The organism is Gimesia fumaroli (genome assembly GCF_007754425.1).
Taxonomy (GTDB): Bacteria; Planctomycetota; Planctomycetia; order Planctomycetales; family Planctomycetaceae; genus Gimesia; species Gimesia fumaroli.
Genome location: NZ_CP037452.1, coordinates 2332255 through 2389925, shown reverse-complemented (window position 1 = coordinate 2389925; position 57671 = coordinate 2332255). Strand labels below are relative to the sequence as shown.

Annotated in this window: 51 protein-coding genes and 2 pseudogenes (1 of these 53 running past the window's edge); 14 read left to right on the top strand and 39 right to left on the bottom strand. The window is 47.4% G+C overall.

Going from position 1 to position 57671, the window contains the following annotated elements:
* The 24 genes from Enr17x_RS09185 to Enr17x_RS09070 form a co-directional block, all read right to left on the bottom strand.
* A protein-coding gene (locus tag Enr17x_RS09185; RefSeq protein ID WP_145308020.1) for a hypothetical protein crosses the window boundary here: on the bottom strand, positions 1-1494 show its 5' end (the start). 2469 nt of this gene lie to the left of the window's left edge; 1494 of the gene's 3963 nt are visible here — the first part of the coding sequence; it begins with the start codon at positions 1492-1494; the stop codon falls past the left edge of the window.
* A 123-nt stretch (positions 1495-1617) separates the two neighbouring features.
* Positions 1618-2412, bottom strand: a complete 795-nt coding sequence (locus tag Enr17x_RS29545; protein ID WP_198001056.1) for a hypothetical protein — start codon at positions 2410-2412, stop codon at positions 1618-1620.
* The gene (locus Enr17x_RS09175; protein ID WP_145308018.1) at positions 2409-3899 is read right to left on the bottom strand and encodes a hypothetical protein; all 1491 of its coding nucleotides are present in this window, start codon (positions 3897-3899) and stop codon (positions 2409-2411) included. Before Enr17x_RS09175 ends, Enr17x_RS29545 begins: the two co-directional genes overlap by 4 nt.
* Before the next feature lie 20 nt (positions 3900-3919).
* Positions 3920-6094, bottom strand: coding sequence for a phage tail protein (locus Enr17x_RS09170; protein ID WP_145308016.1), 2175 nt, complete (start codon positions 6092-6094; stop codon positions 3920-3922).
* Positions 6091-8034: a baseplate J/gp47 family protein gene (locus Enr17x_RS09165; protein ID WP_145308014.1), complete on the bottom strand. Its 1944-nt coding sequence runs from the start codon at positions 8032-8034 to the stop codon at positions 6091-6093. Before Enr17x_RS09165 ends, Enr17x_RS09170 begins: the two co-directional genes overlap by 4 nt.
* On the bottom strand, positions 8031-13673 hold the full coding sequence (locus tag Enr17x_RS09160; RefSeq protein WP_145308012.1) for a baseplate J/gp47 family protein: 5643 nt from the start codon (positions 13671-13673) through the stop codon (positions 8031-8033). The genes Enr17x_RS09165 and Enr17x_RS09160 overlap by 4 nt, the downstream gene beginning before the upstream one ends.
* Positions 13670-14098, bottom strand: coding sequence for a GPW/gp25 family protein (locus Enr17x_RS09155; protein WP_145308010.1), 429 nt, complete (start codon positions 14096-14098; stop codon positions 13670-13672). The genes Enr17x_RS09160 and Enr17x_RS09155 overlap by 4 nt, the downstream gene beginning before the upstream one ends.
* Positions 14095-14391 (bottom strand): PAAR domain-containing protein, encoded by a 297-nt coding sequence (locus Enr17x_RS09150; RefSeq protein ID WP_144987289.1) that lies wholly within the window; start codon positions 14389-14391, stop codon positions 14095-14097. Before Enr17x_RS09150 ends, Enr17x_RS09155 begins: the two co-directional genes overlap by 4 nt.
* A gap of 12 nt (positions 14392-14403) precedes the next feature.
* Entirely contained in the window at positions 14404-15039 is a 636-nt protein-coding gene (locus Enr17x_RS09145; protein ID WP_145308008.1) for a phage baseplate assembly protein V, read from the bottom strand.
* Complete coding sequence (locus Enr17x_RS09140; protein ID WP_390622530.1) at positions 15036-16148, bottom strand: phage late control D family protein; 1113 nt, start codon at positions 16146-16148, stop codon at positions 15036-15038. Before Enr17x_RS09140 ends, Enr17x_RS09145 begins: the two co-directional genes overlap by 4 nt.
* Positions 16120-16818: a CIS tube protein gene (locus Enr17x_RS09135; protein WP_145308004.1), complete on the bottom strand. Its 699-nt coding sequence runs from the start codon at positions 16816-16818 to the stop codon at positions 16120-16122. Before Enr17x_RS09135 ends, Enr17x_RS09140 begins: the two co-directional genes overlap by 29 nt.
* A 2-nt stretch (positions 16819-16820) precedes the next feature.
* Positions 16821-18482, bottom strand: a complete 1662-nt coding sequence (locus Enr17x_RS09130; protein ID WP_145308002.1) for a hypothetical protein — start codon at positions 18480-18482, stop codon at positions 16821-16823.
* A complete protein-coding gene (locus Enr17x_RS09125; RefSeq protein WP_145308000.1) occupies positions 18479-18904 on the bottom strand; it encodes a phage tail protein in 426 nt (141 codons plus the stop codon). Before Enr17x_RS09125 ends, Enr17x_RS09130 begins: the two co-directional genes overlap by 4 nt.
* A complete protein-coding gene (locus Enr17x_RS30365) occupies positions 18901-19080 on the bottom strand; it encodes a DUF6760 family protein (protein ID WP_390622550.1) in 180 nt (59 codons plus the stop codon). The genes Enr17x_RS09125 and Enr17x_RS30365 overlap by 4 nt, the downstream gene beginning before the upstream one ends.
* 11 nt (positions 19081-19091) lie before the next feature.
* Entirely contained in the window at positions 19092-19478 is a 387-nt protein-coding gene (locus tag Enr17x_RS09115; protein ID WP_144987303.1) for a hypothetical protein, read from the bottom strand.
* Between the two features lie 30 nt (positions 19479-19508).
* A complete protein-coding gene (locus tag Enr17x_RS09110; protein ID WP_144987305.1) occupies positions 19509-19952 on the bottom strand; it encodes a phage tail protein in 444 nt (147 codons plus the stop codon).
* A gap of 9 nt (positions 19953-19961) precedes the next feature.
* Positions 19962-21545, bottom strand: a complete 1584-nt coding sequence (locus Enr17x_RS09105; protein ID WP_145307998.1) for a phage tail sheath family protein — start codon at positions 21543-21545, stop codon at positions 19962-19964.
* Between the two features lie 67 nt (positions 21546-21612).
* Entirely contained in the window at positions 21613-23343 is a 1731-nt protein-coding gene (locus tag Enr17x_RS09100; RefSeq protein WP_145307996.1) for an alanine-zipper protein, read from the bottom strand.
* Between the two features lie 25 nt (positions 23344-23368).
* On the bottom strand, positions 23369-24037 hold the full coding sequence (locus tag Enr17x_RS09095) for a hypothetical protein (protein WP_145307994.1): 669 nt from the start codon (positions 24035-24037) through the stop codon (positions 23369-23371).
* Positions 24034-24606: a DUF4255 domain-containing protein gene (locus Enr17x_RS09090; RefSeq protein WP_145307992.1), complete on the bottom strand. Its 573-nt coding sequence runs from the start codon at positions 24604-24606 to the stop codon at positions 24034-24036. Before Enr17x_RS09090 ends, Enr17x_RS09095 begins: the two co-directional genes overlap by 4 nt.
* The gene (locus Enr17x_RS09085; protein ID WP_145307991.1) at positions 24603-26741 is read right to left on the bottom strand and encodes an ATP-binding protein; all 2139 of its coding nucleotides are present in this window, start codon (positions 26739-26741) and stop codon (positions 24603-24605) included. The genes Enr17x_RS09090 and Enr17x_RS09085 overlap by 4 nt, the downstream gene beginning before the upstream one ends.
* Positions 26742-26824: 83 nt before the next feature.
* Complete coding sequence (locus tag Enr17x_RS09080) at positions 26825-27262, bottom strand: hypothetical protein (RefSeq protein WP_145307989.1); 438 nt, start codon at positions 27260-27262, stop codon at positions 26825-26827.
* A gap of 496 nt (positions 27263-27758) precedes the next feature.
* Positions 27759-28508 (bottom strand): hypothetical protein, encoded by a 750-nt coding sequence (locus Enr17x_RS09075; RefSeq protein WP_145307987.1) that lies wholly within the window; start codon positions 28506-28508, stop codon positions 27759-27761.
* Between the two features lie 705 nt (positions 28509-29213).
* A complete protein-coding gene (locus Enr17x_RS09070; protein ID WP_145307985.1) occupies positions 29214-30299 on the bottom strand; it encodes an integrase core domain-containing protein in 1086 nt (361 codons plus the stop codon).
* 757 nt (positions 30300-31056) lie between these two features.
* Between Enr17x_RS09070 and Enr17x_RS09065 the strand changes: the two genes are divergently transcribed.
* A complete protein-coding gene (locus tag Enr17x_RS09065) occupies positions 31057-31914 on the top strand; it encodes an SEC-C metal-binding domain-containing protein (protein ID WP_232100996.1) in 858 nt (285 codons plus the stop codon).
* Positions 31915-32038: 124 nt separating this feature from the next.
* Here the strand turns inward: Enr17x_RS09065 and Enr17x_RS09060 are convergent, their stop codons facing one another.
* The 3 genes from Enr17x_RS09060 to Enr17x_RS09050 form a co-directional block, all read right to left on the bottom strand.
* The gene (locus Enr17x_RS09060) at positions 32039-32326 is read right to left on the bottom strand and encodes a type II toxin-antitoxin system RelE/ParE family toxin (protein ID WP_145307983.1); all 288 of its coding nucleotides are present in this window, start codon (positions 32324-32326) and stop codon (positions 32039-32041) included.
* Positions 32326-32583, bottom strand: coding sequence for a hypothetical protein (locus tag Enr17x_RS09055; RefSeq protein ID WP_145307981.1), 258 nt, complete (start codon positions 32581-32583; stop codon positions 32326-32328). Before Enr17x_RS09055 ends, Enr17x_RS09060 begins: the two co-directional genes overlap by 1 nt.
* A gap of 189 nt (positions 32584-32772) precedes the next feature.
* A complete protein-coding gene (locus Enr17x_RS09050) occupies positions 32773-33837 on the bottom strand; it encodes an integrase core domain-containing protein (RefSeq protein ID WP_145307979.1) in 1065 nt (354 codons plus the stop codon).
* A 984-nt stretch (positions 33838-34821) separates the two neighbouring features.
* Between Enr17x_RS09050 and Enr17x_RS09045 the strand changes: the two genes are divergently transcribed.
* Positions 34822-37371 carry an outer membrane protein assembly factor BamB family protein gene (locus Enr17x_RS09045; RefSeq protein ID WP_145307977.1) on the top strand — a complete coding sequence of 850 codons (2550 nt, stop codon included), beginning with the start codon at positions 34822-34824 and terminating at the stop codon, positions 37369-37371.
* Between the two features lie 364 nt (positions 37372-37735).
* Here Enr17x_RS09045 and Enr17x_RS09040 read toward each other — a convergent pair whose 3' ends face one another.
* Both Enr17x_RS09040 and Enr17x_RS09035 read right to left on the bottom strand, forming a co-directional pair.
* Positions 37736-38362, bottom strand: a complete 627-nt coding sequence (locus tag Enr17x_RS09040) for a recombinase family protein (protein WP_145307975.1) — start codon at positions 38360-38362, stop codon at positions 37736-37738.
* Positions 38363-38627: 265 nt separating this feature from the next.
* Positions 38628-38795, bottom strand: a complete 168-nt coding sequence (locus Enr17x_RS09035) for an H-X9-DG-CTERM domain-containing protein (RefSeq protein ID WP_315853045.1) — start codon at positions 38793-38795, stop codon at positions 38628-38630.
* Between the two features lie 32 nt (positions 38796-38827).
* Here Enr17x_RS09035 and Enr17x_RS09030 point away from each other — a divergent pair, with 32 nt between their 5' ends.
* Entirely contained in the window at positions 38828-39358 is a 531-nt protein-coding gene (locus Enr17x_RS09030) for a DUF6933 domain-containing protein (RefSeq protein WP_145307973.1), read from the top strand.
* A gap of 445 nt (positions 39359-39803) precedes the next feature.
* Positions 39804-40235: a tetratricopeptide repeat protein gene (locus Enr17x_RS30360; protein WP_145313959.1), complete on the top strand. Its 432-nt coding sequence runs from the start codon at positions 39804-39806 to the stop codon at positions 40233-40235.
* Here the strand turns inward: Enr17x_RS30360 and Enr17x_RS09020 are convergent.
* Positions 40158-40694, bottom strand: coding sequence for a GNAT family N-acetyltransferase (locus Enr17x_RS09020; protein WP_145307971.1), 537 nt, complete (start codon positions 40692-40694; stop codon positions 40158-40160). The two genes, Enr17x_RS30360 and Enr17x_RS09020, sit on opposite strands and share 78 nt — an antisense overlap.
* A 330-nt stretch (positions 40695-41024) precedes the next feature.
* Between Enr17x_RS09020 and Enr17x_RS09015 the strand changes: the two genes are divergently transcribed.
* The gene (locus Enr17x_RS09015) at positions 41025-42710 is read left to right on the top strand and encodes a right-handed parallel beta-helix repeat-containing protein (protein ID WP_145307969.1); all 1686 of its coding nucleotides are present in this window, start codon (positions 41025-41027) and stop codon (positions 42708-42710) included.
* A gap of 285 nt (positions 42711-42995) precedes the next feature.
* Here the strand turns inward: Enr17x_RS09015 and Enr17x_RS09010 are convergent.
* A protein-coding gene (locus Enr17x_RS09010) for an IS630 family transposase (protein ID WP_449267335.1) occupies positions 42996-43924 on the bottom strand; the annotation gives its coding sequence in 2 pieces (ribosomal slippage) (positions 42996-43592 and positions 43595-43924; 927 coding nt in all).
* A gap of 158 nt (positions 43925-44082) precedes the next feature.
* On the opposite strand from Enr17x_RS09010, the gene Enr17x_RS09005 reads away from it, so the two are divergent.
* Together Enr17x_RS09005 and Enr17x_RS09000 are read left to right on the top strand one after the other, a co-directional pair.
* On the top strand, positions 44083-44430 hold the full coding sequence (locus Enr17x_RS09005) for a cupin domain-containing protein (RefSeq protein WP_198001052.1): 348 nt from the start codon (positions 44083-44085) through the stop codon (positions 44428-44430).
* A 495-nt stretch (positions 44431-44925) separates the two neighbouring features.
* Positions 44926-45897, top strand: a complete 972-nt coding sequence (locus tag Enr17x_RS09000) for a hypothetical protein (RefSeq protein ID WP_145307964.1) — start codon at positions 44926-44928, stop codon at positions 45895-45897.
* Positions 45898-46022: 125 nt separating this feature from the next.
* On the opposite strand, the gene Enr17x_RS08995 is transcribed toward Enr17x_RS09000, so the two are convergent.
* From Enr17x_RS08995 to Enr17x_RS30355, 3 genes and pseudogenes are all read right to left on the bottom strand, one after another.
* The gene (locus Enr17x_RS08995; RefSeq protein ID WP_145307962.1) at positions 46023-46961 is read right to left on the bottom strand and encodes an ankyrin repeat domain-containing protein; all 939 of its coding nucleotides are present in this window, start codon (positions 46959-46961) and stop codon (positions 46023-46025) included.
* 272 nt (positions 46962-47233) lie between these two features.
* Positions 47234-47428: pseudogene (locus Enr17x_RS29535) on the bottom strand (hypothetical protein); the annotation flags it as partial.
* Positions 47429-47644: 216 nt separating this feature from the next.
* Positions 47645-47740: pseudogene (locus Enr17x_RS30355) on the bottom strand (integrase core domain-containing protein); the annotation flags it as partial.
* A gap of 474 nt (positions 47741-48214) precedes the next feature.
* Between Enr17x_RS30355 and Enr17x_RS29975 the strand changes: the two are divergent.
* From Enr17x_RS29975 to Enr17x_RS08950, 7 genes are all read left to right on the top strand, one after another.
* Entirely contained in the window at positions 48215-49189 is a 975-nt protein-coding gene (locus Enr17x_RS29975) for a DUF1559 domain-containing protein (RefSeq protein ID WP_261343448.1), read from the top strand.
* 17 nt (positions 49190-49206) lie between these two features.
* Complete coding sequence (locus Enr17x_RS08975) at positions 49207-49653, top strand: DUF4198 domain-containing protein (protein WP_145307954.1); 447 nt, start codon at positions 49207-49209, stop codon at positions 49651-49653.
* Positions 49653-50348 (top strand): cysteine hydrolase family protein, encoded by a 696-nt coding sequence (locus Enr17x_RS08970; protein ID WP_145307952.1) that lies wholly within the window; start codon positions 49653-49655, stop codon positions 50346-50348. Before Enr17x_RS08975 ends, Enr17x_RS08970 begins: the two co-directional genes overlap by 1 nt.
* A 182-nt stretch (positions 50349-50530) precedes the next feature.
* Positions 50531-51547 carry an ABC transporter substrate-binding protein gene (locus Enr17x_RS08965; protein ID WP_198001050.1) on the top strand — a complete coding sequence of 339 codons (1017 nt, stop codon included), beginning with the start codon at positions 50531-50533 and terminating at the stop codon, positions 51545-51547.
* A complete protein-coding gene (locus tag Enr17x_RS08960; RefSeq protein ID WP_145307948.1) occupies positions 51543-52598 on the top strand; it encodes a FecCD family ABC transporter permease in 1056 nt (351 codons plus the stop codon). The genes Enr17x_RS08965 and Enr17x_RS08960 overlap by 5 nt, the downstream gene beginning before the upstream one ends.
* 47 nt (positions 52599-52645) lie before the next feature.
* Positions 52646-53362 (top strand): ABC transporter ATP-binding protein, encoded by a 717-nt coding sequence (locus Enr17x_RS08955; RefSeq protein ID WP_232100994.1) that lies wholly within the window; start codon positions 52646-52648, stop codon positions 53360-53362.
* Positions 53363-53494: 132 nt separating this feature from the next.
* Positions 53495-54265, top strand: coding sequence for an MFS transporter (locus Enr17x_RS08950; protein ID WP_145307944.1), 771 nt, complete (start codon positions 53495-53497; stop codon positions 54263-54265).
* Between the two features lie 163 nt (positions 54266-54428).
* Here Enr17x_RS08950 and Enr17x_RS08945 read toward each other — a convergent pair whose 3' ends face one another.
* The 5 genes from Enr17x_RS08945 to Enr17x_RS08930 all read right to left on the bottom strand — a co-directional run bounded on the left by Enr17x_RS08945 (position 54429) and on the right by Enr17x_RS08930 (position 57102).
* Complete coding sequence (locus Enr17x_RS08945) at positions 54429-54788, bottom strand: nuclear transport factor 2 family protein (RefSeq protein ID WP_145307942.1); 360 nt, start codon at positions 54786-54788, stop codon at positions 54429-54431.
* Between the two features lie 171 nt (positions 54789-54959).
* Positions 54960-56270, bottom strand: coding sequence for an MFS transporter (locus Enr17x_RS08940; protein WP_145307940.1), 1311 nt, complete (start codon positions 56268-56270; stop codon positions 54960-54962).
* Between the two features lie 61 nt (positions 56271-56331).
* Positions 56332-56472 carry a hypothetical protein gene (locus tag Enr17x_RS29525; protein WP_198001049.1) on the bottom strand — a complete coding sequence of 47 codons (141 nt, stop codon included), beginning with the start codon at positions 56470-56472 and terminating at the stop codon, positions 56332-56334.
* Positions 56473-56647: 175 nt separating this feature from the next.
* Positions 56648-56767 carry a hypothetical protein gene (locus Enr17x_RS30350; protein WP_390622549.1) on the bottom strand — a complete coding sequence of 40 codons (120 nt, stop codon included), beginning with the start codon at positions 56765-56767 and terminating at the stop codon, positions 56648-56650.
* The gene (locus Enr17x_RS08930) at positions 56749-57102 is read right to left on the bottom strand and encodes a Kelch repeat-containing protein (protein ID WP_145307938.1); all 354 of its coding nucleotides are present in this window, start codon (positions 57100-57102) and stop codon (positions 56749-56751) included. The genes Enr17x_RS30350 and Enr17x_RS08930 overlap by 19 nt, the downstream gene beginning before the upstream one ends.
* Positions 57103-57671 lie beyond the last annotated feature (569 nt).

Genomic DNA, 57671 nt, shown 5'->3' with positions numbered 1-57671 from the left:
GAGAACCCGAGTGACCACTTTTTTCGCCTCGCTGAAGACTTTCTTGACTGCCTTGACGAGTGCGTCTTTCCATCGACTGACAGCACGCTTCACCGATGAAACGATTCGCCCCAAGAGATTCTTCTTCTCTTTCGGTCTGTTCTTTTCGCGTTCACGTTTCTCATGCTCCGCCTTTTCTTCGGCATTCTTCCTTTCCTGCTCTGCTTCTTCTTTTGCTTTATCGATTGTCCGATTCGCACGCTCTTGTTCTTCAGTGATCTTGCCGGCGACCTCAGCCTGATGTGATTGATATCGGTGGGCAACTTCTGTGTTGAACTGCGCAAGTTGCTCCTGTTGCTCGGCGACTCCCTTCTCTTTTTCGGCCTGGACTTCGGCTTGACCTTCAGCGATTGCTTGCTGCTGGTCAGCCCGTGCTTGATCAGTAGCCACATCCGCTTCAGCTTGGGCATCCGCGAAGGCTTGATTACGCTCTGCGTCTCTTTGCTCAGCAGCCGCCTCTACCTGATTACGGGGTTCCGCCAGGACCGCATTTAGCAATGGGGCAAAGTCGGCATCGGCAATCGCTCGTACATCGTTACCTACGTCTGTGTCAAAATACTCAAGCATCTCGGCAGATTGTTCGGTCGGCTGAGTGGTACCCGATTCTGCAATTTCAATTCTCTCTTGCCGGTCGACAGAAACGGGGATAATGCGACTGGCAGACGTGTTCGCTTCGATTTCCTCCGCGACTTGTTGTGCCGCTTGATTCGCGGTTTGATTTGCCGCATTCGTGACATGGCCCATACGACTGGTATCGGCTTCACCATCTGCACGAAATTGTGGCTTTGTACCCGGATCGATTCCCACATTGTCACCTTCTGGTTGTGCGGGAACGGTAGTCTCGGCGTCTGTCATTGACTCCGCTTTTTCCGGTGGTGGTAATACAACTTCTTCAGCACCTGGCATCTCACTAAATTCAGCCGGACCAGCATTCTCCCTCGCTTGTACCGTAACATCATCTTGAGGTAGATAAGCTGTCAGCGTCGGTGCTTCCTGCAAGTACTCTCGTCGATCTGACTGAAAATCCATTCCCAGCCTGTCTCCGATCGATCCCATTTGGTCAGCAATCTGAGTGGCTGAAGAGTGAAGGAATTTAACAAAAAATGATTCGGTCGATTTTGTGCTAACCGTTTGTGCTGAAATAGGCGTAGACGCAACGACCGGATTTTCGATAGCAGTAGTTGGCAATGCTGCCTGTGTGTCGGCTACCCTGCTCCGGTTAGCGGTCTGATTTTCGGTTTCCGGTTCCGGTTCTTTCTTCGCATCTTGCCGGCCTTCTTTTTTCGAGGCAGCCCCTGAACTGCCTATAAGCGACTGCGTAGCACGATTACCCAATCGCTGCTGCATCGCCTTCATTGCCGAGCGAGGTTTTTCGGCACGACGTTTTGGTAACGCAGAGCCTCTAGTCGGTCGACGTTGTGTCGCTTTTTTTTTCTTTTGAACCGAGCGTTTCATAAGTAGGATTCAGGTTTGACTCCTTCTTCAAGTTGATGTCCTTGAAACACTTAGACTGGAGTAGTTTGCATGTTCGCTATCTTTTGAGCACGTCATAAAATCGCATTTGAATCACTTCAGATCCTAATCCGTAGTACCCGTAGTATCCGTCGTGTCTGTCGTATCTGTCGTATCTGTCGTGTCTGTCGTGTCTGCAGCACCCGTAGGATTCACAGTGTCCGCATTTGCTGGGCCGCTTTCATTACTCCCCCCCTTTTCGAGTGTTATTTTTATCTCTTCAAGAATTTCTTCTTTCAATTCGTCTTTTATTCTATTAAACAAATTTACGTGCACTCTAGCTTCTGAATCATCATTTGAACCAGGCATCTGAGCTTTGTAATCACGAGTCCAGTTGCCATTTTCATTTTTCAGCACCGCAAGAATGACGTAGCAATTCCCATCACCACATTTACAACTGCATTCATCTTTGGAAAATTCCTTGTAAATTCCGATTTCATAGCCATCATATTCTCGAGTTGGAATCACTTTAGGTTGATTATCATCAGAACACATTGTATTGCGTGTACCGCAATTGATCGTTCTTCGACAAAGGACTACCCAAAGGGTTGGTTCTTCTCCGTTGCCTATATCAGGAATATTGACTGATACCTCGACATCCTTGGGAACATGAATTAGATCACCTTGGCAATTGATGGCCACCCCCTCATTAACCTTTATCTGTCCTGTTTCGCTTGGTTTCGAAACTTCCAATCCAAACACAACGCCGCATCCCAGCAGCGAACGTAAAAGTAAACGACTCAGTTCCTGCGTATAGGCAGTCTGTGCCTCAAGATCTTCATGCTGCAAGAGCATTCCAGGGCCAAACCGGGGTTTGACCAAAGTGGATTTGCCCGTCTCTCGAGTTAATGGCTCATTCATTGCGATTCTCCTTTTATTTCTGTTACATCTTTTTTCTTATTTACTATTTTAAAGCTGGAACGAAATGTTCCACCTGGTGAACCGTTCCCACTTGGAACCGTTTGGAGGCCTACCGCATTGACATCTACTGACTGTCCGTTGCAATCGATAATGAGATCCCCATAAACCTCGATTTCAACTCGAGAGGGTACATTATCAAACGTCGAATAACTCTCTGCGTCGAATTCTTCCTTGAGCCATCTTTTGGTAATAACAATCTGAGCACTATCTGTTAGTTCTTCTTTATCACATTGATCCAGAGCGATGGTCTCAGGGTTCGGATTGATACGCACTATTGGAACCCGATGTGGTTTCCACCAACCCGTTGTGGACTCGTGAAACAGAAGGGTCATGGAAAAACAATCGGGAAGTAGACTGCTCACAAGAACTCCGCGTGAAAATTTCACTGAAATATTATTTAAAATAACTTCTTCTCCATTAACGTCAGCACCCTCCGAAATGAACTCTTTAAATTCTTTTGGATCCACTTCTTTGTGATGCCATTTCGCCCAACCAATCTCACTGATCGTGGTCAGGTCACAACTGGGAATCAAATCGAACAGAAGCTCGTTGTGTTTCACTAATTGCCGTGGACTACAATCATCGAACACAAAATATTTGTTCTGTCGATTATTCTGAGGGTCTTCTTTTTCGTAGAATTTGATATATGCCAATGGAACGGCTTTTTTGTAGTCTAAGTCTATATCAATGATTCCCCCACAATGCTCCTGATACTCATCCAGGCCCCCCCCTTGGTCAGATGAAAACTCCCACTTCTTCGAATGTTCACACAGACAACGAGGCGAACGGCGAATTCCGTTATCATCCAAACTACCGTCTGCCTGAGATGAATTCGTGTCACCTGGCCCTTGGCGACTCTTATCGTCATCGCACTCTTTATTTTCCATCTTGCGAAGGGAAAATCGGACCGTCTCACAGACATGATCCCACTGAGAACTACATGGTTGACAAGGATCACCTTTCACGTAATTCATCTTCACTTCTGCGTAATGCGCGCTTAAGAGCCATACTGACTGTAGTTTTTTACTCTCATCTTGTTTCTCTATTAATTCGGTACAAGCAAATGGATTCCAAGAATTATCCGGATTCGTTTTTTGTCTATCAGAATCTTTACATTCGTCTTTGTATAAGAAAATAATCTCATCATATTTGACTGTTCCTCCATCAATTCTACATAGTTCGCGGCCGCATTGATCGAGCGCGAAACCTTTAGAGATATCGAACCCTTGCTCGTTGGGGTTCGAAACTTTGAACCCGCGTACTACTCCCCATCCATGAATTGAACGGTTAATCAATCGTCTTCGTTGCAGGTTGTAATCCTGCTCGGTTTGAAGGGCCGCAGGCGTTAACCGCTTGCCCTGAAAATAACGGTTCCTAAGTCCGGACTCGCAAGTTGGATTAGAACAGCACTCAGATTGATGACTCATGGGTCGTTTCTCCTTTTGTGTCAATGTAATCGTGTGTCAAGGGTGGGTCCGATGTCAGAAAGTCGTGGTTTCGCGTCGGGTAGACGAGCGTGTCCGGTTACTGCATCAGAACCTAGATGTGCATCCGGAAGCGGTTCAAGAATAAAGTCGTCGTGGATACGATCACTCTTCAATGCCTGGGGTCCAACCCAGTTTAGTTCGACAGTGGTCATTACCGGTGCCATCTCCTGAAGCAAATCAAGCAACCAAGGTTCCCAGTCAATTCGTTCCTGAGCGGTAGCCGCGATATCGATTCGTATTTTCCCTAGAAAACGAAGCATCGGATCATTCGTAATCGACGAACACGGAAGTCGCATCACGTCAACCACAGCGAACGCATCGAGTTCAGAATTCCAGGGTGATGCCCCACCCAGTATCGCAGGCAAATTGGTGCCTTTGCGATTGTCAGCAGCGGTAATTGCGAAACCGAAATCGGCAATCATATCGATCACTCGAAATCGTGGTGGCTCACCAGTAATGATACTTTTAAGAAGTGCTTCAAGACCAAACCGCGTACCACGACCCTGAGCCAGAATTTCGGCTTGTGATAGTATCGCTCGTTTCTGATTGGTGTTAAGCTGATCTTGCCAGGGTAAACCAAGCCAACGGGCCACATAGTCGAGCCATTCCTCTGGTGCGGTCGTGGGATGAATGAGGCTGCCTAAAGATGCAATGTTCTGATCAATCTCTTGCGACGAGTTTTCCAAAACTCCTACGAGCGCACGGAGAAAGTTATCGGGAGAGTAAGGTTCACGTTGATATATCAAAGGCAAATGTTCCATTAACGAAATACCGGGATAGAGAACATTCATTTCATAAACAACCGGTAATTTCGCCCCAGGCGCTGCTATCAGTTCGAGACTGACCCAAAGGTATTGCTCTTTAAATGTAAACAACGGCGCGCTGAATGATTCTGGTTCTACATCAGTGTTGCTTGCTCGTCCCTGAAAGATCGTTGTGTTACGATGAAGATCGGGATCGGTATGTAGTGTTTTTACAAGATGATCAGCGAGTAAGGTGTTATTCCTGGTGATGCTCAAAATTCGTTCCCGTGTTTTATCATCATCAGTCGCAGCGACAGTGATTTTCAGGGTTGAACCTTGCGGTAATTCGGCTTTGAACTCAGCACGAAGCCAAGGTGGCCCCCCCTCAAGAGGAGTCGACCGTAACATCGGTGTGAGTGCGTAAGCACGAACTTCGGCACTACTGAGCGGAACAATATTCGTCTGTCTGTATCGCTGAAGTCCACTTGAGCCGGCAACGAGCAAACTGCTGCATCCACCTGTTACTCCTTGTATTTGTATGGGCGCATCGCTCCGATCAACAATTACCTCACTTAAAATGCCGCCATCTGGATCGAGTACGAGAACAGCAGCAATTTTATCTGAAATGTCATCATAGATCCCACTCAGCAGAAGTTTCGAATGACGGAAATCGCACCCCAATTGTAGATCGCGGAAACTCGGACGTATCGCTCCAACCGGCATACTACGGATTACATCACCGCCCTCTTCAGCAAACCAAAGAAGAACAGGCTGTTGAGTACGAGTCAGTAAGGTGAATTGCTTCGTTTGTTTCAGATAAACGAAGGAAGTCTGTTTCAGAGAATCCAAGGAAGTGACGCGCAAAAGCCCGTTCAGTGGAATAGACTCGCTTTTAAATCCACACCGATTAATACATTTGATCGAGCAACTATTGTTGTGTTGGATTAGAACATAGAGTGAGCCTTGATCGTCCGCGGCGGCAATGTCAATAACATCCCCATCCTTAAAAGAAATCGTTGTGAACTGTGTCAGCGAATCACTTTCAAAACATTGAACTGAATTTTTACCCTTTCGTACCCAGAGCAAATCAGCAGTCGCCACCATTCGCTCAGCAGTCGCAATCGCAGATGGACTGGGGAATGACTCTGCTTCCCCTCCTTCGGCTAGTAGTTGATGACATTGCCCAATTTCGTCGCGCCATAATGTTTCACCCGTGGATAAAATAACCGGGGCGAAAGCTCCAGGTGAAGCATATCGAGTGGGAGGCTGTCCGAATGGTGCTGTCGGACCGAACCCGTTTTCGACTGTCACCGTCTCGAGACTCGTCCCCGCAAAAACACATGCTTTCCATTGAGCTGTTGTTGAAAAATGATACTTTTTTTGATTGGTCATCGGCGTCCTCCCATCGCCGTTGGAATTACAGTAATTGTCGTTCGACGACGATTCCAGCGAGGCAAGCCGTAACTGGGAACACGAATCTCTTGATCTAGCTTTTGATTCTCCCCATTTACTTTAAACAAACTCAAGTCGAGAACGCGTTTCACACCAGCCGTCGATCTCATCCAATTCATAAGATCATTTCTTGTGACTGACGCCCCTGGTTCCCTCGGTGTTGTCACTCCATCGTCGTCCAAGGCAAGACGACTGGCGAATTCTTTTACCAATTTCATTCGAAGTGACTCTGAATCGATTCCCTGTTGCGCTTCCAACTCGACTTGAAAGAAAAAGTCAATGTAACGAGGCGCTATTACAGCAAGCCGTGTGCCTAAAGGAATTCGAGAGATCAAACTGCAGCGGATGGCTTCAAGCCAACGTGGAGTTTCCGGAACTGTATCAGGTTCTGATTGCCCAAGGCGACTGCGCAGTGCGACTAATGTTGTCTCACCCGTTCGTGGAGCAAGTCGATGCGGGGGTGCAATCCAGGCACGCGAGACTTCTAATAAAGGAAGCGAGATCGCAGCATGAGAAATATCATCATTGGTAATGAGAGCATGGCTTTTCCGGACACGATCTCGGGCGTGTCGACGCACACTCGTTGGTGAGAGTGCATTCGCACCACCAGAGATTGGACTGTAATTCACACCATAGACACCAGAAAAACCAGTCACACACCATTTCCGATTTCGTGCGATACTACCTTGCTCGCCGTTACAAACATGATAGGTTACCATTACATGTAACTCTGCAGATGGAATTTTACCATTCACACCGTTCCCGAATGTTGCCACATCCGACTTTCGATCAAATTCGAAAAATCGATCCGTAGGTCCTTTCTCGGAAAGCCGCTCACAGCGATACCACTGCTTGACGCCAGATGGTTCTGCTATCTCGATTGCAATTGGCTCCTTGTTCATGGAATATCGCAAGCCGGGTTGTTTCAGTTCAAGTTTCCAGTCTGGCAGACCATTGGCGACATGGAGTTCACGGAAGATACGAGTTACCTGTTCTATTGGAATCACGTTTGCCCCAACTCGAATAATGCGAGGAGGCCGAGCAAAGCCAACTTCAGAATGAAACTCAATCGTGAATGTAGTTGGTGAAATTTTCACGTTGTCAAACTCGAGCCGAATGGCCCCGGTTCGTAACATTCCATACGTATCGTCTGAAACGACCTTGATCGGAATACGATCTTGCCCGGCAACAAGCGTCGCCTGCAACGCAGACCGAATCAAAGCGGGGACTTCAGTTTGTGATTCATCTTTCGCTTGTGTAGAAGGCGCTGCTTGAACACCAATAACCCAGTGTCTGGAAGTTGCCTGTAGTGACTGGCTACCAGGCAACTTGTCACGGCATGTAAAAGAAAGCGCAAATTTATCTCGACAACCGGCACGCTCACCAAAGGGAAAAAATGGTTGCCCACCGTACATATTCGTATTTGTATGATCGATCTTTTCGCCATCGGCACAATGCGTGACCAATTGTGTCAGCCTGCCTGGCATCCAGAGTTGATTGTCAATGAGCTGAAAAGTGGTGGTTTCGAGTCCCTCGACATGGGCAATCGCATCGCGGGGAATGATCACATTCTCCGCAAACGTGTTGACGGGTGAATTGATATCATTAGGATCAGGCCAAATGAGCCCGTGCGCAGAATTTGCACCAGTATCGGTAATTCCCATCAATGCCGCATATGCTTGCCGTTCGTCGTGACGCATTCGGGACAATGAATAGAGCTGAGCTTCGGCTGTCCAGGCTAACAGCTCCATCAGTGTAATTCCGGGGTCGTGTGCGTTGTGATCGGTCCATTCTGGAGCGAGCGCCTGCAAGCTTGCTCGGCCAATCTCCATCAGATCCTGAAAACGTCGTTGGAACAGGTTTGGAGAGAGTTTACTCATTTAAACTCCTCCACCATATCAAACTGAATTCGAACTGAGTCTTTCGCCAGTAACGCGAGTTCTGTCCCGTCTAAAGCCTCTGGCCATGGTTTGTCATCGTTGTCATTAAACACCTCAACCAGATGAGCATTAATAATACTGACTAAATTTGGTGTGTCGCGTAATGCAAAGGAGATATCACTTTCGTTCGGGTTGGCGCCGACAGGCCAACCTTCACCTTCATCACCTCCCCCAGCAGAATCGAAATAAGTATGAAGACGTCTTTTAACCTCTCTGGCCACTTCACCGGCTGCATCGATTGAAATAACTTGCAATTTGAGCAAGATACGAAACCGTCTCAGAGTAGGCCCTTCAATGGCCAAGGCATTTGGTGCCGATAATGATATTGATGAGGAAGCAAGAATCGTTCGATGTAACGCACGAACCTGTGCGGCCGTTGGTTTAGGTTGGTCGCCACGCATCACGACAATAAGCTGTACTGAACTTTGCCGCTGAAACGCATGCGCCTGTACGATTTCCGGCGAACTTTGCAAGGCAATCTCTTTGAAATCTCGCAAGGTGACGGCCCGTTGGCGATGCCTCAAACGTGAGAGGCCAAACTGCATCACCCGTTCGTCCGACTCGGGAGGTGCCCCACCAGCGGCATCGTCTGCGGCGATAACCTTTTCGACACTGGGAATAGGCGAAACCAAATTAAGCTCGCTTCGCGCCTTGACCTGATTACCCGGTGAATCAATTTCATCTGGTTGATTGGGTTCGGTACGTTGATAGCGAAACGCCAGAATGTTGTCTCTCCCAATTGGAGGAATTAAGCCATGTAGGCCATCGCCAAATCGAATTCGTCCCGTGTTTTCATCCAGTGCATAGACACGATCACCAGCCGACTCATCCAGGGGGTCAACAACGCATCGCCACAACACCCAATCACCGGGCAGGTCTTCCACATTACTTAATACTTGCCCGGTTCCAAGTTCTAACAATTCCTTCCGGTCTTCCTCAGTTAGATTTTCACGGACACGGAGTTCGAGCGTGTTACTTAAAACGGGCGGCCGCGCGAGTGTCACTGTAAGATTTGGCTCTCCGGTCGATGAGTCGAGTAATTCACGAGTGAGCGTTTCGCGCGCACTGGCCCAAACGGAATTCAGATAAGCCCCACACAGTTTGGGCCGCCAATCCTTCATTTGATTGTCTTTACTCGGCTTAAGTTGCAACCACTTTCGTTTGAGTCCGAAAAGTTCATCTTCGGTTGGTGAGACGGGGAAGGACATTGATATCAGACCACTTTCGCTCAACCCGCGTGTGTTATCTTTGGCAGCGATCCAAATAAAATGATTGTCCACAAGGGCATTAATCGTCAAAGGAACAAACGCGGAATTCGATTGTTGATCTGCTAACATAAACATGTTCACGAGATCACCCCTAAGCTGACCTTCCACACCTATGAAAATCGCTTTACCTTTGGCGACCTGTTCTGAATCTTCTTTCGAGTTGGCTTGTGTCGGATCTTCTGAAGGGTGTTCTTCCTTGGCAGCACCCTCTTCATGGTCTGGTGAATCCGCTTGTTGCGCCTCATCTGAAGAAGCAGCCGCTTGGGAGGCATCGTCAATCAATCTTCCCAGGCTCAACTTGAGCGGCACAAACGCTTCGACCGTTGCCCCTTTGGTGCGATTCGCATCACTTTGATCCCGCACCGAACCACTATCCTGAGCAAGCACGAACTCGGGTTGAACGTCAGTAGAAAGGCTGTAGACTACAGCGAGTTTGACAATCGAAGGTGCTCGTATGTCTTCGTTGCTTCGTGTTACGACTTGTGTTGTTTCAATATTCTTCCCATTCTTTTGGGGTTTGGTCGTCTGAATCGACACAGTCTCTTTGCCGTAATCGCCACCAATCAGACGGCCCCGAATCCAAAAGTTTGTTTTTCCCGCCCAGTCCGAAGACTCGAAGTCATCAGGCGCCTTGAATTTCAGTGAACCATTTGACTTGAGGTTATGCGTTCCATCTTCTGCTCCATCAAGCTCCGACCACCCTTTTCCATTCCAATATTCCCAGGAAAGGACCGGATTGGTATCCGTATTAATTAGTGAGACGGTCCAATCATTGATGCTATTGACAGTAAGATAGTTAACCAGAGAATCGTTCTCTTCTTTAATAATCTTGGGTGCCTTTTCCCAATGTCGTTCCAAGATAACGAGTTCTGATTGATCCGGGTCAGTGTCATCGACTTTGAATACTTCGCCTTTAATCGTTTGAGGGTCGGCTCCCAGGAAGGTCAAACCCCGTGCCGCCAAATCAGCGTGCGAAGTCTTTAATTTTTCATCCAGTTTCAGCAGGGGAAGCGTACTAATGACGGCCTGATAGGCAACATCTTCTAACTCTTGAAACTTAAGTATATTATCTTTTTCTTGTATATTCAGCTTAGCAATGCGAGGCTCATTTGAGTTACCCCTCATTGATATCACTTGATAGGTTCCACTCGACGTTTCAGTAGTGATTCGTAAAAACGTCCCAACCTTGGTACTGATGTCATCTTGATGAAGTTTGATCTCGTTATTTTCACCCTCTACCAAAGCAATTTGATCTTCTTTTAGTTTCTGGTAAGTGCAAGCTATCTTAGGAATCTGGTCATTGCTAACAGGGGAAAAATCTGCATAGTCACCACCATTTCTAATGTTAGTTACTTTCCGAAGCACACTCCTGTCTCTGTAGCTGATTCGCAAGAAAGAACCCACGCCCACAGTGCTGTTTTGTTCTAAGGTGATTGATTTACCACCTTTGTGAAGAAATGTAACATATTGCGGTTCACCGAAAATCCGATTCGTCTTGTAGCTAACAGCAGTACCTTCAGTAGGGATAGATTCATTTTCTAACTGATTGAGACTCTCATCAAACGTAACCTTCTTTCTTTCATCATCGAAATCCTTAACACGCGCCAAAAAGTTAGTGCTATCCATAATAATCAACAACACTGAGTCGATAGTCGTAGTAGTGTCAGTTTTATCAATTAGTAACTCTTTCTTACTATTAATCTCACCTTGGTAGTTATTTAGACCCTCTGAAAAAATAAAAACCTCTCCTTCGACTGAAGGAAAGTCGAATTCAAAGAGCGTTCTTCCAGCCTCATCCTTCTTACCTGCCCCTAAGTCTAAGGGTGTAAGTTGGTAAGGTGGCTTTTTGCCGGTCGGTATTGCAACCTTATAGACTTTGTTCTCTGTGGGCTGGGTCTCCTGGATCTGCTCTGTTGATGTAATAATAGCGCTCTGTAGTTTCGCTAAGAATCCAATTTTCGTAGCGATGATCTGGTTTTGAGTGGTGGGCACTACTACGTGCCCGGTCAAAAGGGATGGTGCACCGATGGGTGTGAATCCGACGGCAGAAAGGTCTCGTCTTAACGGATCTGAAGTGAATGGTTCCCACATCACCAATTCAGATATATTGGATGTCGATTTTTTAACGCTGACAGCAACCTGTAAGCTCTCACCCATAAAATTCGCATCAATCGAAGATCCTACAACTCTTGAGTCGAGATCAAGCTTGGTGTTGTCCGGGGGTCCTGAATTTTCATCCTCATATTTAACCGCAAATAGTTTGTCTTTGTCTTTGCCAACTGCAACTGCAATTAGATGCCCACCGATTTGTCCTTTCTTAGGAATGAACACAGCCACGGGTGAATGTTTCTGGGATACTTCATTGCCTAGAAGTGAAATGCACTTAACTAGGTCTTGATTGTCAGCTACATGAATGCGATATAGGCCTTTGTCCGCAACACCAATTAACCCCTGTTCCAAACTGCCTTGACTGAGTTTATTATCTATCTCTACTCTTATAGGCTCGATGCGCGTTAATTTAACAAGTTTGTCATTGGCATCTATGGTTTCATTGGTTTCCAGCTCTTTCCAAATTTTTGTCTTAAGGGTTGGGTCACATTTAAATAACTTGCCACTGCACAGCGCAAATAATCTACTGTGACTTGGTGTCTCGAGGTAGACAAGACCAGTGATAATGTCCTCGTCTGTCGATTCTGGTAGTTCACCCAATGATTGCCAACCACATTGGGAGGGCGTTGTAATGTCCTGTTTCCACAACCACACTTCATTTCCAGCGGCGACCGCAACGAAAACATCACCACCATTTTTCCAAATAGGAACACGGAACCGTGGTTCATCGAGTGTGACAAGCGATCTATCGGCATCAGCACTATCGCTATTCGGCGATGGCGGTCGCAACAATTTTGGCTTGGTCCAGTACTCCAATTCATCTTGTTCAGAATTGAATTTAAACAGGTGCAAACCACGATCCGAGGCAGAACCAGCAAGGATTTCGCTCCCCTCTCCGTTAATTTCTACTCGCAGATGAGCGAGGCCAGCGGGAAAATTTGTAGCTGCGAGTTGCATACAAACTTGCACATCAGCTTTCTTCTTGGAAAACGCCTCTTCACAACCGATGTAGAAAGCATCAAAGAGTTTTGGATCGCGACCAAGGGGATAAAAAACGTTATCGTGGACAAGCGGTGTGTTGTTGGCAAATGCTTGTTTGTCCGGCAAGTCATCTTCCCCGGAGTCTGGAAAACCGGTCGAAATAGAATTAATTTTTAGTGTTAGCTCTTCAACCTGCAACTTGGGCTTACTGCCTTCCACCTTCTTCGTGCGGGCTCTTATCCAGCGACTTTCTGTATGACCAATTTTAAACGGTTCGATTGTGCCTTTTCCTTTTGTCAATACCGTCATACCTGCCTTCTGATCTTCAGGATTGACTTCGATGGGCTGCCATTTGGTCTCTTCGTCCTCTTTTGTTTTTCCCCAATACTCCCACTTAAAACCGTTTGACAGGGCACCAGCGCCGCGCACTTCAATGGTTACCGCGGAATCTATGTTTAAAAGCTCCCTGTGACCAAGATAAAGAACATGTTCCTGACGATTGCGGGCGTAGCCGTCAAAGGGTTGAAATGTTTTCACTTGACGAACGATCTCACTTTTGATGAGGCCACCCTGCAAGTCAGGTTCAACAGTTGCGATGCCATTTTCAACTTCGATGACTCGGTATTCGTTTTTTCCTGCGGCGATGATCATACCTTCTGTCAAACCAGAATCAGTCTCGAGTTGCAATTTATTTTGATTAGCCGCGGCGAACGACTTCAATTTCCACTGGGTAGACATCGACGACAAAGGTTCAACTTCAGTGAGCCCCGGCGCGGGAAGATAGAACGCGTCTTTCTCAACATCGACCCCGACCACTACGTCGAGCAAACCGGGGACAATGTTTAACTGGGTTTCCGTTTCAAAGACGACAGGTGTCCCGTCAACATCCGCTTGAAGCGTGATCGGTGCGGTCGCCAGCACCAGATCTTGTGTACCTGTTGCTGTTTTGAAAACAACAGGTACGCGGGCGGCCTGAGCCGCTTTCCTCTGGATTCCAAGCCAGTCGAGAAAACCACGAAGCATTTTGTCTCCAGCTTGATCCAAACGTTGGGTGACTTCAGAATCGAATCGTGCGGCCACTTCCAACAGTGCAATGCCGAAATCCTGCTCTCCACCTTCAAGTCCCCAATCAGGAACCCACACCTGGGCACGACGACGCAATTCTGCCAAGAACTCAGATTGCCGACGGTCGTCGATTCTTGGGGCACGTGGTGATTTCACGGCTGACCTCCTTCCCCAAAATAGAACGGAAAGACAAGGTTGCCCGTTTGATTCGTTTTGCGAACTCGATATTCCACTTCAATCAGCAATTGACCCTTCAGAACCGCCTGGTCGTCGACCACCACCTTGAGAACTTCGATGCGAGCTTCACATCGACGAAGTGCTTCTTCGACTAGGGAACGCACCCTGTGCATTGTGGTCGTATCCAGGTTGGCATATACAAGGTCATGAATTCCGCATCCGAAGTTCGGTCGCATCACCCGTTCTCCAGGAGCCGTTTCAAGCACGATTCGAATTGATTCACGAATATCATCTTCATACTCTACAAAGGCGACGCGACCGGTGCGCAAATCCAGCGAAACAGGCATTGCCCAACCTCGTCCGAGGAATGCTTTGCGATCATAATCATCAGTATTTAAATTCATCCGATCATCACCGTACGAGAACCTTTGGAAATGGGGTTGGATGGCCCTACTTCAATGATGCTGTCTCCTTGTCGAGCCGCGGGTAATTTTTCAATAAATACAGTGTAGCTTCCCACAGCAACAACGCCGCCAACATGTGGCTTCGGACCATCCGACAATGGACAAGTATGAAAATCGGAAAAGGCTCTCCATGCCGGTAATGATTCAATGAAAACGGTTGCGCTACCTGGCCCGGGTCCTAGCGGAGTTCCATGGCTTGTCGAGTCTCCAACACGCGCGGCAGGTTTTCCCATATAGCTATTCCCCTAGTTAATGTTGATCAACTGCCCTTTGATATTCAGAGTTGCCCCCGCTTTAATCTCCATTGTGGCGTCCGCTTCGATACTGATTGTCTTCGCTTTGATTTGCAGATGCCCCTTGGCCTTGATACTCATGTTACCGCTCGTACTATCCACCTGAACTACATTCCCTTTCTCATCTTCCACGATGAAGCCGTCATCATCGAAACGAATTTTTCGTCCCTTTTCATGTTTGAGTTCGACAACTCCCTTGCTCCCATCATCAAACATAAGGTGGTGTTGCTTGCGAGATTTAAGAATTCGGACATCATTTTTGCCATTGGAGTTATTGACTGGTGGCGTCTGTTTCCCATTCCACAACGATCCAACAATGTAGGGATATCGGATGTCTTCTCGTTCGAACACGACAAGCACTTCGTCGCCGACTTCGGGAATCGTAACCCAACCTCGCCCTTTTCCCGCCATAGGAACAGCAAGTCGAGCCCAATAACTCTCGGTATCACTCCAGCTGTATCTTACTTTTACGCGACAGAGATTCTGGTCGTCTTTATTTTGTGTAACCGTTGCAAGCGCAACGCCTTTGGCATAGCCCCCTGCCTCATACTGAGTTTCGCTTACTGGAGAAGATTGCGGTATCCTCATAGTCCCGTCTCCTTTACTTTGAAGCGCGTACGGTAGCCATTGCTATCAATCTTATGAGTAGCCTGATGGATGTAATACGTTTTCGAAAAAGAACCGCCAAGTCGATCAAGTTTCACATTCCGATCAGGTCGTATCTCGGGAAGACCAATACATTCCCCTTCACCAGTAAGGAACTTTTCTGCACGTTCATTTAAAATATTTTGGGCAAGTTTCTTCGCTTCAGCCTGACTTCGTACAGGTTGTCGAATTCGTAATGTCGGTTGTTTTTTGGGTCCAGGGCCAAATGATCTTAAAAATTGACCTGGGCTGTCCCCTCTGAGACCAAATTCTTGGCCTGCATTTGCAACCCCTACGATCTTCTTGTTTTGACGAAGATCCCAGCCGTAAACTTCCACTCGAGAGATTTGACCCGCTAAATTAGCCTCAGGACGAAAGCTGAGTAACGCTTTGCCATATTCCAGCTTTACGATCGCGCTCTGTTTTTTGTCAGGTCTCGCAAAGTGAAGTGTCGCTTGCTCGTCGACATACAATTCGAAGTGATTTCGTTCTGCCAGTTTTTTGAGGAATTCCCAATCGCTTTCCTGGTTTTGTTCAATCTGAATCTGTTCATCGATGGTGGATTCGATCTTCGCTCCCAGGTTGTGAAATTGTGCAATTTCAGTAGCTGCATAACTATCTCGTTTTTTTGACCAAGTGCGTTTATTCTTGCCAATGGTCATTGAGAACCCATAGTCGTACCCAGCAATTGTGAGTTCAGGAACACCACCTTCGGGGAAGTCAGTCGTGATTTCTGTGACAACTCCCTTTAAAACTATTGGCAATGACTTCGAGTCACCGTACCCCATGTAGAGTTCTACCTTGGATCCAAATTCAAGTTTGTTTAACAAGTTTTTACTTTGACTCGTACGGAAAATTCCCTTTTCTTGGTCGTAGCAATTGGGAATAGTAAAGCTAAAACGCGAGGCAGCACCGAGCATGAGGTCCACTTCCAATTGACTTACGGGAGCCAGTAATTCGCGCACAAGGTCTTGCCCGCTCAGTCGAACTGAGAAGGCAGGTGTATAGAAATCACTATAGCGTTTAGCGAGTTGGGAAAGTTCCACTTGCATTCTCCAGAGGGGGGATTTCCAGCCAATCACCAGGCTTTATTTCACGAGGATCATCAAGATCGTTTCGATCCGCGATTCGGGTCCACAGTTCCGATTCGCCGTATTCACGAGCAGCTATGAACCACAATTGCTCCTTTCCGACAACTATTCGTCTTTTCGTTTTGTCGGAAGATTCGAGCCGTGGATCTTCCTGTTGTTGCTTGAGAGTTCGGTATTCTCTGAACACGATCGACAGCGTCACCCTCGCCGGTATACCATCAGGGTGAAACATGGTTACTTTCCGACCTAACTTCTCGATGATGGCATGAAACTCCATTGTCCCCCAATTAAATCGGACTGGTGGAGGAGCGTGTAATTCCCGGTCAATCAATAAAAGTTTTGAGATAGCAGCTAGTCGTTCCCCCAGTGGATCGTTTTCTTTTTGCAATAAAGATGTGGGACCATTCGGGTCAGTATAATCATCCATGAATAATTCCATACTCAACTGATCGCTCTCACCATTAACAAATTGTAATACCGGAGAACTAATACCGGGAATCGGTGTCGCCTTGTAAGAATTGGATCGATCCAGACTATATTCGGTAGGGTTAAATAGGAGGCTGATGACTTTGTTCTTATCTTGTCCATCCATGACTGTGATGGTCGCTTTTTTAAGAATATTTTTATTCATCGTCAGTATCCCCTCCGTTCTCGATCAATACGAACGCGCCGGTCAACACGACGAATGACCTCTTCAGTAACTTTATCCAATAGTGGCAGGTCAATGGACGATGCGGGATTCTTGCTAAGTTGAGAAATCTCCTTCGCTTTGGTTATCGGGATTTCATTCGATTCGTTTCTGTGAATTACCGCTGAATCTGTCATTATCGATGGACGTTTACCCTGTCCCGACTGCTCATCACGAAAAACTTGCGCAATTGTTTTTCGCCAGACATAATGCAGGGAAGTTGTACGTGAATCGTTCGATTGATTTGCACCTGATTTCACAGTATGTGAAACTGGAAACGCAAGGTTGAATGACTGGCAAAACGTCTTGCGAAGTGCAGATGTTCTATGCGTGATTGAAGGCAAAATAACACTCGGGTTCATACAAGACAACGGAGTCAATTGCTGCTGATAATTGGGATGAAGAAATTGTACCTTCGAAAAATAATTCGATTGCCGGTGCAAACGGGTATTTGAATACCATTTCTGAGTATTTGCCATGTACCTGCTGCGTATGAAGGGATGTTCAAAAACAAAATTTTTCACTGTTTCAGGATTAAGAGCCATCGAAGCCGTTTGCGAATGTTTCTTCTCGCCTCCCGGTTGGGGAAACATTTTGAAGCTGCTTGAGTTCATTGTATTTAAAACTGGAAATGCAAGATTGAGCGACTGATAATAAGCCGAGCGTAATGCGGATGTTCTGTGCATTATTGAAGGCGAATTATCACTCGGGTTCATATAAAACAACCGAATCAATTGCTTCTGATAATTGGGATAAAGAAACTGTACCTTCGAAAAATAATTTGATTGCTGGTGCAGACGGGTATTAGAAAACCATTTCTGGTCAATTGCTGTGTGCCTGCTGCGTACGAAGGGATGTTCAAAAACAATGCCCTTCACCGGTTCTGGATTTGAAGCTATCGAAGCCGTCTGCGAATGTTCCTTCTCGCTTCCCAGTTGGGGAAACATTTTGAAATTGCTGGAGTTCACTGTATTTAAAACTGGAAATGCAAGATTGAACGACTGGTAACGAATCGTTTGTAGTGCGGATTTTCTATGCGTTATTGGAAACGAAATATTGCTCAGGTTCGTGTCAGACATCTGAGTCAATTGCTTCTGATACGATGGATATAGAAATTGTACCTTCGAAAAATAATTCGATTGCCGGTGCAGACGGGTATTAGAAGACCTGTTCTGAACAATTGCCGTGTGCCTGCTGCGTACGAAGCGACTTTCAAAAACCAGGTTCATCACAGTTTTTGGTTTTAGTGTTACCGAAATCGTTTGCGCATGTTCTCGTAGGAAATCATTTTCCTGATGATCGGTATTTGAAGGAAAGATTACAGCCGATCGCCGATCTTGATTACTGACGCTCTTATTGTTGTAAACATGAAGTCTATTCAGATAAGTTGGCTCGATTGACTTGAGTATATTCATAGTTTGATCTATGAAGTTGAGTCGGCGTTTCCATGTGAGAACGAGTGGAATCCAATTCGAAAAAACACCTTTTCTCCGATAACTTTTTGGAGTCCGAATTGTCCATCTGGAACGTTGCCACAACCCGCGTAATCCTACTTGGCGTACAAGTGGCTTTAGAATGCCGAAACCAGACTGGATCGAGTGGTTCATGTGGTTCCCTTTCTCAATCCTTGATGTGCAAGTTCCAGACTCTCCACAACAAGTTGCGATTGTTGAGAGTCTAGATCGGAAATCGACCATTTAACAGGTAGCGCATTTTCCACCTGCCAAGCCCAAGCTGATCTATCGGTTTCGTCCCGCAAACGAATCCACAACGTCCGACGTTCGACTTCTCCACCTGCGGTATCCTGTGCCCACTTCCAGAGGTCATCCATCACTAATCCTCGTTCAAGAATCAGCACTGGATGAGATACTTGGGTAATCAAATTGTGTGTATAATCGTTAACACCTCCTTCCCTATAAGATTCGTATTTGATCTCACGAGATATTCCCTTAATACTGGAAAAACCGCCGGTCGTAATACCCTGAAACTCAATCAGAAAGCGAAAGCCTCGCAATGGGTCAGTTCTCATCCGGTTTTCCTTCCCAGATCAAATGGATTTGCTGGCGCACCATCCAGCACGCGATTAATATTTGAAATCTCTTCACACCACTTTCGTCTTTCCCGGTGATCCATATTCATCAGCTCATGATGCGACCAATGCAAGTGGTACGCGATAAAGGCCATCTCCTCGTACAATTGCTTTATAGGATAGGCCTTTATGCTTCCCCCAGTAAATTGGCCATTCTATTTTCTTTGGGCTCTGAGTAACTCTTCTGTTCCGTAGTCGAAGAGTCCATCGGTTCGTTTGAATTAAATCGCTCATATAGATTTTGGAGAAATGATAAATCAGATGCATATAAACCCTCGATCACTCCAGGATGAATATCTACCAAAGATCCCAATTGAACAATCACGCGCGAAAGTACGATCACTGCGAAATACGCTTCGTTCTGTTGTACACGCGGATCCCGCAAGGGAAGAATCTCGTCAGCTGCTGTCGCAAGGCGCATCACACCATTGCGATGCAATTCTCCTGCATCGTCGACGAAACCTTTAGGAAGTGTGAATTCGATTTCGGTTTGAAACCTTTGTTGTGTTGTCATCGATGTACCTCAAATAAAAATTGTTAACAGTTAAGCAACTCGCTCGATGCCTTCGTTTGCCAGTTCGAGTAATTCAATCATAACTTCGTTTCCATTGGCATTGAGATCGCCAGGATCATACTTCACCGGCCAAGCCTCGGTGACCACGAATCTTGCACGATCTGTACCAGCTTCATCTTGAACAACAATCACCACCTTCTTGCGTTGTGTTCGAATCTGTCCGGCAGCAATCTGCTTATGCCAATTAAATAGCTCTAATGCTTCAGCACCGTAGGTAAGCCCCCACTTCAAAGTAATGTTGCCGTACTTTGTCAGCCCACTTAGCTTTTGTGGGAAAGGCGCATCGTCGCCCTCACGGTAGTCAACAACATCAATCGTTGTTTCCGCGATGTTGACTTCACTAAAACCGGCCTGATTGATGCCATCAATTTCTAGTTTGTAACGAAAATTCCGGAGTGGATCATTGCGGTCCATAAGAGTTTCCTATTGCTGTGATTCGTTGGTGTGTTGGAAAATACGGAAGATGACAAATTCAGCAGGTCGAACGGGTGCGATACCAATTTCGCAGATGAGCCTTCCATTGAGAATGTCGTCTTGTGACATTGTTGTTTCGTCACACGTGATGAAAAAAGCTTCCTCTTCCGTCGCCCCAAAAAGCGCACCTAATCGCCACTGAGTTCGCAGAAATAATCGGATTGTGTCCGTCACTCGAGACCATAATGTTTGGTCGTTTGGTTCGAATACAACCCACTGCGTATTTTCGTAGATAGATCGTTCCAGAAAGATAAATAGACGGCGCACACTGACGTATTTCCATAACGCATTTGAAGACAACGTGCGGGCACCCCAAACTCGGATACCACGACCAGGTAAACTTCGAATGACATTGACTCCCTTTGGGTTGAGTACATCTTGAAGTTCATCATTAATATCAAACTCAACTGAAAACGCCCCTCTTACAATCTCATTAGCGGGTGCCTTAAAAACACCTCGCTCTGTATCGGATCTCGCATAAACTCCAAGCACGTGACCTCCGGGTGGTGTCAATTTTCGTACTCCAGTTTGTGGATCTGATGTAACCAGCCAAGGGTAGTAAAACGCAGCATAAGTCGTGTCGGTCACCGAATTTCGTGGATTGAGATCAGAAGCACTGTTTTGTCCCTTTGGAGCGTCAACGACTGCAAAGCGAAACTTCATTTTTTCGCAGTGTGAAATGATGGCCTTCGAAGTGTCTGGATCGACTTGTGGTGCATAAACCAGAGCAACATCTCGGTAAGGATCAAGCTCAAGTGCTGAAAGCCCCTGATCAATTCTTCGTTCTCCAGCGGGCAACCCTTTAAAGTCATCGTTCGCGACAGGAGTAGCATCGTCTGCACCGTTCGTCAAATTCTTCACTCCATTCTCAGGTCGCGCGATGGCAGAGACTCCTGATAAACGAACAAGCATTGCAAGCGCCGAACTCTCTGGCCCCTGGTTTTTATCACTAATGTCATCATCGATAAGAGGAAAGCGTTTGCCATAGAAGTCGGGTGAGGTCTCATCGGTGACAAGATCGTCAAAATCTTCTATATGGGTAATTTTTCTATCAGTAGTAGCGAGCTGCTCCGAGTCAAATGGATCAATTGCTGGAGCGGGTTCGCTTCCATCCCAGTAAGCTACGCGCAAACGAAATCCAATACTCTCGTTATTCGAATCCTTTGTAGAACCATCCGATATTTTGATTGTGACACGATTTCCCCATTCACCAGGTCCTGCCGCTCTAACATTAAAGTCACCAAAGTTTTCCTCTGCTGTAGTTGCTGCCTGACCAACGATTCGACAGATATAAGCACGTTTGCCTCCATTCTCAAAGAATCCATTAGTAGCATAGGGCACATACTTGTCAGCTCCAAAAACTCGCCCGAACCAACGCTGATACTCTTTATAACTGGTCACGAGACGCGGTGTAATCGAGCCACGTTCGGTCTCTCCGAGTATCGCCGCTGTGCTTGTCGGGACACCTTCAACGGGCCGTGGGCCGCGTTCCACCTCTTCTATGTAAACACCGGGATGTAAATATTCGGGCATGGTAATTATCCTTCTTTAGTAATAGTTGATAATTCTTGGATTCTTAATCGGCGTTGGGTTAATCGATTCAATCTCCATACTGTTGTTTTGATGATCTAGTTAGTTCCAGGACTTCGTCAGCTCTCTTTTTGGCGATGTTTGCATGCTTCATGGCCTCTTCCGCACATTTTTTGGCCAGTTCCGCCTTATTCTTGACTTCATTTGCAGAACTCTTTGCTTTTTCCGCTTTCTCATAGGCTTCGTCTACGTCCTCACACTTTTCAGCCAATTCCTTGGCATCCTTGGCAGCCCCCATAGCGTCGCAAGCTTCTCTAATAGCGTCTGCAGCTGTATTTCTTGCGTCATCAGCTTTCGTCTTGGCACAATTTACAACTTGTTTGGCCTCACCGGCCAGTTGCTTGGCTTTATCACTGGGACAATGGCCAAGTGCTTCATCAGCGGTCTCAATTGCATTGCTCGCAATACAATCAACCTCATTAGCGATTGGTTCTACCTTTTTTGCCAATTCATCAGCGTAGATACTTGTCTTCAGTGCTACCTCAGCAGTCTTCAAGGCATTGCTACAATCGCATGGGCCTACTTCTAAGGGGATAAGATCATACGCGATTTTGGCGAGCGTTCCTGCATCCTTGGAAATGAACTTATTCAAATCCTCGATTCGCTTTTTTTGGGCATCCAATGCTGCCTGTGCTTTCGCCATCGCTTCCTGAGCTTTAAGGTAACGGTGTTTAGTCAAACAGCAAATAAGTTCGTAATACTCGCTCGGATCAACAATATATGGTTGAGTTCCGATTAGTCGATCACGAATGCTCGGCTCTCCTACATTCACATTGCAACAATCAATTGGCTGCCCCTCGTCGCAACACAAATGCGCATATAAATCGTAAAATTCCTTTTGAATAACGGTGGGTTTCTTACCATCAGGCCACTTTTTGTTGTTCTTGTCTCTTGGACGAATGGCAAAATGTAACGGTAGTAATTGCACGAAGATGTCATAAACAATGTGTGTCGTGCGCGAGCACCATTCATCATTACACTTTTTAATCAACTCTGAATTCGCTTTTAATAAATCCTTGAGACTTTTATTTGGATTCATCCACGCCTGCAAGACATTAGAAACAAGTTCATACGTTCGATTCTTCTGAGCTAAATCGCGCTCAAGCCAATGCAAAAGGTCATAATGGTTCTTTGCAAGTTCTTTAGAAAACTGCCGATAATTTGGATCATCATTGAGGTAAGATTGATATTGCTCACATTTGGTCTTTTCTTCAGAACACGTGTCTGACACGTTCTTGCGCTCACAACAATGACAGTAGTTCAATGGATCACCATTCAGTTCTTGCGCAACAAAATACAATTCGTTAAGCAAGGGACAGATGTAACACTCGATGATACATTTCCAATTTGGAATACATTCAACTTTATTAAGCAATTTTTGGATATCCTTATCCTGCTCCTCCCACATCAGAATAAAAGACTTGTGAGCTTCCGTGGTGTAATCTTTAATCGCAGTCTCAGCAGACTTCTGAATTGCCTCAAGTTCCTTCTTCGCTTTTTCAGCGCTTTTAGCCTTGTTGATGGTCTCTACTTCTTTAGCTATTGCATCAACAAGGCACTTCTCACGTTCGAGAGGCGTCTTTACATCGTTGCAACCTTTAGTCCTTTTGAAATCAACTTTGAATTTCTCTCGCCACAACTTGGGTGCCTCAGTCTCATCCAATGCACATGCTTTTTCATGTGAATTATCACATTTGTCCATCGAATTTGTATCTGCAGTATTAATCATATCGTGGGTCATTTTGCGGTTCTCCTGCGATTGAGGCTCATGAGTGCAATTCGTCCCATATAAAAGTTTGATCGTTCATGGATGTTGGTCGAGTTACCTTACCGAGTGAAACAGTGAATTTTTCAGAGTAGCGTTGTTCAGATTTCCAGTTCACCTGCAGACGAACAATCATCAAACCTTCGAACAGTTGCGGTGATTGCGTCGGCGTTAACCGTAGCACGGCCACGAAATCACCATTCGCATTCGAATGTGATTCAGTGGATGCCCCAAGCCAGCCGTGTTCTTCATCTTTCCATTGCAGAAGAATTACAGCATCGGTGATGGGCTCGCGATCGGTTCTAGCTCTGATGACAGTTCCGACTAAACCTGTAACTCCGTCAGAAAATGGATAATTGACCGTTGGTGAAAGTACAACCGACTTCAGCGGCCTCGCTGGAGGAAGCCCTTGCATCTCAGCCGCTGACAGTTCAATTGGCGTAAATGGACGGTGCCCCGGATCAATCGTGATTTTTTGAAGATTCTCATCGTTCTCAGCGTGCCAAACGAAAATCCCACTTTGTGTCAAAAATGGTTCAGATTTAAGACCGATAGCAGCAATTTTAAAACCTCGATACACTTGCTTGAGCGTTACGGGATCAAGTAGTTCAACACCAAATAGCACATCATGATGAAACACGACATCAAGCTTCATTTGTAATCGATTCATCGCGGGTCCTCCGTTACTTTGGTTCCGGACCGAAATTCGCCATCAATCACCGGAGTACCATTCGTTTCAGGTTGTGCGGGATCAATCCAAACAGGTGACGCGAGATAAGCAATCGTGGTACGATAATCGACGTTGGGGAATAACGCCCACAGGCGAGAAATCTCCTCTGTAGAAAGTGGGTCAAGAGTTGTACGCACCAACTCATGATTAACGGCTTCGCCTCTAATTTCAGGATCGGCTTGCAGTGCCTGAATAACGATTCCCAGAGATGTAAGAGGAGTTGAGCTCGTCGCGGACCCCGCAGTGATCATGTAGTAGAGGTCAAGTGACAAAGATGTCCTGAACACATCCACGCGTGTTGGTGTGTCCGAAGGCACACGACGTTCAGAGTTACGCAGGCTTGCGTTCGGCGCCAGTCGATAGAGAAATAATGTCAGCGGCGCCGAACTTGAATTCGGGTCAGTCACTGGACCGACAAAAACGTTGCCCGGAATGTCGTTGTCCAATAAGGCTGCATCCAACCGCTTGCGCAGCGCTATAGTGACGAGGTTAATTGCGTCGTGTTTCATGCTGCCCTCCTGTCTAAATTGAGTTCCACAGGAGGTAGACCTAACTTGGCAAATTCCGCCTTGGCTGCATCAGCAATGTGTAACAAGTGAATCAACCTGTTTTCAGCAGCGGCGCTAAAAGCGGCGCGAATCGTAATTTGACGAATGTGTCCCCCAGTCAAATCAATCTTGCGGGAAAGCTGGCGAAAATCAGCCGCTTCTAGAGCGTGTGCCTTAGATGGCAAACAGAGCTTCCAAATTTGCTCACGCGCTGCAGCATCGGGACGCGGAAAATCTATGATAAATCGAAGGCGACGCAGGAATGCCGAGTCCAGATTCTGTCTCAAGTTTGTTGTGAGAATTGCGAGTCCGTCATATTCTTCCATGCGCTGCAAAACATAAGCGACCTCGATATTCGCATACCGATCGTGTGCGTCTTTAACTTCACTTCGTTTCCCAAGTAACGCCTCGGCTTCGTCAAATAGAAGTGCGGATCCTGAACGCTCAGCATCGCTGAATATCCGATCAATATTCTTTTCTGTATCACCAATATACTTGCTTACAATTCGTGAGAGATCGACACGTAGAAGCTGAACTCCAAGTTCGTTGGCGATGCCCTGTGCGGCCATCGTTTTGCCTGTTCCACTGGGACCGAACAACAAAGCAGTTACACCACGGCCATAAGGAAGTTGATCACGAAAACGCCATTCATCGAGAACTTTCGAAGTCAGTTCAACGTGGTTGACGATTTCTCTGAGCTGACTCTTCCTGTCTTCAGGTAGAACGACATCGTCCAAATGAAAGCATGGTTCGATTCGTTCAGAAAGACGCGACAAACCTTCGACCGCAACATCCTGACATGCCGATTTAAACCGCTGAATATATTCTTGATTGATCTTAAACGCCACGGGGCGACTTTGAGCAAGTCGCATGGCTTCTTCGAGTTTGCTTATAGTGAGCGCATAGCGACCGAAGATGCTCTCTGCCTCCTCGTTGGTGAGTTCGGCATCAGCCATCTGAGCGGCGCAACGGACCAAACCAATGCAATTCGACCGTGACAATGGAGGAGCATGAAAGAAGCAGAGTTTTACAGAGTTGAGTGGGCCGGCGAGGGAGGTGAATTCGCGACAAATCACAACTGCGGTGCATTTGGTGCGGCTCAAAGTAATCATGAATTCAACCAGACGGTCGTCAATTCCCAATGCTTCTTCCATTGCGATGTCAACGACGACCGGAATACCCGTGAATCGAGACATTCTTCCGATAAGTCGCGCACAATGCTCAATATCACCAGCGTCAACATTAGCAAACCGCTTCGGCTCAATACGAATCCATTCAAAACACAGTTCGGATGAACCAAATTCCAACAGCGACCGCCACGCGTCAAAATGATCACCGGTAAGTACTACCCAGCATTTTCTCAACAGGCTTTCACAAACATACTTCTTTACCGATTTGCTCCAATATTGTTCAAGTACCTTTCTCCCCGGCCAGGGATATGTTCGAATCATACCGCATATACGAGTATCTGCTGCTAATGCCTTTTGATCACCCAGCAACCAACGGGCAAAATACGGATCGATTCGCAAAGGTTCATCAGCGGAAACCAGCGAGTTCTCAAAAACCAATTCTTGCCAAAGTACACTCTTCGATATCGAAACACGATTTTCTGCATCAAAGCCCAACAAATCACAATACAAAGCAATGGTGCCAACCCTCTGATTCATATCATCGAGCAAATACCCCATACTTCGTTGGAAACGGTCATCAAGCTCGGGAGCTAATGCAAGAACAAAAAACTTAAACTCAAAGAACTCAAGACTAAATGCGCGAATGACGGCTGCGAGAGGCTCACAACTCTGATCGGAGTTAGTAAACGAACACTCCAATATCTTATCCGCCTTTTCTAAGACCTTATCCACCTTTGAATGGTTGTTATGGGACTGGTTTGAAATGGAAAACGAACTCAAAATGGTTTGTTTCGTCAGAGCGACTCCCTTAATGTCGCCGTCATCATCCGGACAACGTTTAATGGCGTCGCACAAAATCACATTCAGCCAATCAATCACAGCAAAATGCAAGCCTCCCGGTGCGCATACTCCAAGCGCAGGTGTTTTTGCTTCTGCGTTCTGATTCTGCATGAGATTGTTAGCCATTCTTACACTTGCGTAGGTTCAGATCTTGAAACGTGTCGAGAAAGTCCTTAAGATTTGGGTTATGAATTACGGTACGAACCTAACTAATCACCCTCCATTTCAACCTGAAGAACGGTGAAATTAGAGTCTGTGCTACCAAACACCTCCACTAACCTAGGGTTGTCCATGTAAACCTGAGCATCACCACTACTAGCTACAGGTATGATAAAGGTAGAGCAAATGAGCTTTCTTTCTCGTCCTGTGCCTATCGGCTTCATGTTGAGCCGACTTCCAAATCCCTCTAAGGACTTTTGGTCGTTGCTGCATAGAACACAATGCAGTTCGCCCCAATCGGAAACATCCCCGTAGCTAATCTCAGCAAACTCATTATCGTCGACGCGAGAACGAGTGATGCAGTTGATTTCTAACTCACGAATGTCGTTACAAATCGCATTCAGCATGTAGGCAACAGCTTTACCTGAATCAGTCTCAATGCCCCAAAGATCTTTCGACGAATCATTTTCCACCATCCGGTTAAGCATATTTTGTCTCTTTTAGGCTGGCTGGGGTTCTGGCACAAGAATGTGTAATTACATACTTTAATAATGCTATTTATAGGTCGGTTTAATAAAATAATATGAGTTAAAGAATTCAGACATCATGATAAGAGGCCGAGAAAATAGAGATACGGAATCACTTAGGAATAGAAACAGCATGACTGGGAAGACTCTGTGAACGAAATAGAAGAATTCGCATGGACTCCTAGGCTTCTGACTCCTTTTCTCAACGGAATAGTCCACTTATGGATGGGCAGTTCATCTGGGTATAGCCATTCGTCACATACCAAAGTCCAAAAACCTTTGTTGCGTTAGCTATTTAGGAAGGCAACAGGAAGCCAAGCGTTCCCATTCACTTCCCTAGGAAATGCGAAATAGCAGAGCGTGCTGGCTAAACCCGACATTGTACGCTTTCCACCTGCCCTCAAAGTAAATATCAGCTCTGCACTCGGTTATAACGGACTCGCAATCAGCCTGATAGCTAGCCGCCCGAACCATTCTGTCCGACGAATTCCCACGTAACCGCTTCCCCAGTACCATCACCGCGGAAGTGAATTAACTTATTCTTCTGCTTGCGGTTCAGACACTTGATTGTGTCACTCAATCGTCGTTTCGTGTCCTGCTCTAGCTTTGGTGGTAGTGGATCATAAATTCGTGCAGGCCACCCCTCTTCCTCGAAAGTAGTAAGGATGGCCTCCTGGTTCATCGCGGTCCACTTAAAGTGCTTGACAATTATTCCATTGACGCTAAGCAACCGCCGCTCAGCATCCCATTTTGGTAAGCACTGCATAGATTTTCGAAGTACGCCATTTCTTGCTAACATGTGAACGTCTTCGGTTTTAATTCCACTCCCTGAATCGTTAGTAGAAGAATAGGAAACTGAGTTATTAGACGCCATGATCTGATAGAGTTCACGCGCGATTGAAACTCCTTCCTCCGTGAGAATAAAGCAAGTACGATCTGAAAACGTCAGATCACCTGTGACTCGGAATGCACGCCCATCATCACCTTCAAGTGTGACTTCTCGTCTGTGTTCGACCAAGCCCTGCTTAACAAGCCATCGGAAATCATTACGAGTTAATGCTAGTCCAGTCAAGTCGTCGAGTTCGACGGCAAATTCCCAACAGTCAGCGTCGGTCTGTTCAGAATATTGAAATGCTTCAAGCAGTAGAAGTATAGCCGGATAGATTCTTGGCGGTACTTCCAGCTTGTTTTGGACGTAGTATTGCACGCAGCCCTCCCGTTTAATGGAAATTCTTCGTTGTTCCCCTAAAGAAGCTAAACGAGACTGGCCTGCTAGAGTCCCCCTTTTACCCAGGATATTGAACAAGAAATAATATTCAAGTAAATTTACTCAAAGAATTCTGAAATCATCATCTATCCCCAAACGATGACTAGATACGATTCAGCTACTTCACCTGTGAAGTGAGGAATAGAGTATAAGGCACGTAATTGCTAGATTAGTACGAAATCATTGGTAATATTTAAGTTAGCTAGTATGTAGAAGAATGACATTTTTTATTTTGCTATCTATTTCTCAGTAAATGTTTGATGATGAATTTCAAAAGTTAAATTTCCCTGAAATTCAAGATGCGCCTGAGCATAAAGGCCGTTTTACAAATCTAATTAGTATAAGTTCCAATCGTCTAAAACCATTTCAAGCCATAATTCACTATCCATTAACGATATAAAGAATGCATCTACTCAACCAACCACATAATTGAGAAAAGAACTAAGGGTATATCGCTAATCACTCCAAGCCCGTATGGTCAATTTATTCAGCCGCGCAGTAAGATCTTTGAAACTTTAGCTTTTGACTCAATTGGCGCGATCAATTCTCGGCCGACTATCACCACGTTTTGGGCTTTCAAATGCAATTTCAATGGGGTGTACGCACCGCGATCGCAGAAGAAACAGAATGATGTGCTTAGAATCACTACGCCGCTTTGCGATAGTAATAGTTCAGCAGGCCGCCAAGTCGTTCGCGGCACTCAATCTCACCAGCACTTTGACCAACTTCCTCTCCCGGTTCAATGATCTGATGATTGAGTCCCTGATGGTTCCTCTCGACGTGGTAATGAGTCATGTATTCTTTGATTGCATTTCTTAACGAGTTCTCACCAAAGAATATCATTCTGTCGAGGCACTCTGATTTGAGTGAGCGAAAGAATCGCTCAATAAAAGCATTCAGATTAGGAGAGCGTGGTGGCAACACAATCGGCTTAGTATCTGACTGGTTTAAGATCATTTGAAATGACTCAGAAAAAGTCGTGTCTCGATCCATGATTAATTTTTGCTTCTCACGCAGAAATCCTTCGTCTTCATCTGTCAGGTTTCTGGCGATCTGTTTCATCCATATATCGTGTGGATTCATTGTGCAACCAGTAAAATGCGATCTCCGTGTCTTCAGCTCTATCACAAACAGCAAATAGAAGGTAACAAGGCCACCTTTCGTCCAGACTTCCACAGTGGTAAAGTCGATTGCTGCCAATACTTCCCAGTGCGCCTTAAGAAAGGTATTCCATGATGTCTGGCGTTTCCGATCAGGTGCTGGTTCAAGACCCTGCTCTTTGAGAATTTTACGCACTGATTCGTCAGAGATCTTGTAGCCCACATTTGCAACAGCGTCAGCGATCCGGTCATATCCCCAAGAAGAATTTTCTTTTGCGATTTGAATCACGAGTTGCTTAACCTCATCAGGTAATCTGGGTCTACCTGATTTTCGCTTGCCTCTATTTGAACAATCCCATTTCATGGTTACCAGTTTTTTATGCCAACGAAGGATAGTATCTGGTGTAAACAAAGTACCAACCTGTTCGAGTCGCTTACGTCCCAGAATCTTACCTTTAACGGCGAGCCTTCGACGCTGGTCATCATTTAGTAAAATGCGTTTCTTACCGTGTTTCTCTTTAAGAACCTGATTCTCAATTCTCAGGTATTCAATCACTTCCTGTTGCTGCCTGTTAACCCAACCAGCGATTATGATGAAAAACAGTTGCCAAGGTTGAAGGATGAATTTCATAGAAAACTCAAAGGTGTAATAAAGGATTCTGATAATCTAATGATCAGTCTGGCTCTTTGTAATATTGACTCTGTTTTTAAACGCTAATAACAAAGGGTAGAATCAGGAGCGAAAATGTGCAACGAGATGCACTGCGAGACCAACAATTGCAGCCTGCCAAGTCACTTAAAATCCTTCTATTTTAGATCAGAATTACTTAGAATCCAGGAGTTGTTATACATATGATGTCCGTTTCCCCGACAGAGGTACTTCACGGAGGAGGAAGATAATGCGACTACCGGAAGAAAAAATCAAACAAGCTATCCTGCATCCCGAATTCCCAGTTAGAATACAGGCACTTCAATACTTCTCTCGACCATTCTGTGAAGACACCACCATAATGCCACTCGTGATCAAAGTGGTTGAAAAGTATGGCCGTAAATCATCCCTACGTTTCATCAATGAAGCTGTGAGTCTCCCGCAGACTGAATCCACGATCCAATGGTGCATGGAAGAACTACAACAGAACTTCGCACACCAGGATGATAATCAGGATGATTATCTATATGCTTCTGCCCTCTCAAACCTACTCGCCCGGGCCAACCCATTGCTGATACGAACCAGGCAGGCGGAGATTCTGGAACTGCCTGGCTTCCTGCCAAATTTCGGTCCTGCTCTTTCTGAACGAGTCCACTTGCTTACTGAAGGCCCTGAGACTCTTTGGAACAAACTGAGAGATTTCTGTGAACAGGAGAACGAGAAACAATATCTCTCTGAAATGGATCTGCCTCACGCAAATCGGATTGTAGAAGCGTTGGGGCGTGGCGGTGACATCGTTGCCAGCCAAGTTCTAATGATGCTGAATGAGGATATCGAGTATTCGGAAAATAGTCCAAGAGCATTAATACAAGGATTTGTCCTTCGTCTGGCGGGTGAACTGCGGCTGACAGCAGCGGTCCCATCATTGATCGAAGCACTCAAGGAAGATGATGACTGGTTCAATGAAGAATGCCAAAGCGCTCTCATCAGAATTGGTGGAGATGATGTTGCCAAAGCTCTCACAGCTGAGTTTTCCACTGCAGAATGGTATTTCCGACTCTTTGGCTCCAGTGTACTGGAGCAATTACATACCGACCTTGCCATCCGAAAGTGCATCGATCTTTTCGAAGAGGAAACCGATGAGACGATCGCAACACATCTCGGACAAGCGGCGCTCTCACATTTTTCAACAGAAGCCATTGAGCCGGTGAGGCAGTTCATCTGCGCAAGTGAAATTGATCCAGAGATTCTTGATTTACGAGAGAACCTTGTTTCAGTTTGTACCGTCTTAGAGATCAAATTTCCCGAATTCGAAGAATGGAAGAAGGATAACGAAGAGGCTGAGGCACTCCGCAAGAAACTTTACCAGGAGAAACACGGAAGTTTTTTTGGTGTGTCAGATGACTCGATCTTGGATCTAATAGCAGACACTGATGCCTCCGATGCTGATACATTGACTCAACCAGCGTACGTTCCCCATACGATTATAAGGCAAGATGCTCGAGTTGGCCGTAATGATCCCTGCCCTTGTGGGAGCGGGAAAAAATACAAGAAGTGCTGTCTGAACAATTCCAATGATACTTCACGGCTCAATTGAAGACTCAACCAATTGCTTAGTTCCTGCGGCCTATGAATCAACTCGCTTTCTAGATTAAGAGTAGTGATATCATAAGAATATGATTACTTTATTTACAGATCGACTGAATCACTGCAAAGAACATTTACAACAAATCTTCCAATCGCCTGGCCCCATGAAGAATTCGGATCACTTGAATTCCATTTTCTATCGATTCGTAGAAAATGACATACTTACCAATCGGAAAACAGCGAAGGCCCTCACGGTATTGTTCTTGTAGTGCTCCCATCCCAGGATGCGCAGCCAACTTCTTTAACAGTTCATTGATCCTTTGGACAAGTTTATCAGCAGCAGTCGTATCATGCTGTGCGATATAAGCCCAAATACTCAGGACATCTTCTCTTGCCTGACGAGTGAGTATTAGACGTGGCATTACTCAGTCTTCGCAGCGTGACGAGCATGGGCTTCTTTGAGGATTTCTTCAACATCCCACTCTTCAACATCACCGGCGTCTGCCTGATCGAAGCCAATTTGTAATTCTCGACGGAGTTCAGCATCAATCCAATGTCGGAATTCATCTTGTGATACTAAGACATAACATTTTTGCGATTGATCATCTTCTATTTTGAGTGGACGATCTGGTTGCTGGTGTAATGCCTGCCGCATTTCTTCTGTAATTTTAGGAGCCATATTGATATTCTACCACAAAATGAGCCTATAAGAAAAATGGGCAACGAAAACCGGCAATGAACATTACCCTCACTTAGCATAATTATAACACCTATTCCCCCCTTAGGCCACAGTTATGTTATTCCAAGAATTCAACACACCATAGCCATTTTTTTCTGGTTGAATGACTAATGATCAAATCCGGTTGTGTCAAGCCGCTTTCCGCTCAAACGATTTTACTAAACCACCAATGTGCGGAATCACTTGAACTTCATCCAGTGATAATTTCTCTACTTCGTCTGGAAGCTCTCGAATCGGTGGTAGATGGTCTCGCGCTGTATGCGAGCGACGCGTGTTGTAATACGCTGTAAACTCAGAGACCAGATGGTCGAGATGCTGTTTTCCGAAGATGATAAACTTCCCCAGGCATTCCAACTTGATTGTTTCAATGAATCGCTCACATCTTCCATTAAGATTCGGAGATGCTACCGGAAGCGGATTTGTTTGTATGCCAAACTGATTTAAACTCTCAGTAAATTCCTTCGTGTATTTTCCATCCCGGTCATGAATGATCATCGACGGTTTAACTGCTCGCCCCCTGCTCTGCTCAATGAATTTCAGAGTTTGTTCACAAACCCAGGCTGAGTTGGGATGTTCGGTGGATTCTGTGACAATCGCTTCTCGTGTTTGCAAACACAGAAAGACCATCACATACAGATCACGAACTCCCTTGGTCGTCACAGATTTGACAGAAAAGAAGTCACAGCCCCAGAGCGTTTCACCGTGCCTCTTGAGAAATTCATTCCATGAATCGGAAGGGCGATCTGGGCCGGGTTCAATACCTTCTTCCTTCAAGATATTCCGAACAGTCTGTCGACTAATTTTTTTGATACCCAGCTTGCGAAGTTCTCCGATGATCCGGGTATAGCCGAAGCCGGTTTCCAATGCGATCTTGATGACCAATTCACGAAGTTCTGGCGGCTTCCGTTTACCGCCTTTAGGAATTTTAGGTTTAGGTCTGCCATTCTTCCCGTCTCGGACCCACCGGGTAAATGACGCTGGGCTGACAATCGAAATCAGTTCCTCGATGGCTCGTCCCAGCACTTTGCCGTATTTCAATAAGGTTTGTCGCTCATCGTAAGTCGTATATATCTGCTTCGGCAGTCTGGAACGCAGAATTGCATTCTCGTGTTTGAGGTACTCGACATATTTCGCCAGCTCATTATCGGTAGCTGAGGCGATTAAAGCCAGTAGGGGGTGGAAAATTCTGCTCATGAGTGTATTGTCGGTATGTAGTAATTGTGGAAGTGGTTACACATTCGTTTTACCCCACTGGGCGGCTGATAAAAAACAAAAAATCAGCCTGAGAACGTGAGGTTTTAAACAACTTCCCAATGACCTATTCAAACACCATAGATTGCCTGGTCAGAACTTTGGAGAAGCCTTCGAATGCTCGAACCTTTAGTCGGTCCACTTGAGAATTCCCCTCACTTATCCCCCCACTAATGCGATTTTTTTGCATTTAGAAATGGTCAAATTTGACGGAAAATTGAATTTTCAGCAAGGGATTCAATGAGTCAAAGATAGTCGATTTTGCTTATAAATCCGAGTAGCGTTCAAAATCGGATAATGTACTCACTATCGGTGCAAAAATTCAAACATTTTTGGACGAAGGTAATTTCGCAAAAACGGTGGTATTAAGACACATCTCGAAATCGTATGAGTTTGTAGAACACCAAACGGCTGCGATCAGCTTATCAGACCCGACGCATGTACCAAATAGTATAGCAAAAACTAGTCGGCTGAGTTTTTTGACCTTACGGGATAATTATAGTGTTTCTTGCGGTGTGTTCAGCATCTTGGTTTGCATACGGAAGAATCTGCAGAAACTCAAATGCTGTTAACAGCAACGCTGTAGATAGGGGACTATTGAATCGCGAGTACTTTGTCGATCTGTTCGCAGATGATATATTCCATAATCCGCAGACTTTGTCGGATGGCCTCGTCTTCAGGGAGCTTTTCCACTTGATCCAGGGAAATTGAAAGTTTGGTGGGCCGGTTACATATTCACTAGCAGCAAAAGGAAAATAACAGGTAATAGCAACCTTGACTCAAACACGGCTTCATAGTCGTATGAGTTAGTGGAATATCATGCGGTCGAGATGTGAGTATTTGATAGGGAACATCTGTTGAATGCTATTTCAATTTCGGGTAGGCTGAGTTTTTTACCCTACGGAGAAACAAGTCAAGGAATCAACTATGGTATTTTGTCGAGCGGTAGTCTTCGGGATGTTCTTATTGGTTGCGTGTACGTCGATCAAAGCCACAGCAGGAGACTGGCCGCAGTTCATGCGGGATGCGCGGCATTCCGGTGACGCATCCGAGGAGCGGTTGAAACTGCCGATGCGGCTGCTGTCCCAAGTGAAACTTGATGATGCTATTTTAACCTCGCCAGCCGTCGTTGGAGACAAAGTATTCATCGTTGATCAGATGGGTGCCGGATACTGTATTGATCACGAGACTAACCAGATTATCTGGAAGTCAGCACCTGAAGGCGCAGCAGTCTTGGGTGGCAATACATCATCGCCCTGCGTCGGAGGCGGGCGGGTCTTCTACGGAACAACTGCGGGAAATTTGCACATTCTCGATGTCAACACAGGAAAACGCGTCAAGTCGGTCAGTTTCGGGCAGCCGATCCTTGGCTCTATTACGTTAGCAAACGATTCGATTTACCTGCAAACTCTTGATGCAATGGTATACTGCCTCGATTTGAATGGTAACCATCGTTGGCAATGGGACCATTACAAGGAATTACGCAAGAGGCAGGCACCCAGGGTAAAGCGGCAGTATTCTGGAGTGAATGTGACTGTCTCCGGCAAACGGGTTGTGATGGCAATTGGATTCGATCTGGTCTGTGTGGAAGATAAGACAACCGAGGCAAAGCACATTTGGACTTTACGCGAGCCTGTTAGCAAAACATATCTTCCTACGGGCATCTCCATCAGCGGTGACAATGTCTATTGCAGCTTTCCGGGTAAAGACGGTCTGGGGAAATTTTTGCGCGTGTCACTGAAGGACGGGTCGTTCGATAAAAACAACGATGTGCTAAATGACCAGTGGGCGTCTACCACCACACCCGCTTCACGCGGTGCAACAGCATATTATAACCGACAAGCCTTTGGAGTGACCGCCCACCGTTTCGGACCCGATGGGGCTGATTTGTGGACATCGTTTGACACAGACCCTAATCACTTCACTCCGTCACTCTCTGCTCCAGCTCTCTCTCAGAAGCATTGCCTGTTCACGACGCTCTCTGGAGAACTTATCGCTGTCAATTTGGCGGCACGTGGTCGTGGTCTCGACACTTTGGGAGATGGTGTTTTCCACTTCAATACACCGCACGGAAGTGTCATCTCCTCTTCCCCAGCAATTGCCAATCAACGGGTTTACTTCGGCTGTGACGATGGCTATCTATATGTCCTGGGTAGCGGAAAGAGCATTGCTCCTAAGAACGATTTACTGAACATTCACAGGCGAAAAAGCCAGACCACTCCAGCAGGCAAGCGAAAATATGGCTGGCCATCGGCATTCGGCGGACCACGCAATGCAAACTTCGTCGACGATGATGCAATAGCCCCCCCTTTCAAGTTGCGATGGGCAGCACGTAGCGGTGGGCTCTTCAAGCAACCGGTATGCGCTACAGTAAAAGATGTCTATTACGTTAGCCTTGCGGGACTTGTTGTCTGTCGAGAACAGTCCTCTGGACGCATCCGCTGGCGACAAAAGCTTCCTAAACAATCGTGGTGCCGCTCCGCCTTGCTGTGCGCCGAAGGTAAGGTTTACGTTCCACGCATGTTCAGTTTGAGATATCCCAAGTCTCAAGGACAGGAGAACATAATGTATTGCCTCGATGGTGAGACAGGTAAGATTCTCTGGAAGAAACCAATCGGTATCGGCGACCGATTGCGCGCATCGCCAGTGTTCGTTGATGGGGTGGTTGCCTTCGGATCGCTCTATGCGAAAGGCAAACCTCCAACCTTCCGACGGCCTGCCGATGCGATTGGTCAAGCGGTCGATGGCTGGAATGCAAAAACCGGACAGCATCTATGGAGGGTCAAACTCAACAGTAGTGGTAAGTTACTAAACGGTCCGGCTGGCTGCGCCGGAGATGGCCTGCTGTTCTTCACCGGGAGTGGTGAGAACCGTCGGGGAACTGGCGAGACAATGGCCATTGAACCCAAGACTGGAAAGGTCCGCTGGCGCACCAAGAAGGCGTTCGCCAGCCAAACCGGTACACCTTCGTTTCAAGATTCGAAAGTTTATTTACCAGGCACTTACAAGTTGCCGCTGGCCTGCCTCTCAGCGGCAACCGGTGATCTCATTTGGAAATCGGATGAGGGGCGCAGCCATTGGTACGTCGATACTCTGTCGCTTGGACCTGACTACTTCACAGTTAACAACAAGTATCAAGGGGGCGCGAAGCGGCGCAATTTGAATGATGGAAGACTGGCTGGTACTTCGAACAAGAGAATTCAACTCTGGGGTCCCTCTCACGGATGCGGATCTACAGTGCTCACGTCTGGAGGAATGGCACTCTCGGCTACCCTTGGTGGACTCTACATGACCGACACGCGAACAGGAAAAGTCGTTTGGAATACTCCCGGGTTTGCTTCATACACCTGTCCACACGCGATTGCATCAAACGGTCGAATTTTCTACTGCCCTCAAACCAGTGGTATAATATTCTGCTTTGAGCCAGAAACGCAAACTGATAAAAAGCTTGATTTAAATCGTTTCAACAAAAATTGATGGCAAGGTGGTTTATCATTGAAAATTCCTTGATAGACGCTCCCCTTTCAAGCCAACTGCTTGTTGTCAGCATTCGAAATGGTAGTCTCAAAATACAGCGCTGTCACTGATATACCATCTGCAACAGTGTTCTGACAATGCAGTTAATGACACCAGTCACAAGACTTAGTGCTTGGTTGTATCTACCCCAGTTCTTTTTGTCTTTTGGAGCCAGAACGGCTCCCGAAAAACATTCGTTTTGGTTTACTGTGCGGCAAACAACGACTTTCGCGAACAGATTCTGGTTTTTTTAGAACTCAAACGTTTGCTCACTGAATTGTGAATTTGCCAACGGTGAAGTTAATCATCCAGAATCTTTATTTCGTTATTCAGACGTTTTCTTGGAACGAGTATCTTTTGTGTTTTGCAACGAAACATATTTGTAAAGAGTTGTTCTCGAAATCTTCAACGTATCACAGATGTCATCTATATTGTTCGATTTATCGCGAAACAACTTTTGTGCTAATACAACTCTGGGAGAATTTGGATCTAATGGTGGCCGGCCTCCCTTCCGTCCACGTGCTCGGGCTGCAGCTAAGCCTGCTTTAGTTCTCTCTTGTATAAGTCGCCTTTCGAATTGGGCGAGAGCAGAGAAAACATGAAAGATCAGTTCTCCTGAAGGTGTTGTTGTATCGATGATACCATCAGAGATCGAACGAAATCCGATTTCTCGTTCCTTCAGGTCTTCAATCATAGTGACGAGATGACGCAGTGATCGTCCCAGGCGGTCTAGTCTCCAAACAAGGAGAGTATCTCCACGTCGCAAACATTCTTGGCAAAGCAAAAGCCCCGGTCGATCAGCTTTAGCGCCCGAGAGCTTGTCACAGAAGATATTCTCGCGTTTGACTCCATGTTTTAGTAGAGAATCAATTTGGAGAGAGAGTTCTTGATCACCTGTGCTCACTCGGGCATAGCCAATCAAACGATGCTGCTGGAATTCATGAGATACCATCTTGAATCTCCCTCTTATGGGCGACAACGTTTCTCTACCAATAGAGGAACCTGGCAATATGAATTTGTTCCTTAGCTGATGTGAAAATGATTCTAGATCTGAAAAAATGTCTAAATGTGCCGAGTATTCAGGTTATGCTGCTGACCGGAAAACTCTGGACGTATCTCAATGCGAAAAAGGCGAGTTGTTTCTGAAACGTTCGATGTTCAAATTTAGCCGACCTGATTGCATATAACATGATGCACTTCAACGACGCAAAGCATGTTCAAAACTCTCCAATAACCTCACCATCATTGATCCACACGAGATTTCTCCACAATTGAAGGTTTATATTTTCTGAGATAAAACGTACGGAAGCGTCTCCTAGTATGACTTGAACGCCGCCTGTGTGCCTGCTCCAGACGACTGACTTATTATATAAACATTCATACAAAAACAAATCACTATTTATAAAAATGAACTATCATGATCTTTCGACTTTCCCAAAAACTCAACCAGAAAATCAAAACTAGCAAGCTGAATGAACTAGCTACCATACCCTTACATCAGAATCCTTTTGTCGACTGGTCTTGTCACTTATTTTTAGCAAATCGTATTCAGTACATCATTCTCTGCAACACAAAGTCTTTTTATTCGTGTGTGATGACTGGTAAAGGAATTACAAATGAGAAGCAGTTCACCAAATGTGCCTTGAACTGTATCCGAGATTATACAGCCGACGATGCCAATCAATTGGCTTTTAGAAAATTCATAGCTCCTGAAAGTGAACCAATTCAGTTTGCAAAAGCATTAAATCGCTCTGTGACAAGTTCAATGAACCAACTGGTGGTGTACGCTCAGGATTTACTGATTGAGGACGAGATGTCAGCGCATGAGGTTGGCTTCAAGCTCAATGATTATTTGTTGTCGGCAATCGCAGCTAAAAAGTCAGATGGGTATGGCAAACCGAAAGACGCGTTTCAGAGGATGGTGGAGATCAATAGCAAATCAAATTAATCAAAATCCCGATTCTTCAATTTGCCTTCGATCTGAAGTTTGCAAGCATACGACAACAAAGCTTCGATATAGATCAACTGCAGTTTAGAATTGACTGGCAGCGTTCCGTATCGTCGCGCAGCTGTGGCCTAACCTTTCCGCCCATCGAGTTTGCAGAGGGCAGGGGCCAAGGGGATGATGACGAAGTGCGCTTCGGATTCCGAGTTAGCGCTTTGATTCGCTTCCAGTACCTGATCCAGGAGTTTTGTCAGAGCAGGACTACAATCCTGATTTTGAGCACGGACACACTCCTCGCAGATTGTGTTGTGTAGTCTGCCTTGGATACATTTCATTCTTAATCATGATCAATCTCATTGGATTATAAAGACGAGCAGGCGAAAAAAAGTGGTATTATGTTTGGTATCAGAAATATTATGTCTGATGGCTTTTGATTTAGCCCAATTGGATAGAGCACTGGCCTTCGGAACCGGGGGGGGGCGAACCACTCTACAAACAGTCAATTGATACTCACCGAACTGTCTTTGGGGAAAACCATCCGAACTTCGCGACCAGCCTCAACACCCTGGCTGGTCTGTATCAAATCCAGGGGCGTTACGAAGAGTCTGAACCACTCTATCTACAGGCAATAAATATCTTTTCCTCAACACTTGGATTGGAGCATCCAAGTATGAAGACTGTCAAGAATAATTACCAGTGTTGTAAAGAAGCAAAAGATGGGAGCAATGAGGAGACGCATCAATGGCCGGGTAACATGTATTCCCCGGTCATTTTTGTTTCTTTATTTATCTTACACCATACATTACCAATAAACGGGATCATTGAATTCAGAAACGCATTCAGGACGTTCTTTAATAACCGGAATTTGTTCTTCTGTTAAAGACTGTCCTAACCAACCTACAGGCATTGAAAGCTCCAACGGAGCCTGAATGACATTTTCTGACAGAGCTTCAAATCCTATTTTGGAGTAGAAAGATGGATCACCATATGTGACAGCAACATCCACAGAACGGTTTTTGAGCTCATCAAGCCCATACTTTATTAGTTCCTGTCCGATGCCTTTTCCTTGATGTTCAGTGCTCACTGCAACAGGAGCAAGCATGTAAACCCGGATGGATTTATTAAATCGAAGACGAGTGAAGAAAATAGCTCCTATGAGTAATTCATTTTCATATGTACCGAGAGAGACTATTTCTTGATTATCGATACTTGAAGATAACTTTGAAGCCAGATTGCCAATCAGTTTGCCTTCTTTCTTTCCTTCGGATGCTGTGAAAACTGATGTAAAAAGATCTGTTACTTCATGTTGGTTGCTTTTGTCGAAAACTCTATGTTTCATATCTTCTCCTTGCTTTAAAGTTATCCAGGTAACGGGTATTACCTGGCCATTATTTTAATCGTATCTGTTAAAACGATCTAATTTGTATATCTCCATTAAAACTGTAGAAAATCTGCTCCTCTGTTTGAGCAATGAACTTCTCTTTGATGACCATCATTCGAAAGAGATCCCCAATCCATTGATCTTTATGAAACTAGTACCCCGCCTGTCGATATGGTAGCCTTCATTATGTTAGAATATTCTTTAAACTTTTAATCTCTGAAATTCTCGTCAATAGATGCAGCACGAACGCTTTTACGATTGCTAGTGCAAAATTGCCAGGAGAGCATCATGAACAAGATCTGCAATCGCGAGCACGTTACCATCACTTCACGATGTGGGTTTCTCATCGCAATCGTAATGGCCTCGGTAACTGTACCAGCCATCGCGGAAAAACTGCGTATAGTTCCAACATTTGAGTCCGCCGGGCTGTACTGGAAGTCGGCAGACGGGGCGTTGAATCAACCGTGCACAGTCCGCTACCGTGTGAGTCCATCCGGTAAATGGAAACAGGGCTTTCCACTTTGGTACGACGATCGTGATAATCAATGGGGAAAGGAGTTTCGTGGAAGTCTTGTCCATCTCTCACCCGGTGTGATCTATGATGTCGAAGTACGCGCGGGTATTACTGTCGCACGCAACAAATTCCAAACGTGGCCGAAACAGTTCCCCGTCGGTGTACAACATCGCCAGACGGCGATTTCCAATCACCCGCTGATAATTCGAAAGTCTGGAACGGCAAATGCCTATGCCGTTTACGAACCTGCCAGCGAAAGTGCCATAATCGATGTCAAGTACCAACACGACAGGTGCATTCGTATCGAAAATGCATCGTATGTCATTATCCGTGGACTCACACTTCGAGGGGCGATCAGAAACGGAATCGAACTGGTGGGTGACGTGCACGACGTCATCATTGAAGGGTGCGACATCAGTGGGTGGGGACGCATCGCGCAAGACAGCTGGGGAGTGCAGGCCGACTCAGCAATCTTCTCGCGGTCCAGTCAACTCACGCGGATTGTACTTCAGCACAATCTCATCCACCATCCGCGTGGCGACGCGAACAACTGGAACGAGCTGCGGCCTACTCCCCAAAACCCTCGCAATTATCACCCCGGTGGTCCCCAAGCGGTGTTGCTCGCCGAAAGTGCTGGCAATCACGTCATTCGATACAACACCATTTACTCAGACGACGACCACCAGTTCAATGACATTCTCGGCGCAGCGAAAAACTATAGCCGACGCGGATTTCCAAACTGCGACAGCGATATCTATGGTAACAGGCTGAGCCACTGCTGGGACGACGCGATTGAATCGGAAGGCGCTAATCGCAACGTGCGAATCTGGGGAAACTACACAGAAAAGACGATGGTTCACGTCGCGACGGCAACAACATCGGTGGGGCCGCTCTATATCTGGCGAAATATCGCCGGCGAAACGCGACGATCAAATACCGGTTCTCCCGACAAAATCAAACGCGGTGGATTTCTGAAAACCAGCGACCGGTTGGGCGGAGGTCGCATTTATGTGTTTCATAACACGCTGCTACAACCGCCCCCGACCAAAGACGCACGCAACACACGCGGCGCGCAGCTCGGCATGGGAACAGGCGGACCGATGGCAAATACGGTCAGCCGAAACAACATCTTCCACACTTCGGCCAAAGGTGGCCCGTTCCAAGACCGCACCCGTGACCTGGCAGGCGATTACGATTACGACCTTTACAACGGTCGTCTTCTCATTCCGACACACGAACGACACGGCATCGAGGGAACGCCACTCTATCAGCCACGTCCAACAGTCGGTTCTACATCTTCACCATATACACTTTCTCCTGATAGTGCTGGTGTGGATCGCGGTGTGCTAATTCCTAATTTTAATGACGATTTTACCGGTTCCGCTCCAGATATCGGAGCACACGAGATAGGATCAGAGTCAATGCAATTCGGTGTGAATGGGGAGCAGCAACTTAAGTAGCGAGTAATTGGATTGCTAATCTTAGTGTTTTGCTCTCTGCAACAAAGAAAGTAATCTTAATACCAGGAGAGTGGTCAGCTCACGATTTTCAATTCGATATCTTCTTAGAACTTTTTAAGTTGGATAAACTATCATCTTGAACCGATCCTCGGCAATAAAAAGGTACCGCAAGATATCTTATCTCAGCATGATGCCACGCTTGGCTCATGTGGGCAAATGAGTTATTGGAAATCATAGAAGTCTGGAGCTGATGATGATTCTTGTTATAACTAGAGCGCATCACAGTTAAGCGTAGCGGTATCCGCAGTGTGTAATGTAGTTCCTGCTTTCTGTGCTGGTGATCTGATCAACGAGTCTGCCACAGGCTGCCCACAGACCGGATACGGTCCGTTCTTCCGCGCTTTTGATCAGCCATTTCAATTTGGAAAAAGCCTGCTCGATGGGATTGAGATCAGGGCTGTAGGGAGGCAGGTACCACAGTTCGGCTCCCACAGCTTCAATCGCCTCGCGCACTTCTGATCGCTTGTGGCTACTCAGGTTATCCATGACCACAATATCTCCTTCCCGGAGAACAGAAACCAGGTGCTGTTGTACGTAAGCCACAAACACATCACCATTGATGGCTCCATCAACAACCAAGGGCGCCACTAAGCCACTGGTTCGCAAACCGGCCAGGAATGTGGTCGTTTTCCAATGTCCGTGAGGCGTCCTGGCAATCAACCGGGTCCCTTTCAATGAGCGTCCCCTGGGACGAGTCATATTTGTTTTTGCCCATGTTTCGTCGAGGAAAACAAACCGTTCCGGATCCAGTCCCTGCTGTCTCACTTTCCATTCGGCGCGACGTTGTTGAACATCGGGGCGATCCTGCTCTGATGCGATCAGGACTTTTTTTTGAGAGTGAGTTTCAAGCGTTTTAAAGCACGGCACAACGTCTGACGACAGAGTGTTGTACCAAGCTCATCCTTCAATTCCTGCAGAGTGATATCCGGCTTATTTGAGACTGCGGCCTGAATACGATCTGCCAGGGAATGCCACTCGGGAACTCGTTTACGCCTGGTGGCAGGACTGGTTTTTCCCTGCTCTCGAAATTCCTGTTTGACCCGTCTAACCCACGATTCGCTGCATTGAAATTGCAACGCAATCTCCCGTGTCGTTAAACCGGCTGCATCCGCTTGCAGAACTTCGAGGCGGCGTTCTTTAGAATAAATCAACATGTGAAATCCTCCATGAAATGAGACCTCACCAGTTTACCTGAACTGCCGCAATCGCGCTATACTAAAATGTGATGCGCTCTAGTAAATAATTGTGTCGGAAATATAATGGTTTTCTCGAGTTTGCCCCTTTCATGTTCGACAAAGAAAAGGATTTCAGGATGGATGAAGAGCCCATGGACTTAGAGGATGCAAGTCACCTTTATGATGTGGAACGTACACAGTATCACGCTGAACGACCAGGCTTCCGTATCATTGAGTTACAAATATCACCAACCCAAAGTGTGCCTTGGCATTACCACAATAATATTCAGGATACGTTTTATGTAATCGAGGGGATTCTCAAAATCTATTTGCAAAATCCTAAAGAAGAAATCACACTCACCCCAGGAGATACTTATTCTGTCCGCCCCCGTCGGCCACATCTTGTTACAAATACAGCAACATCTTCAACAACCTTTCTTGTACTTCAAGGCATTGGTGAGTATGACTTCGTTCCTATAGTTTGAAATATAAACGGTGGTAGGAAGGTTTTTCAATCTTTCTCAAGAACTCTATTATGTATTTCAATCAGAACTTGAAACACATATATAATTGAGAAGTCGAATCGATGAAACAATCAGGGCATGTTCAGAGCCTTGGAACATCGTTTCCGAAGCTGCGTCGGCTTCATACTCTAACGCATCGAAGCGGCACAGGCTGGGAAAGCGAGAATACGTTCGTTTTCGATTACTGCACGGTAAACGACGACTTTCGCGAACAAAATTGAGCGGTCGGACTGACATGGATCAATTTCAGATCAAATCGAAGTGATGTGAAACTGTTTAACGGTGATATTTCCGAACATTCAAAAAAACATCGGGTTTTTCGGATAATGTCGAAAATCACCGGGTTACGGCCGACGACATTGATTTCAGATTGAGCCCGGAACTGGTCTCCCTATCAGAATGGATACATTTATGACGTGATCAGAAAAGTGGCCCACGATAAGAGGAACTTGAATTGTGCCAGATAATTTTACTTTTCCACAGCAATTCTTTGCGGTTTCCTCCCCCGTTCAGGAAGGCCGTCTCTTGATGGCAGGTGGCTTATTTCCCATTTCAAAACCACGCAGCGCATACCAGGCAAGTGTCGCCTGCTTTGACTACGGTGAGGGAGAGATAATTTGGCAGGTGGACCAGGAGAAGAGTTATCCGTTTAAGGCCATTGCGCAGTCGGAGGGAGTTTGTTCTGCGATACTTCCTCAAAATTTCGTGCGGTGTCCCACTGGAATATACCGATTCGACGTCATCACTGGAGAAAAAATTATTCCAGATAATGAGGTCAGTGGATGGAAAATCCAACACGTTGATGGATTTGATCAAGGATTTGTTTTCTCATGGGTTCGTGAGAACAAATCCTTTTTACGAGTCGTTTCCCACAGTAATGAGACTGTTGCTGAGAAAATATTTCCTTATGATTCGCAAGCGGGAGGCAAAATCCTTGAACGAGTTTTCGCAGTGTGTGAAGATACTTTTATCACGGTCTTTTCACTTGTCAAAGGTAAAAAAGTAGTTTATTCGCTCGAGAGATGGGATCTTCATGCTGATTTCCCGATTTGGAAACAACACGTTAAGATGAAGCATGTGATTCGTAATGGCTCTTCCATTATATGTTGGCATGGTTTTGATCGACCATTTGCAGCTGAGGTTTATTCGATAGGAAATGGTAAGCGAGAGTCGATCTTTCAAGCCAAACTTTCCGAGGTAGTCAATGTGGAGCCAATAAACTCTTGTTCTTTCGTTATCCAGGCTCTTTCAGGTGTTTATATTGTGAGCACCGAAACAGGAAACATGTACCAGATGCCAGAATTCGGTTACGACGATTTTCTTGACTTCGGTGCAATAGCGGTTGATGAGTCAAAGAAAAAGCTACTAGTGGTGACCGCAGGTAATCATCAGAGACCAGGTACTCGGCTGACATTGCTGGATCTTTAGATGAAAAGATTGATCCGACTTTCGTAAATTCAGCTCATTCCGTGTTGTCAGAGCCAGATTCGATTTGACGGTGTACCTATTGCACATCGGGAGTCTCCATCAGAAGCAACCGTCACTCGACCTCATTAAGCGACCTCAATCTCCCACCCCTCGACTTCGCCGGAGTGATGATCCCAATCCGCGTCGAAACGAATGTCAATCGTAATACGCCCCGAAGGAAGCTGCGCTGCGGCGGTGAACAGCAGATAAAAACCATCCAGCTTTTTCAGCTCAAAGGGCGTCCACTCGCCTTCCCTGTCGGCGCTGCGAACGCGATAGAGAATCTTCCAATCATCCTCGAAATGCTTAAGCCAAATATCACCTTCGCGCCCCATTCGAGCGCAAATTCTGCTCTTCTTCGTCGACGTAAATGGAAACGGTGAAATCTTCAGCTCAAACTCGGCATAGTCATCCAGTTGCCAGAACGTCGAAGGCTCGGGCTTTTTCTCGCCGCCGCGAAGCTGTGCCGCTTGCTCGGGAGTCAGCTGAGATTCCAGAAGCTGCTCGATCCGGTCGAGATCATCGAGTTGCGATTGAAACAACTCCGCCAGTTCGCCGTCGGAACTCGGCAACAATCCGCGGCAGAACTGGCGCGTCCCGTGGGCAAGTTGAAACGCGTTTTGGCCGTTCTTTGTGCGTGTTGTCGGATCGGCCCCCAGTTCAAGCAGATGGTTGACCGCGTCGAAAAAACCAGCCTGCACGGCACACAGCACGGGAGTCAACTGGTTCTTGTCGCCATCATGAATGTCGGCACCCAGCTCAATGAGCCGCTTCAACAGTTTGAGATCGCGAAACTTGGGAACGTCGAGCAGCAAATTGTTGTTCTTATTCTTTCGCGGCTTCGCCCCCAATCGAAGCAATTCCCACACAATCTCGCGCTGCTCCGACGCCAACGCAAACTCGAGCGCCGTCACCTTCGCAGGCAACGCAACATCGACCGGCACGCCATCAGCAATGATCTGCTTGACCGCTTCGAGATCGCCCTTCTTAATGAACTTCTTCAATTCAGCTTCTGGCTTTGCCATTGGTGGAATTTCTCCCTGCTGCGAATTCGCGGTTACTGGTTTGGTGACGTTAAGGCCGAGATTTCCCATATGGATCAGCCTGAAACCACTCCAGGCATGGATTGTCTTTGATTGTAACCACTGCGGTCCCCCGTGTCTAAAACGATGTGATTTTTCGCCACTTTAGTTGTCCCTCTGTTGTTGAGATCAGGAAATCGCTGCCGAGCGAATCATATTTCAGTAGTCAACACGGTTTCTGCGCAGACTTTCTTTGTGAGGAAACCTGTTTTTCGCTATTTGATATACTTCCGCTTCACGTCATGCGTGACCGGCGGCGGAATTGCCAGTCGTGCAATCCGATCAAGAATCGCGGCGAACAATCTCCGTGGCACAGCCACTTGAAAGAATACGTACTTGGCATGCCGGGTTACCTTGGCCCCAATCTTGATCAGCTTCTCCCGCAGCATCGTCAGCGACCAGTTCTGTATAGGCTTCGATTTCGTTTGCTGTACGGCATTGGACGAGTTTCGCGAAAATTTGATCTTGTCTTCGATCTGAGCAGCGTTCGATATCGAACGAAGCGCTCGCGGCCGATGCACTAACCTCAGCTACTATTCGACCAATGCCATTTCGCGAAATGGGTGGTTTTGCGCAGGTACCGAAGACCATCATTAGCAACTGTCAATCAGATGCGAGCGTCGGATTCATTGTATCCTGTTGCGCGGAGAACGATACCCCAGCGAACTGTGCGGCCGGACTGTGTTGTATTCTCTTCTCCATCGTTCGATCAGCACTTTGGAGAGTCAGACCAACGTGTGTTCAGGATCCACAGAGGATGATCCGAAAGATTTCATCGACGAGAGAATTCGATCGATTTCAATGAAGTAGGAACTTCGGTCAGAACCAGGGTTTCCAGACCATCTCGCACCACCTACTGATTGACCTGGCCATTCAGCCGGCAAGCTCCTGAAATTGACTCTTGGCCACTTGTCGGTAACACGGCTCTTCCCATCGTGGCGATAAATTAGCCACTTGTGTCGATAATTTGCCCAAACAAGTCAGGGTGCTACCGAAGCAAACTTTGGATATTCGCTGTTTTGTCTGAATTTTGCCTTTGGTCTCGGTCGTAGATGTTTTGGCACACCATTTGCCTTGCCATAAGGAAACTCATATGTCGGTTTCCTATGGTCCCCACCTTCATCGGGGCATTTTGCTCAGCATCCGCTCATTGGATCCCCGATACGTTCAGTTTCAATTGGAAGGAGAGTACATCAATGCACAAACGGCGTGGGTTCACGTTGATTGAGCTACTAGTAGTGATCGCGATCATTGCAATTTTGGTCGCCCTGTTGTTGCCTGCCGTTCAGCAAGCGCGAGAGGCTGCTCGGCGGACTCAGTGCAAGAACAATCTGAAGCAAATGGGGTTGGCCCTGCACAACTATCACGATGTCTATCGCAGTTTTCCTCCGGGATCCGTCTGCTTAGGTCCGATCGGCTCAGCTCAAAAGACCCAAATCAACTGGGCAATTGCGATTCTGCCTTACATCGAACAAAACGCGCTGGCGGAAGGCTACGTTGACGAATTCTACAATCAAGACCCGCAAAACTCACAGATCCGCACGTCAATAGTCACGACTCAGTATTGCCCCTCGGACCCCGGTGCCGGCACCCTAGCCATTCCGGTCACCGGACCAGGTGGAGCTTCTGGCAGAGGCGGCGCAGATCTCGAATATCGAGCAAGTTCTTACAAGGGTGTTACAGGAGCTGTATTCGGCGACCGTGGTCTACGCAACCAGGGATGGTGGGACGGATACTATCAGCCATTTCCAATTCCGGAAACCTATCGCCGCGGAGTCCTGCACAGTGTGGGAACAAACGGATGGCGAGCGGAAGCGATGAGCAATATCAGAGACGGTACTTCAAATACGCTCATGCTGGGCGAGAAAGCAAGTTCTGCCGGGAGTGGAAGCGTATATACATACTGGGCGTACTCCTATTTATATTATTCTCTCTCCCACTCGATCGAACATCCGTTGTCATTGTCCAACGACAATGGAAAGTGCATCGAATTGGCCAGTGCTGCCGGTGACTGGGGTGCTCCCTGCGCACGTGGGTGGGGAAGCAAACACATCGGAGTTGTTCAGTTTGCGATGGCCGATGGGTCCGTGCGTGCGATCAGCACGAATATCGATCTTACGTTGCTTTGCTGGTTGTCAACAATCGATAATGGTGAGATCGTAAATCAATAATTGGAGCGACTAGACACATGCATTATTCTACAAGGTGCATCAGCCGACTGCTGTTGCTCGTTGGAATGTTCTGGCTGATCGGGTGTGGAGGAAATTCCGAAATCCCCGTGGTTCCGGTTTCTGGGCAGATCACGCTCGACGGCCAACCGCTTGCCGATGTTTCCATCAGCTTTGTGCCTCAGGCGGAATCCGTCAGTTCGCCGGACGTGGGACCCGGATCCATGGCGAAGACGGACTCCGAAGGCAGGTTTACCTTGATAACCGTGGACGGTCGAGATGGTGCTGTCGTGGCGAGTCATATCATACGCATCGTTCCGGCCATCGACGACTCCTCGACGCCTGATGACCCAGGCCCCAGGCGAGAGCTTCGACTGCCGAAATCGGCACAGGACGGCAGCATCCGTTTTCAGGTGCCGGAGGACGGAACTGAGCAAGCCGATTTCAAACTGGCAACGCGAAAGTAATGTATTTATATTTTTTTGTTCTGTCATGCGTCGTGTGGATTTCAAATAAACAGGCGAAGGAAATTATGAGTTTGAACCGTCGATTTGCCTTTTTCAATACCTGCTCACGAGAAGGCTTCGGGTTTGAAGACGTTCCGACGCTTCGGCCGCGAGCAGAGCCGATCAACAAGCAATTGGTGAAGTTGTATGACTTCGCTCGCACAAACGGCATCCGCGTGCTCTTTACTCAATGCGTGGGGCGGGCGTCGCCTCCGCTGGGAAGATCGCCTCAGCCCCACACGCTGATGGTCCCTCTTGATTCGTCGGTCTCGTCTTGGAAGGATCAAATTGAGACGTGTCGAGAGATATTTATTGAGCGTCCACAATTCGGTTCGCCGGAAGAAAACCGGCGAATGAGGGTGGCAGACGTTTTTCATTCCAATCCCGCGACCGATGAACTGGTGCGTTCGTTGGATGTCGCGGAATGGATTGTGTTCGGCGTTGCAATGCAGGCATGCGTGACATTTGCAGTTCGCGGGCTGTTAAGACAGGGGCGGAGTGTGACGATACTCTCCGATGCTCTCCTTCCGGCCTCCGTCGCGCTTTCCAATCTCACCATCAAGGAAAGCCTAGACCAGTTGCAATCTGCGGGCGCCCACGTCGAGACTACGGACGAGTTTTTCGCCAGGGCACAATCGGAGAGTATCCAGCAATGATCGGCCGGGAGCACGCCAAGCCGAGGCATCGACTCAGCAACCTCGCAAAGTTCGCGTGCGCGATTATCGTCTGCGGTCTGATCGCCGTAGTGATTCGAGGTGCATTGACAACCGCGCCGAGGATCTCGAGTTCTGATCACCAGGCGATCACCGTCACCGACCTTGCAGGCTTCGAATTGCACTTGGCTAAACCCGCAGAGCGGATCGTGCTGCTGCGTGGACGCGATCTCCATGAATTGGCAATGCTGCTGGGAGACAAAATTGACGACAGACTCATCGCTTGGGGGCCGGATATCTTGACCGCGGATAAAGACGCTTACGACGCCTTCGTCAAGCGATATCCGAAGCTCGCGAAGATTCCGATGATCGGTTCGATTTACAGTGACGCGATCGACGTCGAACAGCTTCTGGCTCTGAAACCGGACCTCGTCGTCGGAGACACGTTTATGGTGAGACGTGGGTACAAATCGATCGACAGGATCAGAGAGGCTGGCTTGCCGCTGATTCTAACCGAGATGGGGACCAACCCTTTTGAGGGACCGCAGAAGAGTCTCGCTGTTCTAGCGAAGGCATTAGGTAAGGTTGAGGTTGCAGAAGGAATCAACGCCTTTTTGGATGAAGAAATTGGCAAGGTTTTTGACCGGCTGCCCCGCACTACACAGGGGCCTTCGATCTATATCGAGTGTGGAAATCGAGGCGTGAACGAGTTTGGGCATACGTTCGGCTACGACGGCGAGAATCGCATCATCACCTGGGGAGCCTACATGCATCGACTCCACTGCGAGAACATCGCCCTGGGCGTCGTGCCGGACATGGCGACTCTGCATCCGGAACAGATTCTGAAATCAGACCCTGATGTGATTATTGTAACCGGATCATGCTGGACGAACGTGCCAGACTCAATGCGTCTTGGTTTCCAAACGTCGCCGGAGTTCGCGCGGGCCCGGTTAATCGCATTTACCGAACGTCCGGGTTGGGCACAACTGCAGTCGGTGCGGACGAAACGGATCTATGGGCTTTACCACGGTTTTTGTTTTCACCCCACCGCTTTCGCCGCCCTTCAACAGATCGCCAAGTGGATTTATCCACAACGATTTCGCGATCTCGACCCCGATGAAAATTTGCGCCGGTTCTACGATCAATTTGTACCTGTTGAGCTGACCGGCGTCTGGATGAGCAGTCTGGAGGTCGACGATTAACAACACAAAACAATCTGTCGGGCAGTCAGCGTATCGCAGGTCGTCACTACGGAAAGGGTGGTTGCTCGGGGTAGCGTTTTTCGTCCTGCTGGTGTCTTTCGCAATCGACCTTTCAACAGGTGCAGCTGAATTGTCGCTTCGCGAGTTGCTTGCAACTCTGCTCCGTCCCGGATCGTCCAGCCCCATGCACCACACGATTGTCTGGAAGCTCCGCGCGCCGGTGGCGGTGATGGCGTTAGTCGTGGGGGGGGCGCTGGGTGCGGCTGGTGCCGAAATGCAGACCATCCTGAACAACCCTCTGGCGAGCCCCTATACACTGGGCATTTCTGCTGCCGCCGGCTTCGGTGCGGCACTCGCGATTGCCTTCGGTGCTGGTGCACTTCCGTTTGCAACGGCTGTTGCAGTGCCAGCGAGCGCATTTCTCTGGACGCTCCTCTGCTCCTTCGCGATTCTGCTGGTCGGTAGAATGAAGAATGGCGCGATTGAATCGATCATCCTCTGCGGCGTCGCGATGCTCTTTCTGTTCAATTCCGGAGTGGCATTCCTGCAATACGCGGCTTCGGAAGACACCTTGCAAGCAATTGTTTTCTGGATCTTCGGAAGCCTGCAAGGGGCGACCTGGCCCAAGATCGCCGTTATCACTGCGGTGCTGGCGGTCTCGTTGCCGTTGTTGCTGTTCCAGGCCTGGAACCTAACCGCATTGAGATTGGGCGAGGACCACGCGAGAAGCTTGGGTGTTCATGTCAGTAGACTTCGGCTATCGACACTGACACTGGTTTCCATTCTGACCGCCACAGCGGTTTGTTTCACCGGTGCGATCGGTTTTATCGGGCTGGTCGCCCCTCACCTCTCACGTATGTCCGTCGGGGAAGACCAACGCTACTTTCTGCCGATGTCGATCCTGTTGGGCGCGGTTCTGCTCTCCGCCGCTTCGATCGCCAGTAAGTCACTCGTGACCGGAGCGATCCTCCCGTTAGGGATTGTCACCGCTATAATTGGCGTTCCCTTCTTCTTCACGATGGTGCTCGTTCAGAAAAGGAACTACTGGTGATACTCGAGTCGCGAGCAGTGGGATTCAGATACGGTAGGCAATTGGCCGTGGAAGACGTGAGCTTGGTGCTGAAACCGGGCGTCATGGCGATTATCGGTCCCAATGGTTCAGGAAAATCAACTCTGATGAAGTGTCTGGCAGGGCTGCTGCACGGGACTGGGCATGTTGCGTTGGACGGGCAAGACGTCTCAAAACTTCCCACGAGTCAACTGACGCGTTTGGTTAGCTACATGCCCCAGGAATTTTCATCTAAGGCGGCTATTTCCGTGTTTGAGGCTGTTCTTCTGGGACGTTTACAGCAACTCGGTTTGCGGATTCGCGATGAAGATGTTCTGGCGGTCGAGTCGCTTCTAGATGAATTGGATCTACGCTGCTTGGCGAACCGGTGGATCGCGGAACTCAGTGGCGGGCAGGCGCAATTGGTCGCCATCGCGCAAGCACTGGCTCGTGAGCCGGTTGTGCTCCTGATGGATGAGCCGACTTCCAATCTAGACCTGCGTCGGCAGTTTGAGGTTTGCGAATTGGTTCGACGGATCACCGATTCGCGTAAAATGAGCACTGCCATTGCCCTTCACGACCTGAATCTGGCTGCGCGTTGCGCGGATACGATTTGTGTCCTAAGTGAAGGCAGACTCCATAGTGTGGGGCCACCACTGAAGGTCATCACTCGTGAGATGGTGGAATCGGTCTATCGCGTCGATGCGAGGATCGATTTGGAAGAAGGACGAATACCCATTGTCACCATACGAGGCGTAGCGAGATAGGCCACTCCTCCCACCATTGCGAAGTCGAATTGTCGAAAGGACGATCAACAGGTCATCCAACGAATAAACCTCTTCATGGAAAGACAGTGACTGATGATTTTGCGGTTCTATCTATACTCTGTGCTGAAGAACTTGCGATTCGCGGACCCATTTCTAATCCTGTATTTCCTCGACTTGAAACTGTCCTTCTCACAGATCGGCCTGCTGTTGGGATTGCAGCATATTGTGACCGTACTGCTTGAGCTTCCCTCCGGAATTCTCGCCGATCGTTGGGGCCGCAACAGAGCCATAATGCTCGATTATCTCGATTCCTCGGGACAATCCGGGCTGGTGACGCAGCTCATCAGTCGTACGAGGGCGGTGTCGAGAATCTCGTCAGCCATCGCAGCTCTCAGCGGCGGAATGTTGTTGTCCTGGTCACGGGATTATGCGTGGCTGTTCTTCCTCTCTATGGGAGCCGCAGTGTGCGGTTTCGTATTGATGCTCACATATCCCCGTGAACTTGAAGGGGACTCGTTCCGTGACCGGCAACAACGGAAAGTCAGCGACGCCTCTTCCATAACAAGAGAATTTCGTGGAATGTTGTCGGGGGGTAGGCTCTGGGCAGTCTTCGCGCAGTCAGTGGTCTTCGAAAGCCAGATGAAGATCACACTGAAATCTTTCACACAACCCTTTCTCAAAGCGAGGCTGGATACATTCGGGCTTCCGATCATCTCTTCGCCTGGAGCAGTCGGATTGGCACATGGTGGCGCGTTTTGGGTCGGTCTAAACGAGTTCATACGAGATGGTCTCGGTGGACTCGGGTCGCGTCTCGGACCATACTACGAACAGCTCTTTAGGAGCCGTATTACTGCTCTGAATCGCTTATATGTATGTGGAACGCTATTCGTCGCTGAAGTATGACCAGCTTCTGCGAGTTGAAGTTGATGCCAATTAGATTCGGTTTTGGCGATCGGACGAGCATAACACCAAGTTAAGCAGCCAAGACGTTTTGGCGCGGAGTTTGCGAATGCAAGCGAAGTGACAGGTTGCTTGGTCCTCTTCAAATTCATGTTATACGCTAGATCTAAAATGCGCTCTTCCACTGTTCGGTGTCGATAAACCATCGTTCTTCATAGATTTTGTCACCCTTGAATTTGAACAATACTGTGAGTTGGGAGCTAGCAATTCTCTCCGAATTCCACTCTACAATCGGAACTACCTCTTCCGCACCTTCGATCTGTTGTAATCCGGTTATTTCAAATCCCTTTGGAAGAATATCAACCAAACCATCTAAAGCTGTTCGAAAGGATTGACGCCCATCCAGAACATTTTCCTGACCGGGCATAATGAAAGTCATCTCTTCAAGGTAGTCTTTAACAAGCGTGTCAAAGTCACCGCTCCCGACGGCGTCCCAACCTCTCTGTACAATGTCTGTTAGATCCATTGGAGTCTCTATTTTCTGATGGTGGTAGTACTCGATGGCGCATAACTATTCATAGACAGAATCAAATTCTATCAGGAATTCTGTCTATTCTCATTCATAATATGTGATCAAGAGTGCACATTTGAAATGATTCAGGGAAGACTGAAATGACAGCGGATGTTGATCCCGGACTCACTTCTGCACGGATTGAAATTGCGATAGCTCGCCTGGATCACGATCCGTTTCTCGATGCGACTTCAGCTTCCAGCAGAGTCCCACCGTAAGAATGCAGGCCGCAATACTCCAGACTGCAATCAGTCCAAACTGATCGGCGGCCCAGCCAAAGAGTGGTAACAAGACAGCCACCATCACCGCTCGGGATACACTCTCCAGTGAGAGCACAGAAGCCCGCTGTGCCTTCAGCATCTGAGTATTGAGTTCGCTGACAAAGATGGGCCGCCTCAGATTCTGCAGGAGTGTTAGCACGGTCAGGATCAGAATTCCCGGCAGCAGTCCCCATTTCAGATTCCATGTACATACAGCCAAAACCAGACCAGCCAGCAAGCCTGCCTGGTACACCCGATTCAGGGCCACCCTGCGATCACCGGTCTGCTGTTCAAAATGGGGGCTGAGCCGCGCGCCCAGACTTCCAACGCTGTCCCGCAGAAATTCACTGAGTCCCACGCAGAACGCCCCCATCGTTGCGATACCGGAAGCGTCTGGAGCAGCGATGATCGAAATCCCCAGCAGCCCCAGTCCGACTTTGAGAAAGGGTTGGGTGAAATACTTGAGGATGATTTTCAACTGACACTCAAACAGGACCGACTGAATAAACAGCGCCCGAAAACCGGAATGCTGCCACATCACGCGGAAGGGCCGGTTCTCTACTGGATGTGACGCGGTTTGCTGGTGCTGGCGTTCCCGCCACAGATCACCTTCCAGACTGCGCGGATAGGTCAGCAGCAATACAAATCCACAACAGGCGGCTCCCGCGGAAAGATAAAACAAAGGTGCATAGTCGCGCGACCATGCCAGCAGAATACCCCCACAAATCGCTGCCGTCGCAGAGGTCATCTTGGAAACCGAGCGTGTACGACCAATGAGTTGAGTCGCCCGTTCTGACTGGCCCGTCGAATCGAGATAGTCGAGCATGATCGCTTTGTGCGAACCGGTGCGCAGGGCCTCGCCCAGCGCGAAAAACATCAGGCATCCCACCAGCCAGAAGAAAGCCGGTACGTTAGCACCTCTCTGCCCCGTCATTCCGAAACCGACAAATGAAGTGGCATACATGGCGAAACAGAGGGCAGTCACCCGCCGGCGCCCCCAATGATCGGCAAGCAGACCGGAGGGAAACTCCAGCAGTACTGTCACCAGATGCTGCAGACTTAGCAACAGTCCCAAACCGGTATACGACAGATCCTGATCCAGAAAAAAGAGAATCAGAAACGGATCGGAAAACCGCAGGTTTTTGAGAAAGGAATAGAGGTAGAACCGCAGTATCATTACTTACATTTCCAGTCCGGATCATGAAAAACTGTATTCGATTGCCGTTTCAATATCGAGTTCAGACATTCTCACCTGACTCAGTTTCCGCTGGTCCCAGAACGGTTACCACGGGACGATTCCCTGTCCCCATCATAACTTCTGCTTTGACGCGATACGGGCCTGATGGAAACGCAATAGGGGGCATGGGTTGTTGCATCATTCGACACCTTCGCTTCTACCCCAAAAACCTCAGAAAGCATTTCCGTCGTCATGACTTCGGCAGGTGATCCCTGATAGACGATCTCTCCTTGACGAAGAGCCATCATGTAATGAGAATACCTTGCAGCCTGATTGATGTCATGCAGGACTAACACAATCGTTCGGTGATGTTCCTGTTAAAGACGTTGCAGGACGTTAAGCACTTCCAGTTGGTGTGCCAGATCCAGAAAGGTTGTCGGCTCATCCAGAAGCATAATTTCCGTATCCTGCGCCAAGGTCATGGCAATCCACGCCAGTTGCCGCTGCCCTCCAGAGAGTTCTCCGAGCGGGCGGTCCGCGAAGCAGGCATGTCGGCCAGTTTCTGAACCTTACCGCTTTGTGGTTCAAATGCAATGAGTGACTTTTGGAATGTTCCCTTGTTCGGACCAGCCGTCCAGCCGCCACAGTAGTAGATGACCCCATCAAGCGAACATGCAGCACCGTGACGTGCTCCGTAGGGCACCATATGCACCGTCCCAAAATGTTCAAACGGGCTGTTGTTACCACCAATGACATAGTATTCCTCTCCGACGACAGTCCCTGTTGTACCGCCATGATGCTCGACAGTGTGCTGCTCAAGCTGAGTACTCATAATTGTCTTCCATTAAGCAAGGGTTCAAACAGAACTCCTCGGCTGCTCTGTCTGCTGATATAAGGGCCGAATACGTCCGTACTCTCTCACAGAAGCCCTGATGCAAATCGCGTACCATTTGTAGTTCTGCAACTTGTTTCTTCTTATGAGGCTCTGGTCAAACCTTGCCAACGAGCTTCCGACAAGGATTTTCTAGTGTGTCAGTGATTTTAGAGAGGTCTTAACAGGGCCTCTTATTTTGAAATTCATTGGCAAGCGCCAACGATCCACGCCAGCCCGTGTCGAAAAAGTCGCCACTAGTGGCGAATGCAGGCTTCATAACTTGGTGCTGGGCTGTTTGTCACAACTTTCCCACCATTTTCGCGCGAGTTCTCGAGACTGAGAATTGTCCAATCCTTTCGGTAACGAAACACAAGGGGCATTGCCGTCCGAAAAGACTTTTCCAGACTGGCCAGCGATTTCGGGATGAAGTCGCCGATGGAGATCATGAACTGCGCTCAGCCAACCGGTCAAGCATGTCCCCCACCGATTTTTTTCACATCTCAGCAACATGATTCGTTCGAGACGCA

What these genes read in the sequence shown, in the direction of transcription:
- Enr17x_RS08945 (WP_145307942.1), bottom strand. Translation starts at nt 54,788, where the DNA reads ATGGATCTAACAGACATTGTACAGAGAGGTTGGGACGCCGTCGGGAGC.
- Enr17x_RS09170 (WP_145308016.1), bottom strand. Translation starts at nt 6,094, where the DNA reads ATGACCAATCAAAAAAAGTATCATTTTTCAACAACAGCTCAATGGAAA.
- Enr17x_RS08930 (WP_145307938.1), bottom strand. Translation starts at nt 57,102, where the DNA reads ATGAGTACTCAGCTTGAGCAGCACACTGTCGAGCATCATGGCGGTACA.
- Enr17x_RS09050 (WP_145307979.1), bottom strand. Translation starts at nt 33,837, where the DNA reads ATGAGCAGAATTTTCCACCCCCTACTGGCTTTAATCGCCTCAGCTACC.
- Enr17x_RS09145 (WP_145308008.1), bottom strand. Translation starts at nt 15,039, where the DNA reads ATGAGGATACCGCAATCTTCTCCAGTAAGCGAAACTCAGTATGAGGCA.
- Enr17x_RS09085 (WP_145307991.1), bottom strand. Translation starts at nt 26,741, where the DNA reads ATGGCTAACAATCTCATGCAGAATCAGAACGCAGAAGCAAAAACACCT.
- Enr17x_RS09040 (WP_145307975.1), bottom strand. Translation starts at nt 38,362, where the DNA reads ATGGTATCTCATGAATTCCAGCAGCATCGTTTGATTGGCTATGCCCGA.
- Enr17x_RS29975 (WP_261343448.1), top strand. Translation starts at nt 48,215, where the DNA reads ATGCACAAACGGCGTGGGTTCACGTTGATTGAGCTACTAGTAGTGATC.
- Enr17x_RS09095 (WP_145307994.1), bottom strand. Translation starts at nt 24,037, where the DNA reads ATGAATCGATTACAAATGAAGCTTGATGTCGTGTTTCATCATGATGTG.
- Enr17x_RS09090 (WP_145307992.1), bottom strand. Translation starts at nt 24,606, where the DNA reads ATGAAACACGACGCAATTAACCTCGTCACTATAGCGCTGCGCAAGCGG.
- Enr17x_RS09030 (WP_145307973.1), top strand. Translation starts at nt 38,828, where the DNA reads ATGATCTTTCGACTTTCCCAAAAACTCAACCAGAAAATCAAAACTAGC.
- Enr17x_RS09020 (WP_145307971.1), bottom strand. Translation starts at nt 40,694, where the DNA reads ATGAAACATAGAGTTTTCGACAAAAGCAACCAACATGAAGTAACAGAT.
- Enr17x_RS08970 (WP_145307952.1), top strand. Translation starts at nt 49,653, where the DNA reads ATGTATTTATATTTTTTTGTTCTGTCATGCGTCGTGTGGATTTCAAAT.
- Enr17x_RS09045 (WP_145307977.1), top strand. Translation starts at nt 34,822, where the DNA reads ATGGTATTTTGTCGAGCGGTAGTCTTCGGGATGTTCTTATTGGTTGCG.
- Enr17x_RS09125 (WP_145308000.1), bottom strand. Translation starts at nt 18,904, where the DNA reads ATGAGAACTGACCCATTGCGAGGCTTTCGCTTTCTGATTGAGTTTCAG.
- Enr17x_RS09175 (WP_145308018.1), bottom strand. Translation starts at nt 3,899, where the DNA reads ATGAGTCATCAATCTGAGTGCTGTTCTAATCCAACTTGCGAGTCCGGA.
- Enr17x_RS09015 (WP_145307969.1), top strand. Translation starts at nt 41,025, where the DNA reads ATGAACAAGATCTGCAATCGCGAGCACGTTACCATCACTTCACGATGT.
- Enr17x_RS09150 (WP_144987289.1), bottom strand. Translation starts at nt 14,391, where the DNA reads ATGGGAAAACCTGCCGCGCGTGTTGGAGACTCGACAAGCCATGGAACT.
- Enr17x_RS09065 (WP_232100996.1), top strand. Translation starts at nt 31,057, where the DNA reads ATGGATCTGCCTCACGCAAATCGGATTGTAGAAGCGTTGGGGCGTGGC.
- Enr17x_RS09100 (WP_145307996.1), bottom strand. Translation starts at nt 23,343, where the DNA reads ATGACCCACGATATGATTAATACTGCAGATACAAATTCGATGGACAAA.
- Enr17x_RS09110 (WP_144987305.1), bottom strand. Translation starts at nt 19,952, where the DNA reads ATGGACCGCAATGATCCACTCCGGAATTTTCGTTACAAACTAGAAATT.
- Enr17x_RS08975 (WP_145307954.1), top strand. Translation starts at nt 49,207, where the DNA reads ATGCATTATTCTACAAGGTGCATCAGCCGACTGCTGTTGCTCGTTGGA.
- Enr17x_RS08940 (WP_145307940.1), bottom strand. Translation starts at nt 56,270, where the DNA reads ATGATACTGCGGTTCTACCTCTATTCCTTTCTCAAAAACCTGCGGTTT.
- Enr17x_RS09070 (WP_145307985.1), bottom strand. Translation starts at nt 30,299, where the DNA reads ATGAAATTCATCCTTCAACCTTGGCAACTGTTTTTCATCATAATCGCT.
- Enr17x_RS09130 (WP_145308002.1), bottom strand. Translation starts at nt 18,482, where the DNA reads ATGAACCACTCGATCCAGTCTGGTTTCGGCATTCTAAAGCCACTTGTA.
- Enr17x_RS09055 (WP_145307981.1), bottom strand. Translation starts at nt 32,583, where the DNA reads ATGGCTCCTAAAATTACAGAAGAAATGCGGCAGGCATTACACCAGCAA.
- Enr17x_RS09155 (WP_145308010.1), bottom strand. Translation starts at nt 14,098, where the DNA reads ATGAATTTAAATACTGATGATTATGATCGCAAAGCATTCCTCGGACGA.
- Enr17x_RS09135 (WP_145308004.1), bottom strand. Translation starts at nt 16,818, where the DNA reads ATGAATAAAAATATTCTTAAAAAAGCGACCATCACAGTCATGGATGGA.
- Enr17x_RS09165 (WP_145308014.1), bottom strand. Translation starts at nt 8,034, where the DNA reads ATGAGTAAACTCTCTCCAAACCTGTTCCAACGACGTTTTCAGGATCTG.
- Enr17x_RS09005 (WP_198001052.1), top strand. Translation starts at nt 44,083, where the DNA reads ATGGATGAAGAGCCCATGGACTTAGAGGATGCAAGTCACCTTTATGAT.
- Enr17x_RS29545 (WP_198001056.1), bottom strand. Translation starts at nt 2,412, where the DNA reads ATGAATGAGCCATTAACTCGAGAGACGGGCAAATCCACTTTGGTCAAA.
- Enr17x_RS09080 (WP_145307989.1), bottom strand. Translation starts at nt 27,262, where the DNA reads ATGCTTAACCGGATGGTGGAAAATGATTCGTCGAAAGATCTTTGGGGC.
- Enr17x_RS09060 (WP_145307983.1), bottom strand. Translation starts at nt 32,326, where the DNA reads ATGCCACGTCTAATACTCACTCGTCAGGCAAGAGAAGATGTCCTGAGT.
- Enr17x_RS29525 (WP_198001049.1), bottom strand. Translation starts at nt 56,472, where the DNA reads ATGATGCAACAACCCATGCCCCCTATTGCGTTTCCATCAGGCCCGTAT.
- Enr17x_RS09140 (WP_390622530.1), bottom strand. Translation starts at nt 16,148, where the DNA reads ATGCAAGTGGAACTTTCCCAACTCGCTAAACGCTATAGTGATTTCTAT.
- Enr17x_RS09115 (WP_144987303.1), bottom strand. Translation starts at nt 19,478, where the DNA reads ATGACAACACAACAAAGGTTTCAAACCGAAATCGAATTCACACTTCCT.
- Enr17x_RS09105 (WP_145307998.1), bottom strand. Translation starts at nt 21,545, where the DNA reads ATGCCCGAATATTTACATCCCGGTGTTTACATAGAAGAGGTGGAACGC.
- Enr17x_RS08995 (WP_145307962.1), bottom strand. Translation starts at nt 46,961, where the DNA reads ATGGCAAAGCCAGAAGCTGAATTGAAGAAGTTCATTAAGAAGGGCGAT.